The organism is Flavobacterium sp. P1_E4, from assembly GCF_056405915.1.
Genome location: NZ_JBFUBE010000015.1, coordinates 1 through 57671 on the forward strand (window position 1 = coordinate 1; position 57671 = coordinate 57671).

The following is a 57671-nucleotide window of genomic DNA, read 5'->3' on the forward strand; positions in this document are numbered from 1 at the left end:
GATTAAAAGTCACAACATTATCAAAACTCAATCCTTCCTCTTTATGCATACGAACCAATTCCTGATACACTTTTATTGGGGAAGAACCTGTAGCAAGTCCTAATACACACTTTTTATTTTTTTCTTGTTTGGAACGAATTAAATCGGCAATCTCTTGAGCAACGATTATTGAAGCATCAATTGAGTTTTTAAAAATTACGTTGTGGATTTTTTCAAAACGGGTATCTTCAAACTGACCCGCTTTTTTGAAGCTTATCTCTCTTTCTGATTCTAATGTGTTTTCCATTTTCTTATTTTTAATAAATTTTATTATTCTTTAAACATTGAGATCATTTTTTTAGCAAAAATCTCTTTTATTCTTTTCTTTTTCAATAACAACTGTTTAACAATAAGTTATTTTTTTAAACAAAACCATAAGTCTTAAAATTCAGGATTTGCTTTTCTTTTGAACTATGTATAATCCGCTTATAACAAGAATAACTCCAAAAACAGTATAAAAAGTGATCGGTTCTTTCATTATAAAATGAGCAATCAAAAAACCAAATATTGGACATAAAAACAACCAATACGAAGCTTTTATTGGGTTACTTTTTAATAAATAAAGCCAAAATTGAACTGCACCTATCGAAACCGGAATAGCCAACCAACAAACCGAAGTCCAAAAAGAAGTGTCAAAACTATTTTTATCCGCTTGATAAGTTGCGTATAAAGCTGGCATCAAAAAAACACCTCCCAAAATAGTCTGCCACCCATTGATAGCTAGAATGGTCAACCCATTCCAATTCACTCGGGAGTAATAAATTATACCTAGTGAATAAGCAATCATGCTTATCAATAAAACTATTATCCCAAAAGGTGTTGCATAACTGTTTTGTAAAAGTGGATAAGCTGCCAAAACCACTCCCATAAAACACAATAATAAACTCAGAATATTTTTGAACTTGATTCTATGAGAAAACCAAAAGGCAGACATCATCGCAATAAAAACGGGATTCGTAGCTATCGCCAAACTCCCCAAACCTGCAGAAACGTGTTGCATGGCAATAACATATAACCCGAGATAAAATGTAATATTTAGAAATCCATAAATACTAATTTGTATCCATTCCCTTTTAACTGGCAGTCGATTTCCCAACACTATATGAGAAACGAATAACATAATGCTTCCCGCGATGATAAATCTAAAAATAGATATTACAAAGGGTTGAGCAGAAACCAATCCAATCTTGGTTGCAGTTGAAGCTGAAGACCAAAGAAAAGCGAAAACTATCCCTGCAAAAATACTTTTCCATTCTTTAAACTTAACTACGCTTAACAATCTTTTAGGTTTATTTATTTCACTCAAAATACATTCCTTTACTCTTTATTGAAAAATTAACGATTCAACTTTTGATAAATCATCATTAAAACGAACAAAACTGGCTGGATATCCCAGTTTTATTTTACCCAATTTATCTTCCATTTTAATTGCACTTGCCACTCGGGAAGTTCCCATTTTTATGGCCTCATCTATGGTCACATTCAAATATTGATTGGCATTACGAACGGCTTCATCCATTGAGATACTGGCTCCTGCCAAATTACCTTCATCATTTCTATAAAAGCCGTTTTCCAGATGAGCATCAAAATTGTCCCATTTGAAATTGGAAACTTTACGTCCTAAAAAAGTAGCATCAGTAATCAAAAAGAATTTGTCTTTTTTTAATTTATAAGCTAATCTTGCAGCAGCATAATCACAATGGGCCCCATCTAATATAATTGGAGCATAGACTGACTCATTTTCAAAAGTTGCACCCACCAATCCTGGTTCCCGATGTCCAAACTGAGTCATCGCATTAAATAAATGAGTCACTAGATATATTCCTTTGGCAAAATAATACGATGCCTCTTTGTAAGTCATCGTTGAATGCCCTGCCGAAATAACAATACCACTTTCTAAAAGCATGTCCAACTGCTCCTCTGAAAAACATTCAGGTGCAATAGTGATTACTTTTATAACATCTTTCCCGTATCGGATAATCTCTTCCAATTCTGAATTTGTAGGTTTTCGAACTTGAGCTAAACTATGAGCTCCCCGCTTCAAAGGATTCAAAAAAGGACCTTCTAAATGCATTCCCAATACCCCGTTTTTGTACTTTGATCGATACGAACGAATAGCCTCAATCCCTTGAAGGATGGTTTCATTTGATGATGAAATTAAACAAGGCAGCGTATGAGTCGTTCCATACTTTAAACTGGACTCATAGATATCCTGAATCGTTTCTTCTGTTGGAGTTTGGCTAAAATAATGCTTTTCGCCCCCATTGATTTGGATGTCAATAAATCCCGCAGAAAGATGATCACCTTTCAAATCAACAACCTCAATCTCTGTTGGAATTTCTTTTTGAACCGAAAGAATAACATCATTTTCGATAATGATAACACTGTTATTTAGTATTTCATCACCTGTATGAATTATCCCATTTACAATAGCCTTTTTCATTTTTTAAAATTACATTTTATTTTGCTAAGCCTAAAAAACTATAGCAGATTGATTCTCAAAATTTCTAATTAACAACTATATTTTTTCCAAATGTTCCTTTAAAATCTGAAGACAAAACCATTCCTGACGAGGCAAATGAAACGGCCCTTTGAACATATTCCCTTTTGCAGTTTGTGCAATGCTTCCATCTCTATGCAAATAACCAAACCATTCGCCGTTGGCTGCATCATGGAATTTAGAATAAGAATAATCATGAACCATTTTATGCCATTTGGCATATTTTTCGTCACCTGTCATGGTGTATGCCAATAGTGTTGCGATAATTGTTTCGTTATGTGGCCACCAAAACTTCATATCCTGCCAATATTCTTGAACGGGTTTATCATAAACATCTCTGTAGTACAAAATTCCTCCATGCTCTTCATCCCAACCGCGTTCCCACATATAATCCAACATTTTACAGCCTAAAGCAATTAAATGAGGATCATTATTTCTGTATTTTGCTTCCTGCAAAATAAACCAAGCTCCTTCAATAGCATGACCTGGATTCAAGGTTCTTCCGTCGATATGGTCAATAATTGATCCATCTGGTGCCACTTGCTCCATCACACATTTGATATCCTCTTTAACAAAATCACGTTCAATTTCGGCAATCCATTTACTAATCCATTCGTCACAACGTGGATCACCAATATTTTCTCTTAATTGTTGAGCTGTATTCATCATTATCATGGGAACGCCAATTCCTTTAGAAGGTCGGGTTGAAGTAAACTTAGGTTCCAATAAACCCGGAACTGTGGAATATTCAATACACTTACCGAATAAAAAACGAGCCTTTTCGGCAGCAGTTTCATCTCCACTTGCTTTTGCGTAAGCAGACATAGCGATTACCGCAAATGTTTCCGAAAAATAATAACGTCGTTTGCGAATGGGTTGTCCATCACGAGTGACATGAAAAAACATTTGACCATCGGTATCAAAACAATTTTTGTTTAAAAAATCGATTCCAGACTTTGCCCCCTCAAGCCATTCTTGTCTAGGTTCAACCGTATTGTAAAGCGTTGCCAATAACCAAGCCGCACGCCCCTGAATCCATACGGCTTTGTCATCATCTATTAAGCTTCCTTCTTGGTCTCTCATGAATAAATAGCCTCCAAATTTGGTATCTATCGAGCGAGGAAACCAAAAAGGTATGGTATCATTTAATAGTTGATTCTCGTAAAATTCTTTTAATTGCAGAAGTTCTGTATTTGAATAGCTCATTTTTATTTAGAATTAATTGGCTCTAGAATGGAACTGAATATTACTCTTCTATCTCCTTGATAATTATTATTTTTTTTATCTAATTTGCCCTCTCAGGCTATTTTCTTTTATTTTTTAAAGGTTCAATTCCAATCTAAAAGTAGAACAAGGTAAGCCCGCTTCATTAACTAAATTGGCCAACGTAAATGGCTTCCATGCATATAAAACCGTTTTAATGTTCTCCCCTTTCGGAATGCTTATAACTACTTGATTATTGACAATTGAAGCCTCAGTTTCTATGTGTTTCCCCTTATCTGTTACTAATTCAAAACCTAATACTGCTTTTTTATCTGAGGTAATTAAATGTTTCGCTGACGCAAAAGAAATGTGAATAGTCCCCATTTTTTGCTGTGCTTTTAATGCAATTGGACCATTAGAAATAATTGATTTTTTATAGGTATAGTGAAATGCCAAACGAGCAAGACGATCTGCAACTTCTTTTTTCCTTATTGGATGCACATTTTTTTCATCTCCATAATCCATACTTACTGCCATGCCACTATTAGGAATAAGGCTTTGCATTTTATTTTGCATCTCCCGAAACTCTGGCCAGGTTGGTCGATCGGTACTTGATAATTGTACGTAATAAAAAGGAAAATCAGTTCCCCAAGATTTCCTCCAGCTCTGAACCATTACTGGCATTAAGTGTTCATATAAAGACACATTGTGTGCATTGCTTTCCCCTTGGTACCATAAAACACCCTTTATTGGAAACTGAGTAAAAGATTCTACACCCGATTCAAAATTATAACAGGGTTGGTATGGATGACGTTGTTTAGGATTGGTGGCGTTTTTCAAATTTACGGCAGCTCGTTCACGAACCCAAGGCATAATGAAATCAGATTTACGCCAGTTCGTTAATACATCAACCACTTTATCATCATGTTCTAATGTGTATCTGTCAATCCAAGACTCAATGGGAGAACCACCAACTGCAACCTGAATCAATCCAATGGGTACATTTTCTTCATGACAAATATTTTTGCCAAAATAATAGGCAATTGCCGAGAAGTCTCTTGCTGATGTTGAATCACAAACAGCCCAACTTCCTGAGAAAAATTTTAGCTGATTGGTTTTAGCTAAAGTAACAGAATCCCATGCCATATCATCTGTTTCTTGAATAGCTTTCCAATTCAACAAACGAAGTTTCGAATTAGCAATTGCCTTTTTTACCTCGACCATTCCATTTTCAGATTTTTGAAGAGGAAAAGCCATATTTGATTGTCCCGAACAAAACCAAACATCTCCAACTAATATATTTTTGAGTACAATGCTATTTCCTTTTTCATGAATGCTCATCTGATAAGGCCCACCTTCAATCATTGCCGGAAAGCGGACTTTCCATTTACCATATTCATCTGTAATTACTGTCTGTTTTTGTTGCAGGAATGAGATTTCTATTGAATCACCTCCATTGGCTTTGCCATAAATAACAATAGGTTGATTGCGCTGTAAAACCATATTATCTGTAAAAACAGCTGCTAATTTTAGCCCGCCAAAATCTTTGGTGATATTCTCATAAACGGTTTGTGCCAAGATAACTGCTCCTTCTTTCACCGGATGTAATGCATCTGGAAAAAGATCCGGACGGCTATATAATTTTTCATGCAAATCGATTAAACCAACTTGATTCGCTTTTGCAATTCTTTCGATATGCGCTTGAATTTCCCAAAACCAATCTCTTGTCCCTGATTTAAAGCGAGAATGTTCATTAAAGATTGGTGTCAAACGACAGATATATAGTTTTACTTTTGGATTTTGCTTTTTTAAAGTATCCAACAGCCAAGCATAATCGGCATCGAATTCTTCTTTATAATTGGGCCAATTTCTTGGATCTGTATCATTCAATCCTAAGTGAATAATAGCTATATCGGGTGCAAAAGCAATCGCATCAGCACATTCTTTGGTTTTATAGTAGGCCGTATGCCCCTTTTTTAAAAGTGTTGCTCCACTGTGTCCAAAGTTTTTTACCTCATAGTTATTGCCCATCATTATTTGGAGTTGCGAAGGATAAGAATCCATACTAGGATTCGCCAAAAGATAACCTGCAGTCACAGAATCTCCGATGCACGCTACCTTCACCAAAGGAGTTTGCGCCACTATTCTATTGTTTGTTAAAAACAATAAAAGAATCAGTAGCGATAATATGTGCCTTTTAGAATTATTCATGTGCAGATAATATTTATTTTATGAATCTTGAAAATTTTTATTTACATAAAAAGTGCGAACTAAAAGTTATCCGCCAAGGTGAACGTTTTAATTCCACCCCAGCAGATTAACAACCAAATAACCAATTTGAAAACCTAAAAACTAAAAAATTTATGCATCAGTGTAATCGTTAACCTGAGGACGGAGAAAAATAACCTGCACCAACAAAGCCATCAAAACAACACCTGCCATCATTGCAAATCCGATACCTAAAGATCCATCATCTGCGTATTTTCCTAATGCTGATGTGACCAATGCTCCACAACCTACTCCCGTCATGTTTAAAACCCCATAGGCAGTAGCTCTGTACTTTGAAGACACAAACTGACAAAGAATAGGCATATTATTAGCATCAAACATTCCGTAGCCAATGCCAAAACAAAGAGCAGCGCTAACAATATGAAATAATGAATTTCCAAAACCGATTAATAGTAATGCAGGTATAGTCAAACTCAATCCGATAGCACTTGTATACACTCTCCCTTTGATATTTTTGACAACCCATTTATCTGATAATATTCCTCCAAAAATAACCCCTAACAAAGAAGACATTGAAATTGTTATTGTTGCCAATGGTCCAGCCTGTTCCATAGAAATTCCTAAATTATCCGAGAACAATGTTGGCAGCCAATTTTTGGTAGCCCAACCCGGCAAACTGATTGTTGCAAAAAAGAATAAAATAATCCAAAACGAAATATTGGTAAACAACAATCCTAATCCTTTAAAAACAGAGCTTTTTTCTTTTGCTTTATCTGAATCTGTAATTGCCATTTTTATCTCAGGAGCCTTTTTCTCGTAAAGGAAGAATACCAAAACAAGAGCATAAACAACTCCAATTAATCCAAAATAATGAAAGGTAGTATGCCAAGAATAAGCAGCCGCAATCGTTGCTCCAAATCCTCCTAAAGCTGATCCAACATAAAGACCAGTCATATGAATTCCTATAGCAAGTGATCTTGTTTTTTGCTGATGATAATCGGCAATTAAAGATAATCCCGCAGGAATATACAATGCTTCGCTAACACCCATAAGTGCTCTTAACCAATACACTTGATCATAACCCGTTGCATATCCCATGGCATAGGTAACTGCAGACCAAACAAATAAACTCCCAACAATCAACCACTTTCTATTTAATTTATCAGCTATAAGGCCTGACACCGGACTCATCAAAGCATATATCCAAAGAAATATTGCCATTAAGCGCCCAAAATTCTCACCAGAAACTAATTCTCGGATATCGGCCTCCATCGAGGGACGCATGGTGGACAGCATTTGTCTGTCCATATAGTTGAGCAATGCTACAACCCATAGCAAGCCCACTACTATCCACGGATAATATTTTGAGTTCTTCATAATTTGTTTATGATTAAAAAATGTATTCTAATGATTTTCGTCTCTTCTATTGGAGTGAAAAAAAGCTAACCAGAAAAATTTAAGATTAAATTCAATTATTTTATTTTTCCCAACATTACATTAGGTGTTCTTATTCCCGGCTTTATTTCACCATTAGACAAAATAATATCATCTCCCCATAATACTGCAGTTGTTGTGACTGGAGCCAAAAACGGTAATTCACCTGCTTTTGTCCAAGCATCCGTAAGCGTATTATACAACAACATTCCTTTATAAAATCCTTGATGTGTCGTATTCAGCACATTCTTCTCCGCAATAAGTCTTCCTTTTTCTTCTGGCGAATTTGTTTGCGCTATCTGAGATAAATAAGTTTCAATTTTATGAAAAACAAGACCATTATCTCCTCCAAGAATTAAAATCGAGTGAGCTCCTAAGGCAACAGCTGCACCCGCAGAAAAATTGGTAGTATTTGTTCCATCGGATATAGCAGCTACACTTGACCAGGCTTTCTTTTTTGGATTAAAAACAAAAGTAGTGTTGTGTAAATCACTGATACCGGTAGCCGTTTTGGTTCTTCCTCCAATCACAAAAATGGCTGTACCTTCTTTTGTTTTTTGAACAACAGCAACAGCATTGGCCAAAGCAATAGGTAAATTAGGTAACTCTTCCCATGCTGGATTCAAAACATTTAAATCCAAACTATAAAAATGATTTGATGATTTTTTAGCTTCATCACCACCAATTGCATATACCGTATTTCCAATATGGGTTAATGCAATATTTGCCATCGCCAAAGGAAATTGTGGTAACGAAAGAATGGCAACGTCATTTTTAGAATCTTTCCATTTCAAAATATAAGCCTTATTCGACAGTCCATTTTCATTTTCACCACCTACATATACAACTCCTAAATCTGTTGAAGTAACCCCACAATACGCAATTGGTTCAGGTAATTTCGCTTTTACCTTTTTATTCCAAACAAAATTCTCTCCCTGTTTTTGCAGTACATGGATTTCATCAAAATATTTCTTTGCTCCTCCTTCCCAAGGCATTTTATCTGGAAAATTAGCTCCACCAGTCACAATCAAAACATTCTTATGTACCCCATTTATAGGCCCCGCAAATCCAAGAGACTTACTCCCCTCATTGTTTTGCAAATAAGCTGCAATTTCCCACTCGATCGTATTAAAATCTTTTTCCTGAGAACTAACGGTTATTGTTATTGACATCATAAAAAATAATGGAATTAGAGAAAGTAATAACTTTTCTATTGAGTTCATTTATAGTTAACTATCCGAATTTGATTTAAAGCTTTTGAAATCCAAGCTTTCAACATCTTTTTGGAAATCCACAAACTGCTCAGCACTCATGTTTTTAACCGGTAATCTAAAATCACCCAAATTCAATCCTACAACTTTCATGTAAGATTTACCAACTGAAATACCTCCATATTTGCCTAAAAGACGAATCATGTTAATTGATTTTTGTTGTAAAACACGAGCCAAAACCAAGTCATTAGAATTAAAAGCATCAATCAATCTGTGATATAAAGGAGCTGCGTAATTAAAAGTACTCCCCACTGCACCCTTTGCTCCTAACACTAAAGCTGACAACATATTTTCGTCACGTCCCCAAAGCATATCGTATTTACCTTCCTTGTAGCTCATACAGCTTTGGAAATCCATAAAATCTTCATGAGTATATTTTACTCCAGCAAAATTGTCCAGTTTACCATCTAATGCTTGAACCAAATCAAACATAGGTACATTTACACCAGTCAAAACCGGAATGTGGTAGTAATATAAAGGCATATTTGGTACACTTTCACCAACCATGATGCAAGCTTGGGCCAACATATCAACATTGGCAGGTTTAAAATAAAAAGGAGCCGTTAAAGAAACAGCATATAAACCTATTTCATAAGCATGCTTTGCTAAGTCAATACAATCTGAGAGACAAGTTCCTCCCAAAAATACCATTACTTTAAAATCATCATCATGGTTTGAACAATCAGCCCATGCTTGTGCAACTGCTTTTTTTTCTTCTAAAGTAATCGAAACCCCTTCACCTGTAGAGCCATTTATAAAGGCCCCTGTGATTTTATTTTGTTTTAAAAATGCGTAATATCTTGAAATTAAGCTAACATCTAATTTTCCGTTTTTATCAAAAGGTGTAAATGGTGCAGCTATAAGCCCTTGTAAGTGTTGAATTTTCATGATTTTTTTTCGTTAAATTATGGGTGTTATTTGACTAAGCCGAAAATTTTTGAATTTTCGACTCAATCAATAACAGTAAGTTTTTAATCTAAATTAATACCCAGGATTTTGAGTAACTTTTGGATTGTAATTAATTGTGTTTTGAGATATTGGGAATAAGATCTGCTTGCCAGCCATAGAAGGCACGTTACCCGTTTTATTGAAACGAACTAAATCCCACCATGCTTTTCCTTCGAAAGCCAATTCTTTTAGACGCTCATTCAAAATGACATCGTCATTTGCAGCTTTTGAAGAATTTATAAACGAAGCAGTAGCATCCGCTCTTTTCATAACTTGATCCATCTCAACCGTTGGGTCTTGTCCCAAAGCGTTCTTTATTTCGGCTTTCATTAATAAAATATCAGCCAAACGATAAATAATGATATCACTTGTAAATCGTCTTAAAGTACCGTCTACTGTACCATTATATTTCATTAAGCCAGTAACCACATCCGCAGTATTCGCTGTGTTTCTAAGGGTTAAATAAGTAGCATCTTTTCGAACATCAGTAGCTGTAAAGCTAAAGTGAGCAGGATCTGGCTGCACTCTTGAAATACCTGCATTTCCTGCACCAGAACCCAATGTTCCAAACATTGCTGTAGCCTCCGCTGTCGTTGCTCCCGGATAATCTGAAGGACCAACATACATAAATGAATTCCAGTTATCTGATAAGTTTGAAGGAACATCAGTCAATGAATAACGAACAGCAAAAAGTACTTCGCTATTACCTTTATTGGTATAACTGAATACATCTTTAAAATTAGGAAGCAAAGTTAATCCCGCAGGAATAGCGTTTATAGCGCTTAAAGCAGTATTCAAATCTGTAGCTCCCCCATTTAGTTGTTTAGCTGTCCACAAATTAACTTCTGCTTTTAAAGCATTAGCAGCCGCTTTTGACAATTGTACTTTATTGATATTTTCATCAGGAAAATTAGCAAGTGCCGATTCAATATCAGATTTGATGAAAGCAAAAGTCTCCTCCAAAGTGTTACGAGGAACTATATATTCATTTTGATTCGTATTTTCTGTTGGAGTTGTCACAATTGGAACACCTCCCCAAGAACGAGCCATAATAAAATAAGCTAATGCTCTCATTGTATAAGCTTGAGCAAGATACCTTTTTTGCTCGTTTGCGGTAGCAGCGCTAAAAGTAATAGTGGGAACGTATTTTAAAATCAAATTTGCCTGTTGCACAACTGTATATAACCCAGCCCATTCTACATCAACATTTTGAGCAGTAAGATTGTTGTTATAATAATTAGCCAAATTCAATGGTGATTGAACACCTCCTTTAATTTCAGCACTTCTGGAACCTCCCAATAGGTAATAATTTTGCTGGGTTTGTGTTCTAAAGTTAAAGTACATTCCATTAACAGCAGCCTTTGCATCATCTTCGGTTTTCCAAAAGGCATTTGAAGTGATAAGACTCTCCGATTCTAAGTTTAAGTCGTCTGCACAAGACCCCATTAGTGAGATACAAGCGAACAACAAAGAATACAATATATATTTATTTTTCATGATGTTTGATATTAAAATTTACAGACTAACATTTAATCCAAGTATAATATTTCTTGGTACAGGATATGTCCCTGTGGCTCCTGCCGAATTAAGACCTTGGCTGGAACCCCCGTCAATTCCTTGAACTTCAGGATTTAAACCTGTATATTTAGTGAAATAATAAAGATTACTTCCCGTTAGATAAAAGCGGGCAGATGCCAATTTTATTTTATTTGCAAAAGAAGTAGGAACGGTATATGCTAAAGTGATTTCTCTTAAACATAAATAATCTCCACTCTCGTAATAACGGCTATTTCCTTGAAACATATTTGTATTATAGGCTACTCCACTGGCTTCCGATCTAAATAAATTGTTTTGATTGGTTTGATCAGCCCAACGGTAACGCGGTACATCAGTAATGTCTCCTTCTTTTTGCCAAGATTGTAAACTTTCGGCTAACAATCCATAATTTCCTTGAAATTGACCTACAAAACGAGCTCTAGCTTCATTATAAATTGTTGCTCCCAAAGAATAATCGGTTCTTACCACTAATGAAAATCCTTTATAACTTACATCAAAATTAAAACCTCCTACATATTTAGGAAACATATTTCCCATATAAGTTCTGTCTCTACTATCGATAACATTATTGCCATCAGTATCTTCAAAAACAGCATCTCCAGGATATTTTATTCCGTTTGGATTACCACCTGCTGCGTTTGTTTTAGTCACATAAGTATCTTTTGTTGTTGCATTATAAGCATCTGCAGCTGCTTGCGTTGGAAGAATATACAATTGTTTATGAGCATAGAAATCTCCAATTTTTTGTCCCTCTTGTGATCCACCTACATATACATAAGATTGACTTCCAGCATCCCAAATTTGAGTACCACCAATTCTATTGTTTAAATTTCCATTGTAAGGAAGTGTTTCGATAACATTAGTATTGTGAGAGATAATAAATCCAGCATTAATTTTTAAATCATTTTGATTATAAATATTTGCTGTTAATTCCATTTCAAATCCTTTACTTCTTAAACCACCAAGATTGGTCAAAACTGTTGAGAATCCACTATTAGAAGGTAAAGTCAAATTGGTCAATAAATCTGAAGTCAATTTGTTGTAAAAATCTCCAATTAATCTAATTCTATCTTGGTTAATCCCTAAATCAAATCCGATATTATTCGTTTGTGATTGCTCCCATTTCAAACCTGGATTGGCAATTTGTGAATTAGTAATAGCCGATTGTCCGTTGTAATTATTAGCAATTCCGTTTGTAGAACCTGAATATAGTCCTCCAGCTTGAAAATCACCCAAAGTTCCTAAATTCCCATTGATACCAAAACTTCCTCTTATTTTTAATGAAGACACAACTGTTGGCATTGCTTTCCAAAATTCTTCTTCATGGGCATTCCATCCTACAGATACCCCTGGGAAGAATCCATATTTATTATCTGGTCCTAAACTGGAAGCACCATCATAACGAAAAGATCCTGTAAATAAATACCTGTTTTTATAATCATAGTTCAAACGTCCGAAAACCCCATTCATTACCAATTTGGTATTATTGGCATAAACTGAAACTGGAATTGGAGACGAATCTAATGTTTGTGCCAGATCAGAAGGACTTCCTTTTCCTGAAGCATTAAATGTTTTTATAGTTCTTCCATAATTTGAAGCTCCTAATTTGGCTTGAAAGTTTCCTATTTCATCAAACGATTTGGTATAGGTAAAAACTCCTTCAAATTGTGTTTGAAACAAACGATTATTCATTTGGGTTGCAGGTCGAGTATTATCAACTAAACCCGTACTTCCACTTAAAAAAGCTTGTTGAAAAGTATTACCAGAAGTATTTTCGCTGTACAAAGACATAGAAGGTGTGAAATTCAAATCCTTTGTAATCTTCAAATCTCCGTCAACTGCTAATTGCAATTTTTCATTTTCATTGATCCCTTTCACTTTCCCCATTTGATACAATGGATTTCCGTTGATGTTATTCTGACCCGGAGCTAAAGTACCATCTTCTAATAAAAATTTAGTAGTTGGAGCATTTCCTAAATACCTATTAAACACAACACTATTGCTTACCACTTGGTTATTATTGGATCTAGCATATAACATTTTACCATTTAGCGTAAAATTATCAGCCAGATTAAAAGAAGCATTCAACTTTGCAGTAAATCTTTCATAACCAGTAAATATTGTAACTCCATCTCCTTTTAAATATCCTAAACTCAAATCGAAAAGGCCTTTATCTGTCCCTCCGCTAAAATTTAAATTATGATTTTGTGTAAAAGCATCTTGAAACAAAACATCATTCCAATCTGTACTTTGAAACATAATTGTATTGGCAGAATTAAGTGGATCTGCCATTTCTTGCCAACCTTTTGCTTGCAAAGAGGCAATAGTATCTGCTGACAAACTTGATTTTAATAATGTTGCAAATGGTGTACTTGATGTTAAATTATTTCCTGTACCGTATGGAGTTGCACCAATTAATTGATTGTCTCTTGCATTAGGACGTGTACCACCCATAATATCTGCAGCATTTTGAACCCCCAAACGAGATAAGCGTATAAAATCTTCTCCTCCCAAAAAGTTATACTCTTTTGCGATTTGACTGAATTGAGAAGAATACCCATAAGTAATTTTAGTTTTCCCAACCTTACCAACAGAGGTAGTAATAATAACAACCCCATTAGACCCACGTGCACCATAAATGGAAGTTGATGCTGCGTCTTTTAATACCTGCAATGAAGCAATATCGGCCGAGTTAATATCGTCAATTTGGCTACGAATTACCCCATCAACAATATATAATGGTGTAGCTCCTGCTGGATTATCAATAGAGGTACCTCCACGAACTAAAATATTCGAAGCTTTACCCGGTTGACCAGATGCAGTACGAACAACTACACCACTTACATTCCCTTGTAATGCCTGAGTAACATTAGAATAAGGTACATTTTCTAAAACTTTTTTATCTAATTTAGAAACCGAAGTACTGACTGTTCTTCTATTTTGAGATCCGTACCCAACAATAAGTACCTCATTCATTTGCTGTCCAACTTCTTTTAAAACTATATTCAGTTCTGCATCGTTTACAATCTTAACCTCCTGATCTTGTAAACCAATATAAGTTACAACCAATACGGTCACATCATCTGGAATTTCGATTTCAAAAGTGCCGTCAACATCAGTTTGTGTAGAAACTTTTGTGCCTTTAGCCAAAATATTTACTCCAGGCAATGACTCTCCTTTTTCGTTGGTAACTTTTCCTTTTATTTTTCTATTGATTGGCGCAATTGTGCTTTTCTTTAAAGCGCTCTCTTCTTTTGGAATTAAAGAAATGGTTTTACCTTGAATAATCCATTTTATAGATGTTCCCTTAAAAGCTTCCTGCAAAACTTTTTCGATCGAAGCATTTTTAACGTCAAGAGATATTGCCTTTACATTCTTCAAGATAGTAACGTCATAGAAAAAAACATAGGTTGTTTGTTCTTTAATAACTGACAAAACTTTTTTTGCTGACACATTCTTTCCTGAGAAAGTAATCGTTTGAGAAGATACTGCTGCCGATACATTAAATGTAAGAGCAATTATCAATATGGACGTTAATTTCATAACTTTCCAGAATTTAGGAGTAAGCCAAGAATTTCTTGACTTGCATTTTGGTAATAATTTCATACTTTTGTAATGATTTTGGTTAATAATAAATTTTCCTTGCTTGGTCTATTTATACGTTTTTCAAGTCATAGTTCCTTTGTACTAAGGAACAAGCCAGCGATGCTTCCAACATCTGCTGGCTTTTTTTATTGAATTACAGATAAATATTTTATAAAATGAGTTTCCTCGATTTGTCTTTTTTCTTAAGGCATTACTCTCAAAACTTTGCCTTCTATTTTAAAATGAATATTATTTCCTTCTAAAATTTTCAATACTTGTGATAGTTCTAAGTCACGATTTATTTCACCTTCAAAATTTCTGGAAACAACCCCTTTTTCGAAAACAATATCTACATCATACCATCTGCTTAATTGACGCAGAACAGTTTCTAAACTTGCATTGTTAAAATAAAACATGCCTTTTTTCCAAGCCATCACTTCGTCAAAGTTATCAAGCTCCTTAACAGCTACAGCTCCAGTATTTTTTATTTCGGCTTGCTGACCCGGTTTTAAAAGCACTTTTTTATCTTTTTTGCCTACCAAGACACTACCTTCTAAAAGTGTGGTATTAATTTCACTTTCATCATCATAACTATTGATATTAAAATGAGTCCCCAATACCTTTACTTCAACATCCTTAACACTTACTGTAAAAGGTCTGTTTTTATCTTTGGCTACCTCAAAATAAACTTCTCCTTTTATAGCAACCTTTCTTTCATTAGCTGCAAAAGAAGTTGGAAATGTAATTGAGGAAGAAGCATTAAGCCAAACTTTTGTACCATCTGACAATTCTAATTTATATTGTCTCCCTCGCGGTGTAGTCATAATATTAGTAACTGCTTTAGCATTGTTCTCTCCTGTATAAACCAATTCTCCATCTTTTTTTGAAACAGCTGTATTACTTTGATTGGCCAAAACTCCATTAGCTACACTATCCAAAACAATTTGAGAACCATCTGCCAATGTAAGTATGGCGCCTGTTCTTCCCGGAGGAATAATATTTTTTTCATTATTAACTACAGCAGGAGCAATAGTATCCTTTTGAGAAAATTTAAAATATCCAAGCCCAAGAACAATTACGACACTCGCAGCAACAACTAATCTTTTCCAATTAAATAAAGTAAAGTCCGCTTCTTCTTCAATTTCCTCATTAACATTCATTTTCACCCTAAGCTTTTCAATAAAATGCTGAGTCGATTCCGAACTCTCACTAATAGGTTCTATACTTTCATAATTTTCGCGAAGGATATAATCCAAATCATCCGCATATTGAGGATCATCAATCATTTTTAACAACTGTGCTTTCCCTTCAGGAGATATTTCCCCTAAAACAAACTGGTACATAAGTTCTTTAAACACTTCTTTTTGATACATAACTAAAAGATTTAAGCCTTGTAAGGATGTCCTTCATATATAAAGACGAGGATACTTTACTAAAGTGGCAATGAAAATGAAAAAAAAATTAAAAAAAGAGTAAAAAAATAATTAGAGCACAAAAAATATCATAAAAAGCTAGCAAAAAAGGAATACATTCCTAGACAAATTAAGACCAATAAACCAAGGCCATAATGCTTGTTAAGATAGACTCTCATGAAGTTTAACGCTTCTAACAAATGCCATCTAATAGTTCTTTTGGCCAAACCTAATTCTTCACTGATAAAATCAGCATCTTTGCCTTCCATACGGCTCAATAAGAAAATTGTACGCCTTGGTTCAGTCAAAAGATTCGCTCCTTCCTGTATAATTTTATTTAATTCTTGGAATTCATATTGATCATCAGGTTTCAGAAACATTTCCTGGAGTTTTTCTCCTTTAAAGCTTTCTGTCTCGATCAATTTTTTGCGAATATGGGTGATAATTAAATTACGGCTCACGATAAAAAGATAGTTATCAAAACTTTTGACCTCGGACAACCTTTCTCTTTTATCCCAAATTTGAATAAACACATCTTGGGTTAATTCTTCGGCAACAGGATATGATTTCACAAAACTAAGGGCATGTTGTAATACTTTCTGCCAATATTTCTCAACAAGACGAGAGTAGACTAATTCATTGCCTGAAGCTACATTCAATAAAACCACAGATTCATCTGATGACATTAAGGGAGAATTCATAAAGTTTTTAGGGGGTAACTTAATTTGTTAAATTAATTGGAGCAAACTTAACAAAAAAAAAAAATCCTTGAGCTAGATATTTCTAAAAAACAATTAAAAAGATTAAATAATTAACAACAAATCAATAAATATCAATGCTATTTGAGAGAAAAAAGAAACATTACCAAAAAAATATTCAATTAAATCAAAAGTATTTAACACTCATTTTTTTTAAGAATTAGATCTAAACTTATTTTTTAAACCTCGAATAAGATAAAGTAAACTTTCAATTCAAAATTCTCAAAAATTAGTTTTGAGATGTTTTTCCAAAAGACAATTATACTATATCAATTTCTAAAAGTTGCAAAACAACACCAAGTCCATTATATTTGGCTAGGCGTCTGGGAAGAAAACCACAGAGCCTTACAATTTTATGCCAAAAATGGATTTCTCACATTCGACAAACATATTTTCATTCTAGACAATGACCAACAAACCAATTTATTAATAAAACTCCCAATAAAGACCAAATCCTAATGACCAATACTCCCTCATCAATTACAAAAAATTCAAAATCCATACTCAATGCCGCGGTGATTGTAGCCGCACTTGGTTATTTTGTTGACATTTATGACTTATTGCTTTTTGGAATCGTTCGCACCGATAGTCTAAAGGATCTTGGTATAACAGGAGATGCTGTCCGAAACCAAGGAGAATATCTCATCAGTATGCAAATGTTTGGTATGCTTTTCGGTGGGATTTTATGGGGCATTTTAGGAGACAAAAAAGGACGAATATCTGTTTTATTTGGTTCTATATTATTGTATTCGGTCGCTAATATTGCCAACGGAATGGTAACTACTGTTGATGGATACGCGTTTTGGCGATTGATTGCAGGAATTGGACTTGCGGGGGAATTGGGTGCAGGAATCACTTTGGTCGCCGAATCCTTGCCGAAAGACAAACGCGGTTACGGAACTATGATTGTGGCTTCGGTTGGAGTTTCGGGAGCTGTTGCCGCTTATTTGGTTTATCAATTTTTCCAGGATTGGCGTATGTGTTATTATGCTGGAGGTTGTCTTGGCATTTTGTTATTGTTTTTAAGAATCAGCATTACCGAGTCAGGTATGTTCAAGCAAATTCAGCAAAGCGATGAAAAGAAAGGAGACTTTCTGTCATTATTTACCAACTCAAAAAGATTTTTAAAATACCTTCAATGCATACTTATTGGAATTCCACTTTGGTTCTTGGTAGGCGTTTTGATTACTTTTTCACCCGAATTTGCAAAAGCTCTTGGCGTTCAACAAGCCGAAACCATAGCTGCGGGAAAAGCAATTGCTTTTTGCTACAGTGGTTTGGTCTTTGGAGACATTGCTAGCGGATTATTAAGCCAATGGCTAAAAAGTCGAAAAAAAATCATGTGTCTATTTTTGATTTCTAACCTAATCATGGTTTTTGTCTATTTGAATGCTTATGGAATTTCGGTTTCAACTTTCTATTTGCTTTGTTTTGCAATGGGAGTTTCTGTTGGATATTGGGTTTTATTTGTAACCATAGCTGCAGAGCAATTTGGAACTAATATCAGAGCAACTGTAACAACTACAGTTCCCAATTTTGTTAGGGGTTCGCTTCCGCTAATTATTTTGATTTACAGCTTTTTTCGTGACCGCCTTTTTGATGGTGATATTCTCAAATCGGGAATGATTGTTGGTTCTTTATTATCAATAGTTTCCCTATTGGCGCTATGGAAGTTAAAGGAAACTTTCCATGTAGATTTGGATTATTCCGAAAGCAATGATGAAACTTTTATTTAAATGAGATGAAATAAATTTCTATTTATTTTTTATATTTGAATGAAATTTATACAATGAAGATATTTTTCACCTTCCTTTTTTATACCCTATTCCAAGTAGGTTTTGCACAATCTGCCAATCAATATTTTGAAAAAATAAGAGATAATGAAGTTGAACTCACAGCTTTCTTTGCTCAAATGCCAAAAGGTGGCGATTTACACCATCATTATTCTGGTTCAATTTATGCAGAACCGCTTTTAGCTCACGCCATTGCCGAAGATTTTTATCTCAATACACAAACCATGACTGTAAGCCAAGAAAAGCAGAATGGAAGTGACTGGGTATTATTTTCGACTTTACAAAAGAATGGCGAATTGGATAACTACAAACAAAAAATAATTCATAAATGGTCTATCAAAGATTATAATAATGTTGATTATCCTTCAGATAAATTATTTTTTGAATCCTTTATGAAGTTTGAACCTGCTACCAAAAACAATTTTGAAGCTGGTTTATTAGAACTAAAAAACAGAGCTATTAAAGAAAATGTAAGCTACATCGAAACCCAATTATCGACTATTCCCTGTGCGATAAAAACAGATGATTTGGCAAAATACAGTACCAATTTGAGAAAATTTGCGGCAAGCAAAAACGAAAAAGCTGTTATGCAATCTTTGGATTCCTTGTATAACTTTTTTAATCAAAAAGAAGCCAAAAAATACGCTGCCGATTTCAACACCAACTTTGTTACCAAAATGCACAAAGAACTCAAAATAGACAACAACCAATTCACGATGCGCTATCAAAATTTTGTTTTGCGTTTCATGGAACCGGTTGATTTATTCAAAAATTTAATTGTTGCTTTTATCTCGGCCGACAGCAGTCCGTTGATGGCAGGTGTTAATATTGTTTCTCCAGAAGATGGTGAAACTTCCATGAAAGATTATTGGTTACACATGGTTATGTTCAAATTTTGTCATACTCGTTTTCCAAAGGTAAAATATACAATGCACGCAGGTGAGCTCACGTTGGGATTGGTTCGTCCCGAAGAATTGTCTTGGCATATTAATGCGGCAGTTTATATTGCTGGTGCCAACAGAATTGGACATGGAGTTGATATGGCCTACGAAGAAAAGAGCTATGATTTAATGCGTTATATGGCCAAGAATAACATTCCGATCGAAATCAATCTTACCAGTAATGAGTTCATTTTAAAAGTAAAAGAAAACCGTCATCCTATTTTATTGTACAAAGAATTTGGAGTGCCAATCGTCATTAGTACTGATGATGCAGGAATATTGCGAACCAATATGACCGAACAATATGTTCTACTGGCAAAACGATACAAAACCATTTCCTATACCGACATTAAGCAATTTGTTTACAACAGTATCAACTATAGTTTCATACAAGATCCTACGGTAAAAAAACAATTAGTTCAGGACTTAGATAATCGTTTTAAGGCTTTTGAGAATAATTTTATATCGAAATAAATTGAAAAAATAGTCTCCTAAATTTAGACAATTAGTTTAAGTCTTCTAAAACTACATTTCAACAAGACATTACTAGTCATCCACATTAAACTCTCATTTCATCTGTTAAAAAAGATAACTTTTGTCGTTTTTTTTCAAAAAAAATAAAAAAAATAACATTAATTAAAAACAAAAGTTATATTTGAAAATAAATAGTCTTTTAACTACTTTTTTTAATTAACCAACCCTTTTTAACCACAAGATGAAAATGAAGAAAACTACTTTAACTATTATTTCCTGTCTGTTTACCTTTTTTATGTATTCTCAAGAAGAACAAATGCAAAAGAAAATAGATTCTATTGAAAAAACTTTCAAATATGAACATGGCTCCATTGATTTAAAAAATGGAATGGGAAAAATAAATATTCCAAATGGTTTTAAATATCTAAATTCAGTACAAGCAGAAAGAGTGTTGGTTGATTTATGGGGAAATCCAAAAGGGGAAAATTTAACTCTAGGATTACTATTACCAGAAAATCAAGGAGTAATGAGTCAAACCGGTTATGTATTCAATATAGAATATGACGAAATTGGACATGTTGAAGACGATGATGCAGATGACATCAATTATGATGATTTGTTAACCGAAATGCAAAAGGAAACAATCGAAGAAAACAAAGAGAGACAAAAAGAAGGGTATGAACCAGTAACAATTGTAGGATGGGCAGCAAAACCATATTATGACAAAGACAGGAAAATATTGCACTGGGCCAAAGAAATAAAATTTGGAAAAAGCTCAATAAATACGCTAAATTATAATGTTAGAATCCTAGGCCGAAAAGGAGTTTTGGTATTAAATGCTATTGCAACCGAAAATGAGCTTCCACTTGTACAAAAAGACATTAGCAAAGTGTTAGATATTGTACAATTCAATGATGGGTATAAATATGAAGATTTTGATTCTAATGTGGACGAAGTTGCCGCTTGGACAATTGGTGGTCTTGTAGCTGGAAAAGTCCTTGCCAAAGTTGGTTTCTTTGCTCTTTTTGCAAAATTTGGAAAACTAATCGTACTTGGTCTTTTAGGTTTCTTTGGTGCTTTCAAAAACAAAGTAAAAGGATGGTTCTCTAAAAACAAGAATACTGAAAATGAAGAAGAACCGAGAGAGCTAGAAGAAACAGTTGCCCAAATTGAAGAAACAGAAGAAACAGAAAAAACAGAAGAACCTGAAACTGTAGATAAAGAACTTTAATACAACTTTTATTCAAAATAATTCTAAGCCCCAAAATTGGGGCTTTTTTTATAGTTAAAAATTAAAATTACAGCTTTACCAATTTTAAATTTGCATTATTATGCCTAATTTCACGAAATTTTATTTCCTTATTCAATAGTAACAAAATGAAACATTGGGACATACTTCTATCCAATCAAGTTGACAAAAAAACCTATATAAATACTTTACTATCGGGAGAGATTCAGGGGGAATTATCTGTATTCAATTCGTTAAACGGAATCCTATATTCAGACATTTCCATTCAAAAATTAATAGAAGAGGAATACCAATACGATTCCATTGAAGCTACCACCGAATCCAAACGAAACCTTCGCACCTTTTCATCTGGAGAACGAAAAAAGGAATTCTTAAAGTATTGCCTAAAAAAAAATCCTGACTATATTATTCTAGATAATCCTATGGATCATTTGGATCATGCTTCCCGAATTGAATTAACATTGGCAATTAAAGCAATTTTGAGTTCTGTTCGAATTATCCAATTGGTTAATAGAACTGTTGATTTGCTTCCTTTTATTCCCAATAAAGCACACATAGAGGACAATTCATTTGAATTGAAATCCATAAACGGAATCGAAAGTAATTCATTTGAAAACGGCAGCCATAAAATACCGATTCACAAAGAAGTTTTCAATGATCGAGTTCTTGTCAAAATGAATTCTATATCCGTTTTCTATGATGAAAGACCAATTATCGATTCTCTTTCCTGGACTATAAAGCAAGGAGATTTTTGGCATCTTATTGGGCCTAACGGTTCTGGAAAAAGCACCTTATTATCACTAATTTCGGGTGATAATCCCAAAGGGTATGGACAGGATGTGGAACTCTTTGGCAGAAAAAAAGGAAGTGGTGAAAGTGTCTGGGAAATCAAAAAACAAATTGGCTTTTTCAACACCGCCATGACCGATTTATTCAATAAAAGTTATAGTCTGGAAGAAATGATTCTCTCCGGTTTCTTTGATTCCATCGGATTATACACAGAACCCACAACCCTACAACGAAGAATCGTAGCACAATGGCTTGAAGCAATTCAAATGAGTCATCTAAAAAACAAAATCTTCAATCGCCTTTCTACTGGACAACAAAGAGTTGCTCTAATAGCCCGTGCAGTAATCAAACATCCCCCCCTATTAATTCTGGATGAACCTCTTGAAGGTTTGGATGATCAAAACATAGCATTGGTAACCCAACTTATCAATTTGATTAAGAAAGAAACCAATATTGCCATCCTGTTCGTTTCCCACCGAATAGAACCCAATCTTTCCCCAGATTCAGTTTTAGAATTAAGCCCAAGTCCAACAGGTTCCAAAGGAGTTATTAAACATCATTTTGAAGCTGAAATAAAATAACTGCATTCTATAAAAAAAGCCTCAAAATTGAGGCTTTTATATTTTTATCATTAATCTTCTTCAGCATGATGTGATTTTGAATATCCTCTCCATTTCTCAATGCAATCCTTAAAATCCTGAGGTAATTCTGTGTCAAATCGCATCAATTCTCCCGTATTCGGATGCACAAAACCAAGTGTTTTAGCATGCAATGCCTGACGTGGCAAGGCTTTGAAACAATTTTCAATAAACTGTTTGTATTTCGTAAACGTAGTTCCTTTCAAAATCAAGTGACCACCGTAACGCTCATCATTAAAAAGTGGATGTCCAATATGCTTCAAGTGTGCACGAATCTGGTGTGTTCTTCCTGTTTCCAATTTACAAGAAATCAAAGTCACATACCCAAAACGCTCCAAAACTTTATAATGTGTTATAGCAGGTTTTCCAATTTCGGGATCGGCAAAAACAGCCATTTGCATACGGTCTTTTAAGTGTCTCGCCAAGTTCCCTTCAATAGTTCCTTGTTCTTCAGTAACATTACCCCAAACTAGAGCAATATATTCTCTTTCGGATGTTTTGGCTTCAAATTGTTTGGCCAAATGCGTCATCGCAGCTTCAGTTTTGGCAATAACCAATAATCCCGAAGTATCCTTATCAATTCTATGAACTAATCCAGGACGCTCGCTACTGTTCATTGGTAAATTCTCAAAATGAAACGCCAGTGCATTCACTAGAGTTCCTGTATAATTCCCATGACCGGGATGTACTACCAATCCAGGTGGTTTATTGATTAGCAAAAGTGCCTCATCCTCATAAACAATATCCAACGGAATATCCTCTGGATCTACCCTGTTTTCAAATGGCGGATGTGACAACATTACCTGAATCACATCAAGGGGTTTCACTTTATAATTTGACTTTACAGTCAAGTCATTCACAAAAATATTCCCTTCGGTAGCAGCATTCTGAATTTTATTTCGTGTGGCATTTGGAATCATACCCATCAGGTATTTGTCAATCCTCAAAATCGCCTGTCCTTTCGGAACTTCATAACGAAAATGCTCAAATAACTCTTCGTCTAAATCCTCTATTTGCTCAATATTATTGTTCATTTGTTGTTGTTTCTTGTGCTGGTGTAGTAGCTGTACTGTCCACCGCTTCTTCTTGATAACTCTCTTTTCCGTCTCCCAAAACCAAATCAATTTTAGAGGCTTTCAAGACTCTGTCCCCTACTTTCACATTTCTGCCTTTATAACGCATTTCCAAGACCATGTCTTTTCCTAAATTTGGAACATAAGTGATTGTTCCTGCTTCAAGTCCTAATGCCTTAAGCGTTGGCACTGCTTCACGATATGTTTTATCAATCAAATCCGGAATTCGAACAGACGAAAACCCAGATGAATTAATCTTAATATATACTTTTCTACCTACTTTCACCTTTGTTCCAGGCATAGGATCTTGCTCCACAACACTGTATTTTGGATAATCTCCTCTAAAATCTACACTGTCCAACAATTCATAATCCAAATCCAATTCATCCAGCTTGTCCTCTACTTGTTCCTCTGTCAATTTTCTCAAATCTGGAACAGCAATTTCATGACCATGATCCGTTGTAAAAGTCAACCAATGCATGAATAAATAACCCAAAACTGCAATAATGGCAAGTGCAATCAACACCTGTCCGAAAAATACACGACTCGTAAGATATTTTTTTAAGCTCATAAATATTTTTATTTCCCGCAAAGATAAAGCTATTTCGTTTCAAAAAAAATGATAATTTTGTTTAGCATACGTTTAATCGACTAATCGATTAAACGTTTAACCGATTAAACGTTTAAAATGAAAAACATTGCCATCATCATGGGCGGCTATTCAAGCGAATACCAAATCTCACTAATTAGCGGAAACGTAGTTTACCAGTTTCTGGACAAAACCAAATACAATGCTTTCCGCATCCATATTTTTAAAGAAAAATGGGGATATGTTGATGCCAATGATGCCGAATTCCCAATTGACAGAAATGATTTTTCGGTAAACATAAACGGAACCAAACAAACTTTCGATTGCGTTTTCAATGCCATTCACGGAACTCCGGGTGAAGATGGATTGATGCAGGCTTATTTCGAATTATTAAACATTCCTCAAACTGCCTGCGATTATTACCAAGCTGCATTAACTTTCAACAAACGTGACTTGTTATCGGTATTGAAACCATACGGAATCAAAACAGCCAATTCCTATTATCTAAACAAAGGTGACATCATCAACACTGACGAAATTGTTCAAAAACTAGGTTTGCCTTGTTTTGTAAAACCAAACAAAGCGGGTTCTAGTTTCGGGATTTCAAAAGTAAAAACTGCTGCCGAATTGCCAATCGCCATTGAAGTAGCTTATAAAGAAGACAACGAAATCATCATAGAAAGTTTCCTTGACGGAACCGAAGTTTCTGTCGGAGTCATCAACTACAAAGGAACAGTAACTGTTTTACCAATAACCGAAATTATCTCCGAAAATGATTTCTTCGATTATGAAGCCAAATACCAAGGTAAATCACAGGAAATTACACCAGCTAGAATTTCAGATGAAATGACCCAAAAAGTGGGAGAAATTGCAAAACGTGCCTACGAAGTGCTTAAAATGAAAGGATTCTCTCGAAGCGAATTCATCATTGTGGACGGCGAACCTCATATGCTGGAAATGAACACCATTCCTGGCCTAACGACCGAAAGTTTGATTCCACAACAAGCCAAAGCAGCTGGAATTTCACTGGAAGATTTATTCACAAATGCTATTGAGTTAGCGATTAATTAAGTTGCTAAGAGTTTTAAAATCTTTAATATTATATCCTCAAGATCCTGCAAGGTTTCCAAGACCTTGTAGGTATGTTTTAAAAATCAAATACCTACAAGGTCAAAAAAAGACCTTGCAGGAAAATCAATTAACAACATAAAATAAAGTTTTAAAAACTCAGAATCTTAGCAACTTAGAATCTTTAAACTAAAACAATGAACAAAACCAGAATTGAAGCCTTTAGTGATGGCGTTTTAGCCATTATCATTACCATAATGGTTTTAGAAATAAAAGCACCTGAAGAAGATAGCTTTGAATCTTTAAAACACTTGATTCCAGTTTTCTTAAGCTATGTTTTGAGTTTTATATACGTTGGGATTTATTGGAACAACCATCATCATATGTTTCAAGTGGTAAAAAAAGTGAATGGCTCTATTTTGTGGGGCAATCTTTTTTTACTCTTTTGGCTTTCATTGATTCCGTTTGCAACAAGCTGGATTGGAGAACATCATTTTGCAGCAGTGCCAATGAGCATTTATGGCTTTGTCCTACTGATGTGTGCGATAGCATATAATTTGCTCCAAAATAAAATTATAAGACTAGAAGGTAAAGATTCAATTTTACACCGTGCAGTTGAAAAAGACTTAAAAGGCAAAATATCAGCATTAGCATATCTTTTGGCAATTCCCTTGGCTTTTGTCTCGCCTTGGATTTCTGGTCTGCTTTATATTGCTGTAGCAATGCTCTGGATTGTTCCAGATTCAAGAATTGAAAAACAACTAAATTAAATCGAAATGAAGAAAGCCATATTCCCGGGATCGTTTGACCCTATCACTTTAGGTCACGAAGACATCATCAATAGAGGTATTTCGCTTTTTGATGAAATCGTAATTGCCATTGGGGTCAATGCCGAAAAAAAATACATGTTTTCACTCGAGGAAAGAAAACGTTTCATTGAAGAAACATTCAAAAATGAACCCAAAGTTACGGTCATCACTTACGAAGGTTTAACAATCGACTTATGTCATAAAATCAAAGCCGATTTTATCCTAAGAGGATTGCGTAACCCAGCCGACTTTGAATTCGAAAAAGCAATCGCCCACACAAATAGACGATTATCCAAAATAGAAACTGTCTTTTTATTGACTGCAGCACGAACTTCATACATAAGCTCCAGTATAGTGAGAGATGTTATCCGAAATTTCGGTGAATACGAAATGCTGGTTCCAGAAGCCGTAAGGGTTAAATTGCATAAGTAGTATTGGCTAATGTTTTGATTTAGTACAAAGATTTTGAAGAAATGGAATTCTTTGAAAATTATAAACTCTGATACTACCAGAAGACACGAGCAAAACATAAACTTGCAAAACCTACCATTTAAGCGTAATTTTGCAACCTAAAATAACACATTCCATATAATGAGCTTCGAAAGAGAATTAAATAAACGCAGCGGTTCACAATGTGAATTATGCGCTGCCACAGAAAACCTAAAAGAGTTCCAAATATTACCTACCAAAAAAGGAGGATTGGACGAAAGTATTTTTGCTTGTTCTACTTGTATTGACCAAATTGAAAATCCAGGACACGAAGATTTAAATCACTGGAGATGCTTGAATGACAGTATGTGGAGCGAACACGTTCCAGTTCAAGTTTCAGCTTGGAGAATGTTAAGCCGTTTGCGTAAAAATGGTTGGCCGCAAGAGCTTTTGGAGCAAATGTATTTTGACGAAGATACACTGGAATGGGCACAAGCCACAGGTGAAGGAGAAGATGATGAAAACAAAATCATTCACCGCGATGTTAATGGAGTTATTCTAACCCACGGAGATTCTGTAGTATTAATCAAAGATCTAAAAGTAAAAGGATCAAGTATGGTTGCCAAACAAGGAACTTCGGTACGTAACATCCGTTTGGATCATGAAAATGCAGAATACATTGAAGGAAAAGTAGATGGCCAACAAATTGTGATTATCACGCAATACGTTAAGAAAATATAATTTCGGTTCCTATAAAAATAAAAAACGTCCCAATAAATTGGGACGTTTTTGTTTATAATACTATCTTCAATTAGCTTTTTTGAAATAATTTTTCAACTTGCTCTTTTGATAATGGCTCAGAAATATGAGTAGCGCTAGCATCTTTATTCGAAACCATAAACTGTACTGTTGTTTTGTCTGAACTTACAATATAGTGTAACCAAACAAAATTATTAGGCAATTCCAATTTCACATCATTCAAAGGACTTGCAGAAAATCCACCTGTAATGATTTTGTAAAGGCTTTGGTAAGCATTATCAACATTTTTAAAAGTAAAAGCTTTCAAAGCAGCCTCTTCTTCTTCACTTTGTACAGTTGTGTAAAAAAAGGTGAAGTCATCTCCAATTTTTTGAACATAAAAACTATTATTTACTCTTCCCAATTTTTCAACTGGCACAGTTTCAACAACTTTAATTTGGCTAAAACCAATAGAACTAATAAACAAAACAGCAATCGCAATAATTTTTTTCATAATTTATTTGGGGTTTAATGATATACTTGATAGGTAAGTATTTGTTAGCAAACATAATAATAAAAAGAAACATCTCCTTTCTATTATTATGTTTTTATCAACAGTAATTTATTTATTTTGTTTGTAAATTAACACTACAACTCATAAGATTTTGAATTTCTGGGTTTTAAAAACCAATAAAATTACTCCTCTTCCTTTTTAATAACCTTTCTTGCTACTTCAATTTTAAATTTTTTGCCTTTCATTTTTTCATCTTTTACATGATGCAATAAGTCTTTGACTTTATTGAATTTAACTGCTGCAAAGGAGATAAAATCTTTCACTTCAATTAATCCTAAATCCCCTTTTTCCAACTTACCTTTTTGGGAAAAGAAACCTACGATGTCTATTTTGTTCAGTTTATTTTTCTTTCCACCACTAATATAAATGGTTTGAAACTCTGGAGGTTTTGGTAGTGTGATTGAATTTTCAACATTAAACACTTCCATGCCGTAATCCAAATAATCCATTTTTTTCTCACTCTCATGTGCTATCACATAAGCTGTCCCCGAAGCCAACATACGGGCTGTACGCCCATTTCTATGAGTAAACTCATCTTCTTTCAAAGGCAGATGATAGTGAATTACATGTTTCATTTCAGGAATATCCAAACCACGCGCGGCGAGATCAGTGGTGATTAAATAACTCATACTTCCATTACGGAATTGAATTAACGATCTTTCACGTTCATCCTGATCCATTCCACCATGATAATAAGTGGAATAAATTCCTTTTTCGTTTAAGGTATCGCTAATACGCTCTGCAGCATCACGGTGGTTACAAAAAACAATCGCCTGCTGTGATTTTAAAGAACATATAAGATTAAACAAACTCCCTAGTTTGTCTTTTTCTTTCGAAACTACCATTTTGGTAGCCAAGTTACTTTCCTGTTCCTCTTCGGTTGGGATAAAATCCAAGATTGTTGGGTTTACAACTCGTGTATATTTTGGAATTTCAATATCTGATGTAGCCGAAACCAATACTCGTTTGTTGAGTTTACTCAATTTACCAATAATGAAAGACATTTGTTCGTGGAAACCTAACTGTAACGATTTGTCAAACTCGTCCAGAATTAAAGTTTGGATTTTATCCAATCGAAAAGTCCCTCTGTCGATATGGTCTGCAATTCGACCCGGAGTTCCAATTAAAACTGCGGGTGGATTACTCAAATTTTTGATTTCGGTATCAATGGAATGTCCGCCGTAACAAACATTTACTTTGTAATCAGTTCCCATTTTTTTCCAAACCTGTTCAATTTGCAATCCTAATTCACGCGATGGAACCAGAATCAAACATTGAACCGATAGAATTTCGGGTTGTAACATTTCGAAAATAGGCAATAAAAATGCCAACGTTTTCCCAGAACCTGTTGGAGAAAGCAGTAAAACATTATTATCATTTAGGATGACATCTTGTGCAACTTCTTGCATTTCATTTAGGCTTTCTATGCCTAAATTCAATAATATATTGTTGGAATGGTGTTTCTTATTCATTTTGCAAAGGTAGTCAAAAATAACACTCTGTTTTCAATACTGGAATCGTCCATTTTATATCACAGAATTGCATAGTTTTTATGGCTAGCAATTCTGGGGTTATTTTTTTCTTTTTTAGAATGATCGTAAAAAAGCAAAATATCTCCCTTTAGCCCCGATAGAAGTAAAAATCCTTGTGTGCCGGGGTTCGGCACACAAGATTGTAACGGATAGCGGGACGATGCTGACTAAAAGAGCCTAATCTTCCTGCTCCAAAAAATTAATTATTGAACTAAGGTCTAATTTTAAAAAGCTTCGGTAAGTCTAAAATAAAATCCCCAATCCCCGCGGCCAACTGCAGCATCTATCCCAGCATTTATTTTTTGACCTGCCTTTTCAATTACCTGATAACGAACACCTGCTCCTAAGCTTGGCAGTGGTTTACTCCAAGAGGCTCCTGAATTGTACCAATCCCCTGCTGCTGCACCTTCTTCGGATTTTCTATAGGCAATTCCAAGTCCGACAAATCCAACATATCCCCACTTTTTATAAAAATTATTTCTAAATTCAGTTTGAGCAGTATAAGTTTGATTTCCTCTATATTCCCCTTGAGTATATCCTCTTAAATCTGTTTGACCAATATAATCCTGCGAAGCAAAAGGAACATCTCCAAAATTGGCTTTCATTGCAAATCGACTGGCCAAAATTTTGTGATCCCCCATTCCTTTATAATAATTTACATATAACATTGTTTTAATGAAATCATGATCATTATCCAGCCAAGATGGAACTGTAGAAAATCTACCGTCTATAAAAAGACCAGAACTCGGGTTATAGACACTGTTTCGGGTATCATAACTAATGGGTATGGATAGCGAATTGGTATTATTAGGTTCCACCACTTCGGAATTATCCGGAAGTGTGATCGTTACATCTGAGCGCATCATAAATCCTCCAAGCCCTAAATAAAAATTTTCGAAAACTCTTCTCTGTATTGCAAATACATACAGGGCACCTTTTGTTGTATAAGGGGTTTCGTAGACTCCTGTCACGCTCCCATCACCGCCATCTTCAAAGGATTGAAAAGCCTGAAAATTATAATTAATATATCCTGCTGCAGCAATTATCCTCCAGTAATCTTCCTTAAGATAAAGACGTGTTCCTACTAAAAAGTAGAAAGAATCGTTTGTAGCATAATTCCCCACAGCCATTAATCTGGAAAGAGGTGCTTTCTTTGAATTGTCAGCCTTAAAAAAACCCATCGCAATTACTCCGACTCCAAGTCCCTGTGAACGGTCATATGTCAAAGTAGGCAAAGGCATAAAGGCAAATTTCTTTTCTTTCTTTTTGACTGTGTCGTTTTTTTTAACTGTATCCAAATTGGCGATCAGCATTGTTGTGAATATTGTCTTTCTACTAATCAACCTTTTTTCACTATTTGAAAATGCAAAAACATAAAAAGTACAAAATAAAAATGCTGGGAGTAGGAAGGTTCTTTTCATTTGAATCTAAATTTTGAATACAAATAAATACTATTTGTAAAAATTCAACTATCAAAAATAAGAATAAACAAATTCAAAAACACTTTTTATTTAAGATAAATCCATTAATTCTCAACCTAATATATAAGCAACTAAATTGTGTGGGGTTTTGGTTCAAAAAAAAATTAAGCATCTTAATTTCATCTTAGATCTTAAGCCAGATTTGAGACAAAAAAATAATTATAAATTAATTACATTTGGAACCCACATTCAAAATTATCCCTATGCAATTAGCACGCTTTTATTTCCTGTTGATCACAGTTTCAATTTTTGCCCAAAACAATAATAAATACAATACTTTTTTCGAAAAAGGAAATGGAAATCAATCGGCTAATTATCAAGAAACAATGGCCTATTATACTCTTTTGGCTCATGATTTTCAGACTATCAAAATGGAAAAAATGGGGTTGACGGATAGTGGCGAACCTTTATACATGATTACTTTCAATCCTGAAAAAAAATTTAATTTTGATGAAATTCAAAAAAACAAAGCGGTATTATTCCTTAATAATGGGATTCACGCAGGCGAACCGGACGGTATAGATGCAACTATGCAATTGTTTCGGGATTTAGCTTTAGGAAAAATAAAAACACCAAAAAACACGGTAATAGTAACAATTCCTATTTACAATATCGGCGGTGCTTTGAACAGAAACTCATCCTCAAGAGCCAACCAAGAAGGGCCAGAAGAATATGGTTTTCGAGGTAATGCCAGAAACTATGATTTGAATCGTGATATGATTAAATCCGATACGAGAAACACCAAGAGCTTTGTTGCTATCTATCATAAAATAAATCCAGATGTTTTTATAGACAATCACGTGAGTAATGGTTCGGATTATCAATACAAACTCACATATATTATGACGCAGCACAATAAATTAGGCACTATCTTAGGAGATTATATGAACACTGAAATGATGCCATTTATTGTAAAAGATTTGGAACAAAAAAACATTCCAACAACACCATATGTCAATGCATTTGAGGAAACGCCAGATAATGGTTTTATACAATTTTCGGATACACCAAGATATACAACAGGTTACGCTTCTCTTTTCAATACTATTGGGTTTGTTGTTGAAACCCACATGCTAAAAAAATATGCTGATCGTGTAAAAGCCACTTACGAATATATGATTACCACAATCGATTTTACCGATTTGAATTATAAAAAAATAAAAGAATTGCGTGCCAAAAATGAAGAACAATATAAACCTAAAAAATCATATCCTGTTGAATGGAAAATAGACAGTTCTAAGGCTACAACCTTTTTGTTTTCTGGCTTTGAAGCTTCCTATAAAAAAAGCGAGGTAACAACTGGACAACGATTATTTTATGATAGAACCAAACCTTATCAAAAAAATGTTCCTTATATCAAAGAATATAAATCGGTAAAAGATGTGACAATTCCGAAAGCCTATATTGTCCCTAAAGGATATTGGAATGTGATTGATTTATTAAAAAGTAATAATTGCAAGTACACACAATTAAAAAAAGATACCATTATTGAAGTCGAAGGTTATAAAATTGCCGATTTCAAGACTTCAAGTCAAGCCTATGAAGGACATTATCCGCATAGAAATACAAAATTGACAGCAACTCTTGAGAAGAAATTCTTTGCGAAAGGAGATTATGTGTTCTTTACTGAACAAAAAGCAGTAAAATATTTACTGGAAACTTTAGAACCCGAAGCTGTTGATTCGTTCTTCAATTGGAACTTTTTCGATAGCATTTTACAACAAAAAGAAGGATATTCAGAATATGTTTTTGAGGATTTGGCTGCTCAACTTTTAAAAGACAACCCTAGTTTAAAAACTGAATTGGAAACCAAAGTTAATAATGATCCAATATTTGCAAAAAATAGCGAAGCACAATTGGACTGGGTTTATAAACATTCCAAATTCTATGAAAAAGAACATTTACAATATCCTGTTTACAGATTATTGAACTAATATTATTTATTTGATTAATTTTTCCTCTTCAAATAGAAGCTTAATATTCTCATATGAATTTTCTAATGCTTTTGGAATTTCACTTGGCTTAAGCCAGGCCACTTTTTCAATTCCTTCTTCTAATTGGCCTTTCGGAGTGCCTTCAAATGTAGATTGCATTTCAAACCAATGGGTGATTTTTAATTTGTATTTTCCATTTCGCTTAAAAACATGGTAGGTCTTTTGAAGTTTTTTAACAACTTCCAATTCATTTACGCCAGTTTCTTCTTCAACTTCCCGCATGGCGGTTTCCTCAATTAACTCTCCTTTATCCGTCCCCCCTTTAGGCAAATCCCATTTTCCATTTCTAAAAATGAATAAAACTTCCCCTTTTTTATTATAAACCAGTCCACCTCCTGCTTTATTTACAGGGATTTTTGCTTTCAAAGTTTTCATAATCACACTTTCATCAGGGTGATAGAGATAGGCTTTCTTAATTTTATTTTGAAACATTTTAACAATAACCTGCTCGATATCAATACTATCTAACAAGAAAAGTTGAAAATCTGTCTCCTTAGAGATTTGATTTGTCAAAAAAAGTGGTTTGTCGTTAACAAAAACTTTATACATTTGTATTATGATTTTTAATAAAGATACAGCCGAAAAAACAGCCGAATTGCTTTTGCAAATAAATGCAATTAAATTGAATCCAGGAAATCCTTTTACATGGGCTTCTGGATGGAAATCGCCTATATATTGCGATAATCGTTTAATCCTCTCGTTTCCAGCCATAAGAAATTATGTTAGGGACGAATTTTCTAAAAACATCGAGAAACAATTTGGTAAGCCAGATGTTATTGCTGGTGTAGCCACTGGAGCAATTGGTATTGGAATGTTAGTTGCAGAAAGTATGGGATTACCTTTTGTATATGTTCGACCAGAACCAAAAAAACACGGGCGTCAAAACCAAGTAGAAGGTTTTTTACAAAAAGGACAAAGCGTAGTAATTATAGAAGATTTAATTAGTACTGGAAACAGTAGTTTGCTTGCCGTTGAAGGCTTACGGGAAGCAGGAGCAGTTATAAAAGGAATGGCAGCTATATTTACATATGGCTTTGAAGTTGCAGACCAGAACTTCAAAAATGCTAAAATTGATTTATACACTTTGAGCAATTATCAAAATTTATTGAATTTAGCTGTTGCCAAAAAGTATATCACAGAAGAAGAAGAGCAAACCTTGAGAGAATGGAACGTAAGTCCATCTACTTGGGCAGTTTAAATTGTTGCTTTCCGCTTTTAGATAAGATTCCTTTAAAACAAAATAACAAACAATACATAAAATAATGAACTTAGAAAGTCCAAAAGTTACGGTTGAAAAATCAAGTCAAGAATTATTCGATTTATTAAGCGATGTAAAAAACTTCGAAAAATTAATGCCCGATAATATTGCAAAATTTGAAGTTATTGGAGAAGATGCTTTTATTTTTGGATTAAAAGGAATGCCTGAAATCAAATTAAAGATGAAAGAAAAAGTAGCGCCAAACAAAATCGTTTTGGGTGCTGCAAGCGACAAACTTCCTTTTACTTTAGTAGCGAACATTGATACCATTTCTGAGCAATCAAGTGCTGTAAAACTAGATTTTGAAGGCGAATTCAATGCCATGATGGCCATGATGGTGAAAGGTCCTATTGGAAAATTCATCGAGACCTTGGCAAATAATATGACAAAACTTTAATATCTTTCTATAAAGAATAAAAGCCTTTTAGTTTTTAGCTAAAAGGCTTTTTTATTGGTTTTAAGAATGATTTCGCCTTAGTACAACATTTGCACTTCTTTCAGATTGTATTCACAAATGCTGTCATCTTCCAAAAGAATCTGAAGTTTACCTATTGAAGAAACCCCTTTTATAATACCCATAAAATTGCTTTCATTTTCATCTGTAAACGCTGTAGGAACACCTATTTTAAATAATTCATTGGTATATTCTTCCCACAAATTAGAAGCTGTTGCATCGTAATTTGCAATCATTTTTTTCATTTCCGATACTATCACCAATAGAATTTCTTCTTTATCAAAAAAAGAACCGCAAATCAACGCCAATGATGACGCTCTTGGCAAATTTTCAAATTGCATTTGATTTACGTTCAACCCAAGTCCGACAATAGACGTAATCGCTCCGCTTCCTTTTATGCTATTCTCAATCAATATGCCACCCATTTTCTTATTTGCTGACATAATGTCGTTAGGCCATTTCACACTTAATTCAGGAATATTATACTTTTTTAAAGCCCGAATTACAGCCAATGAAACCACTACATTTAGGTTAAAAACCGTCTCATTATCAAATAAAAATTCTTTAATCAAAACACTCATTATAAGGTTTTTACCAGACTCAGAATCCCACTTGGCTCCCATTTGCCCTTTCCCTTTCAACTGATTCTCAGCAGTGACAACAGTAAAATTCTGAACCTCTTGTTTGTTCGATAAACCTTTTAGAAATTCATTTGTGGAATCTATGGCATCGAGTTTGATTAGCTTCATGTGTACTTTTTTTTGTAAAACATAATTTAATATTATGTTAAGGTTCAAAATTAATCACAAAAAATGGTAACTTTACAAACTTATATAAAAAATTAAATGGCGAAAAAGACTATAAACAATGATGTTCTATTAGCGAACATTATAAAAGGAATAGAAGAAGTAAAAGGAAGTGATATCGATATTTTAGATTTAAGAGAAATAGACACAGCAGTTTGCGACTATTTCATTATATGCAATGGTAACTCAAACACTCAAGTTAATGCCATTGTCAATTCTATTCAAAAAACAGTTTCTAAAGATTTAAAAGACAAACCTTGGCATGTTGAAGGTTCTGATGTAGCAGAATGGGTTTTGATGGATTATGTACACATCGTAGTGCATGTATTCCAAAAACACATCCGTGAATACTACAACATTGAAAGTCTTTGGGGTGATGCCAAAATCACTAAAATCGAAAACAAATATTAAAGAAATAATCTTCTAATGGCTAAAGATAATAATCCAAATTCAAATAAATTTAAAGTAAGTCCTTGGTTAGTTTACACTGCAATACTATTAATTTTTTTAGGAATAAGTTTTGTAACTGGTGGATCTAGCTTTCAAGAACCTGCTCAATTAACTTCTTCTAAATTTAATTCTTACTTAGAGAAAGGACAAATTGAAAAAGTAATTGTTTACAATAAAAATGAAGCTGAAGTTTATTTAAATGCGCAAGCCTTAAATGATCCAGAACATAAAAAAGTAGCAAAAGACGTACTAGACAGGCCTAATAAAGGTCCTCATTATTCGTTTGACATTGGTAATGATCAAATTTTTCAAACCAAGTTAGAAAAAGCAGTTGCCGAGGGAAAATTAAAAGATTTTAATTTTTTACAAAAAAGCAACTGGACTGATCTATTCGTAAGCCTACTGCCAATTATTATCATTATTGGTGTTTGGATTTTTATTATGCGAAAAATGTCAGGTGGCCCAGGTGGTGGAGGTGGTCAAATTTTTAATATTGGAAAATCGAAAGCCAAGCTTTTTGATGAAAAAACAGATATTAAAACTACTTTCAAAGATGTAGCAGGTTTAGAAGGTGCAAAAGAAGAAATACAAGAAATTGTAGAATTTCTTAAAAACCCTGAAAAATACACAAATTTAGGAGGTAAAATACCGAAAGGAGCCCTACTTGTAGGACCTCCGGGAACAGGTAAAACATTATTGGCTAAAGCTGTAGCCGGAGAAGCCCAAGTACCTTTCTTCTCTTTATCTGGTTCAGATTTCGTTGAAATGTTTGTAGGTGTAGGTGCTTCAAGAGTACGTGATCTTTTCAAACAAGCTAAAGAGAAATCTCCTGCCATTATATTTATTGATGAAATTGATGCAGTAGGTAGAGCTAGAGGAAAAAGTAATATGTCAGGTGGAAATGATGAAAGAGAAAACACATTAAACCAATTATTGACTGAAATGGACGGTTTTGGTACCAATTCAAATGTAATTGTTTTGGCTGCAACAAATAGAGCCGATGTTTTAGACAAAGCCTTAATGCGTGCTGGTCGTTTTGACAGACAAATTTTTGTTGACTTACCAGATATTCGCGAAAGAGCTGAAATTTTTCAAGTACACCTTGCTCCTTTGAAAAAAATCGAAGGACTTGATACCGACTTTTTAGCAAAACAGACCCCAGGTTTTTCTGGAGCTGATATTGCCAATGTTTGTAATGAAGCTGCATTAATTGCCGCTAGAAACAATAAAGAAGCAGTAGACAAACAAGATTTCTTGGATGCAGTAGATCGTATCGTAGGAGGACTTGAAAAGAAAAACAAAATCATCACTCCAGAGGAAAAAAGAGCTATCGCTATTCACGAAGCTGGACACGCAACTGTTAGCTGGATGCTTGAACACGCTGCTCCATTGATTAAAGTAACTATCGTCCCTCGTGGACAAAGTCTTGGTGCTGCTTGGTATCTTCCAGAAGAACGTTTAATTGTACGTACAGATCAAATGCTTGACGAAATGTGTGCTACTATGGGTGGTAGAGCTGCAGAGAAAGTAACTTTTGACAGAATATCCACAGGAGCTTTAAGTGATTTAGAAAAAGTTACCAAACAAGCTCGTGCCATGGTTACCGTTTACGGATTAAATGACAAAATTGGAAATGTAACTTATTACGATTCAAGCGGGCAAAGTGAATACAGTTTTTCTAAACCATATTCTGATGAAACTGCCAAAGTAATTGACAAAGAAATTTCAGATCTTATCGAAAGTCAATACCAAAGAGCGATAATGATTCTAGAAGAAAATAAAGATAAATTAGAACAACTGGCTTCAATCTTAATCGAAAAAGAAGTTATTTTTAAAGACGATTTAGAGACCATTTTTGGAAAAAGAACTTTCGACAAAAACCTAGGTGAAGTAGTATCGTAATTACATAAAATACACAAATATTTAAAATCTTAATTCAAAACCCTGTTTTGAATTAAGATTTTTTTATCTTTGAACGTTTTCAAGTAACACAAAACGATTATTAACAAATTATGAATCTTTTTAAAAAATTATTTGGTTCTAACGACCCGTCTTCAGATGAAGCCAGAAGCGGCAATTCAGACCGACCAAATCCAGATATCAATTCCCCTTTGGATGAGCAGTTTATCTATAATTTCAAAAAAAATGGGGGTAAATTTTTATACTGTGAAAACTTAAATGAAGTAAAAGAACAATTTGAAAATATACTTGAAGAAAACGATTGGTTTGAATGCGAAGCTCTTTGCTATGAACCTAAATTGTACTTTTTGCTAGATGATAATAAGCTCACCTACGGTCAAAATATAAATCCAAAATTTTTATTGTCGAGTTGTGAAAATTTAGTGGGTGAAGAAGGTTCCATTTTATTTTCATCAAATCAAATCAAACAAAAAAAACCTAATGATTTACCTGCTAACATCATTATTTTAGCCAACACTAGTCAGATAGTTGAAGGAAAAAGTGATGGCCTTAGTGCAATTAGAAAAAAATACTTGACAGAATATCCAACAAATATCACGACAATAAAATATTTTGAAAAAGCAAAAGAGGAAGATTTCACTCAATATGGAAGCTCAGCCAAAAATTTATATTTATTGCTTTTAGAAGATCTTTAAAATGAATGAAACACTAAAAAGGTCAATATCTGGAGCTATTTACATTTTATTATTAATAGCTTCAATACAATACTCTATAGAAACTTTTTTCATTCTATTTGGAGTTTTTCTATTGATAGCGGTAATGGAATTTTGCAATTTAGTTCACTTAAACAAAATTGCCCCTATAGCAATTGCCATTGTATTTTACTTATTCTTTTATAAAATTGCCGTAGCCGTAAAGGTAGATGGCATTTTTCATATATTACGCTACAGCAAAAACTTTGACTTAGCAGTACTTTTTTTATCCCTTATCGTTTCCTTAAAATGCATCGTTTTTCTATTTGATAACAAAAATTTAAAAGTGGATACTTTTTCAAAATTTGCTTATCTAATTGGATACATTGTGTTACCATTTATTATTATTACAAAAATACCTTTTGGAATAAAAGGTTATAATCCAAACATTCTAATAAGCATTTTCATTTTAATATGGACCAATGATACTTTTGCCTATTTAGTCGGTAAAACTTTTGGTAAACATAAATTATTTGAAAGAATTTCCCCTAAAAAAACCATCGAAGGATTTTTAGGCGGAATAGGATTTGCATTAATTGCCAGTTATTTTATCTCAAAATATTTTTTAATGCTACCTGAAAAAAACACCTACATTTGGATTATAATCGCTTTGATTGTTGGTATTTTCGGGACAATTGGTGATTTAGTTGAATCAAAATTCAAACGGATTTCAGAAAAAAAAGACAGTGGAAACATAATGCCTGGCCATGGAGGCATTCTAGATCGACTAGATAGTGTTATCTTTGTAGCACCAATAATATTTTTATTTTATCAAATTTTAAGTTATGTTTCATAAAGAAGGAACTCAAAGTATTTTATTCGGCACAATTTTTACTGCCATCGTTTGTTTAGTATCAGATCGTTTTATTCAAATAGAATGGATTAAAATGACCATTGAAATAGCTGCGCTATTACTATTAATTATCATTTTGCAATTTTTCAGAAATCCAAAACGAACAGTAGAAATAAACGAGAACCATATTATTGCTCCTGTAGACGGAAAAGTTGTGGTAATAGAAGAGGTATTTGAAACTGAATATTTCAAAGATAAAAGAATTCAAGTTTCAATTTTTATGTCCCCTATAAACGTTCACGTTACGCGTTATGCGCTAAGCGGTATTGTAAAATTCAGCAAATATCATCCTGGTAAGTTTCTTGTAGCTTGGCATCCAAAAGCAAGTGAAGAAAATGAAAGAACCACAGTTGTCGTTGAAAACAAAACGTTTGGTGCAATATTATACCGTCAAATTGCTGGTGCTTTAGCCAGACGTATAGTAAATTATGCTCAAGAAGGAATGCAAGTAGTACAAGGTACCGATGCTGGTTTTATTAAATTTGGTTCGAGAGTAGATATATTTTTACCAATAGGTACTCCAATTAATGTGGTACTTGACCAAAAAGCAATTGGAGGAAAAACTATAATTGCAATTAAATCTTAATGATTGAAAAAGATTTAGATAAACAATTTAAGGAAGCAGTTGAAATCGCTTCCTTTATGACCCAAGCATCTTTACCACAAGATGTCCAGCTACGTCTTTATGCCTTTTATAAGCATGCTACATTTGATAAAACCAAGTTTACCGTTATGGACAATTCTGACTTAAGAAATGCATTCAAAACCAATGCCTGGATTCAGATTAGTCATCTTTCGCAAGACGAAGCCAAACAACAATATATTGAACTAATTCATTCCTTAATAAAGTAATTGTATTATTCTAATGAAAAAAAATACTTTTCTAATAGCTCTTTTGCTTTTTATTTCGGTTTTAATTTCTTGTAATGATAAAAAATTAACTGAAGTTGTCGAAGTTCCTTTACCTACAGTACAAGAGAAAGTTGCTATTGGCAATCCAAATGATTTAAAAGCAGATGAAGGCTCTTTTCAATTGGAAAAACTTCCTTTTGGATATGATGCTTTATCACCTGATTTATCAGCTTTGACCGTAGAAACCCATTATAAAAATTATTTATATTACACTAACAGCTTAAACAAAGCAGTATTAGGAACTGACAAAGAAAACCTTTCCATAGAAGATCTATTAAGTAAACTAGACATAAACGACGCTATATTACGTAATAATGCTGGTGGATATTACAACCATAGTTTGTACTTTAAATCCATAAGTCCGAAAGCTGGTGGCGAACCAATAGATACCTTAGCTTCAAAGATTACTAAAGATTTTGGTTCCTATTCTAATTTCAAAACTGTATTTAAAGACGCTGCAACTAAACAGTTTGGATCTGGTTGGGTATGGCTGGTAGTTGATAAAACTGGAGTCTTACAATTATCTACAACTCAAGACCAAGATAATCCATTAATGACATATGCTCCTGTTGTTGGATTTCACGGAACACCAATTTTAGGAATTGACCTCTGGGAACATGCTTATTTCATGGATTACCAATACAAAAAGAAAAATTATATCGATGCTTTTTTCAATATAATAAACTGGGAAAAAATAAACGAAAATTACAAAGCAACATTTAAAAAATAAGAAATAAAAAAAGCTGACATTTAAAATGTCAGCTTTTTTTATTTTATCCATCAACGACTTTTACAACTGGTAAATAAATGATTCCAAAGGATGTATTGTAATTGAAGCTTTTCCTTCGCCATTTACAACTTGCAATTGAACTGCATTTTTTTCATTCAACTGGTCTTTTATAGTATAACTTCCATCTTTCAAATTCCATTTGCTAATTATATCTGCTGGAATTTTCAACTCAAAACTATTGGTCACATCTGAAGAAAAATTAGTCAATACAATTAATTTTTGATTATCTGACCAACGAACAAATGAATACACATGGTTAGGATCATACCCAAGTCCTAAATTACGGTTTACTTCTTGAAGGTCTTGAAACTGCCCCATTACTGCAGAGCTTTTTGCGGAGAAATTGAGTAATCTTTTGTAAAAATCACGCAACTCTTTTTCGCTTTGCGATAGTTTTCCACCATCAAATGCACCGTCATTCATCCATCGCTGATGATTTGGCACGCCCACATAATCAAAAATAGATGTTCTGGAATGAGAACCAAATCCACCATTTTCATTTCCTGCCTCCCCTACTTCTTGACCAAAATAGATCATAATAGGCGCCGAAGTTATCATAGTAGAAACAACCATCATTGGCTTTCCTTTTTCTGCAGAACCTGCAAATTCTGGACTTGCCAATCGTTGTTCATCATGATTATCCAAGAACTTCAACATATGTATATCAATATCAGCTAATCCGCTTTGAATATATGAAAGTCCATCTGGTGGAGTTTTTCCTTGGATAATGTCTTTCAATTTGTCATAAGTCTCAACTTTATCATATAAATAATCCATTTTACCCAAATGGATATAATTACGATACTCTTTTGGATTGTACACTTCCGCCATTAAAAAGGCATCAGGATTGGCATTTTTTATAGCAGAGTTCATATAGCTCCAAAATTCGTAAGGCACCATTTCGGCCATGTCATACCTAAACCCATCAACACCTTTAGATGTCCAATACAAAGCTATATCTCTAAATTTAATCCAAGAATTAGGTACGCTTTTATCTTTCCAAAAATCAAAATGTTCTTTATAAGATAGCTTATCATAGCCAGCTGGCAACTCTGGAAAATCTTTTGAACCATCAGGACGAATACCATAATTTACCTTAACTGTTTCGTACCAATCATTTTTATCCGGTTTTGCCAAACGGGAACCATTTCCGGTCCATTTGGCTGGATTTTCTTCGAATTTCCCATCAATAAGTGGATTACTTTCCCCGTTCAAAGGTTTATCTCCGTCAGGCAACTGAAAAGGTGTGTTGGGAATGTAATAAAAATTATTATCTCTTTTGTATTCCATACTAACGTCATCATCTGCACCAAAATCTTTCACACCTTTCGGATTGCTTTTTCCTTCATATTTACGGGCAATATGATTGGGAACTATATCAATAATTACTTTAAGATTTGCTTTATGGGTTCTTTTAATCAGAGCTTCAAATTCTTCCAAACGCTTTTCTGGATTGACTGCCAAATCTGGATTCACATTATAATAATCTTTAACTGCATACGGTGAACCTGCCCTACCTTTTACCACTTCTGGGTCATCATTTGAAACTCCTATAGCTGTATAATCTCTTATAACGGCATGATGAGGGACACCTGTATACCAAATATGGGTAGCACCCAAATCTTTTATTTCATGAAGCGCTTTATCTGTAAAATCATTAAACTTCCCAACTCCATTTTCTTCTATGGTTCCCCACGGCTTATTGGTTGCGTTTTTGTTACCAAACAACCTAGTAAAAACTTGATAAACTACTGCTTTATTTTCGGAAACGGTTTCTTTCTTTTGTACACTCATTTTTACATCTTTAGTTTTACAAGCAGTCGCTATAAGCAAAACACTTATTCCTGCCATTACTATTTTTTTTGTGATCATTTTTTTGAATTATAAAAAATTAAAAATCTACAATTGATACTATATTTGTATTCGGTATCAATCCATAAATTTAACGATTTTTTCAAAAAAAAGCCACTAAAACTCGCCAATTCAGGTCAGTCTACAAATTAAAAAACTACTACAACGTAATAGCTAATCCTTTTGTTTATAAATATATTTTTTCAAAAAAACTCTCTTATAATCCTAATGGCAAACTATTATAAATAAATCCTAATATATAAGGGGTTTGCCTCATTTTTCATAAATTTACAAAAAAATTAAGACCATTGAAGAAATCTTTAAATTTCATTATATACAGCCTAGCATTTCTTTGTGCAAATCTTGTTTTGGCACAAGCTCCTAAAAAAATATTAATTGAACATTCTGATTTTGCAGATGTCGATCAACTCAAAGTACCAGATGCCCTTTTACTAACAGGAAATGTACGTGTAAATCATGATGGTGTAGTTTTAACTTGCAATAAAGCTTATTTTTTTCAAAAAGAAAATTATCTAAAAGCTTTTGGAAATGTACAATTGGTACAAGGTGATACTTTGTATTTGAACAGTAATTATGCCGAATACAGTGGTGAACTTAAAAAAGCATTTGCAACTGGAAATGCTGTTATGAGTTCTCCAGACGCTACTTTGGCCACGGATACCATCAATTTTGACCGAAACATACAACAAGTATACTACAATACAAACGGAACTATTATCAACAAAGACAACACCTTGAAAAGCAAGTCTGGCAGGTATTATGTTTCCGAGAAAAAATTTCAGTTCCTAACTGCCGTGACACTTACCAATAAAACATACGAAATCAAATCCAATCATCTGGATTATTACAGTAATTCAGGGCATTCCTATCTTTTTGGTCCATCAACCATAACCAGTAAAGCTAATTTTATTTATACCGAAAAAGGTTTTTATGACACAAAAAAAAATCTAGCACATTTTATCGACAAATCATACATCAAGTATGATGATCGACTGATAAAAGGAGATAGTTTGTATTATGATCGAAATAAAGAATTCGCTTCGGCAACACGAAATGTAAAAATAACCGATTCTATTAATCGGGGAGTAATTAGAGGTCATTATGCCGAATTATATAAACAGAAAGACTCAATGTTTGTGACCAAAAGAGCCTTAGCAGTTAATTTTGTAGATAATGACTCGGTTTATATCCATGGCAAAAAACTCATGGTAACCGGTAAAGAGGGAAACCGAATCATTCGTGCCTTCAATAATGTTCGTTTTTACAAAACAAATATGAGTGGAAAATGTGATTCTATCCATTCCAGCTCCAAATTAGGGTTAACAAAATTGATTGGAAATCCAATTTTATGGAATGGTGAAAGCCAAATCACTGGCGATGTGATGCATCTCATTGGAGATAAAAAAACTCAAAAACTAGATTCACTCAAAGTGCTCAACAATACATTTCTGGTCTCGAAGGACACTCTTGGAACCGGATTTAATCAGGTAAAAGGTCAAAACTTATTTGGAAAATTTCAAGATGGAAAACTGCATGATGTTGATATCATAAAAAATGCAGAAGTGATTTATTACTCGCGTAATGAAGCCCACGAACTCGTTGGAATCGACAAAAGTGTGAGTAGTAAAATCAATATTCTTTTTGATAAAAACGAAATAGAAACCATTACGCGCTTTACACAAGTAGATGGCGATATTTATCCCGAATCCGAATTGCCCGAAAATGCCAGAACACTTAAGGGACTCAATTGGCGTGGAGACGAAAGGATAAAATCCAAAGACGATGTTTTTAGCGAGGAAGAAAATGCTGAAGAACTCAAAGTCATTGAAGAAACCACAAAAGACAAAGCTAAAAAAGCTACACCAATGAAAGTTCGAAAGGAAACATTGAATTATGACAAGAAGAATTCGAAAAAGTAATCATATTTCAGTTTGCAGAATTAAACTTTTAAACCCTTAAACATTTCAAAAAGTGAATCCCGATTTCATAAAATACCAAGCACAAACTTCACCATATCCATTAGGCATGGAAGTTTCGCATGCTATTGGCTCTTATATTTTTGATACAAATAATAAAAAATACTTAGATTTTGTAGCAGGTGTTTCAGCTTGCACACTAGGACATCAAAACAAGAAAGTAAATGATGCCATAAAGGGTCAATTAGACAAATATTCGCATGTTATGGTTTATGGAGAATATTCACAAAGTCCTGCGGTTGAATATTGCAAATTAATGGCTTCACTCCTACCTGCCCCTTTAGACAAAACATATTTAGTCAATTCAGGCACCGAAGGCATAGAAGGAGCCTTAAAACTAGCCAAAAGAGCAACAGGAAGAAGTCAACTGATTTCATGCCACAATGCATATCATGGCAACACAATGGGATCTATGAGTGTTATGGGATTTGAAGAACGCAAACAAGCCTTTCGCCCTTTGCTTCCCGATATCGATTTTATAACCTTCAACAACGAAGCCGATTTACTAAAAATCACAACCAGAACAGCCGGAATCATACTGGAGACGATTCAAGGGGGAGCTGGTTTTATTGAACCACATAATGATTTCCTAAAAAAAGTAAGAGCTCGATGCACTGAAGTAGGTGCAATGATGATACTCGACGAAATCCAGCCGGGATTTGGAAGAACAGGCAAACTTTTTGGATTTCAAAACTATGACGTTGTACCAGATATCGTTGTTATGGGAAAAGGAATGGGCGGCGGAATGCCTGTAGGTGCATTCACAGCATCATCTGCCATGATGGATTTACTAACTGAAAATCCAAAATTAGGCCATATCACCACATTTGGAGGTCACCCTGTCATTGCGTCAGCTTGTTTGGCTACTTTGAAAGAATTAACTGAAACCAACATCATGACAGAGGCTTTAGAGAAAGAAAAACTCTTTAGATCGCTTTTGGTACATCCTTTGATACAAGAAATAAGAGGAAAAGGATTGATGCTTGCTGCCATGACAGCGAGTGCCGACATCACTAATGAAGTAATTCTAAAATGTCAAGACAGAGGTTTAATTTTATTTTGGTTGCTTTTTGAAGGATGCGCGATTAGAATAACTCCACCTCTTACAATTTCCGAAGAAGAAATCAGAGAAGGATGTGCCATAATTCTCGAAGTAATGAATGAGATGATTTAAGATTTTTGATTTTTAGAAAATAGAATATAGATTTTAGAATATAGATTTAAAAATTGATATTGCCATTGATATTGCCATTGTCATTGAAAAACCTGTTAATTAAATTGTTCACAACAAATAAAATTCTTCCTCATTTCAATAATACGTTTTCCTAATTTTATTTTAGGATAATTTAAAAACACACAGTATGCAATTAAGCAACGAAGAAGAAGAGTATAACTTATCCCTATCAAAATTTGAGTCTATGTTGAAAACCAACAAAGTATTCTTTTTTGACTCCGAAGAATTTGAAGAAATCATTCTTCATTACCTCGATATGGGCAAGTCAGCATTGGCCAAAAAAGCTTTAAAACTAGCTCTGGAACAACACCCAAGATCCAGCGGGCTTAAATTAGTTCAAGTAGAAATGCTCATTTATGACGATAAACTCGAAATAGCCGAAAAGCTATTGAATGAGCTTTATGCTATCGAACCCACAAACGAAGAAATTTACATTCAAAAAGCCAATATTTGCTCCAAAAGAGATCAGCATGAAAAAGCAGTAGAAATGCTTAAAATTGCTTTAGAATATACTGATGACTATGCCGATGTTTACAACTTAATCGGTATGGAATATCTTTTTATGGACAATCTAGAATTGGCCAAAGAAAGTTTCATTAAATGTCTAGAAGAAGACTTTGAAGATCAATCAGCATTATACAATGTAGTTTATTGTTATGAATTTTTGGATCAAAACCAAGAAGCCATATTGTATTTAAATAAATATATTGACAAAAATCCATATAGCGAAATTGCTTGGCATCAACTAGGCCGTTTATACTATGGCGTAAAAGAATATGAAAGCGCCATTCGCGCTTTTGATTATGCAACTCTTATAGACGAGGAATTCCTTGGTGCTTTTATGGAAAAAGCAAAAGCATTGGAACGTCTAAAAAAGTACGACCTTGCCATTGAAAGTTACAATCGAACAATCGAATTGGACGATGCAACATCCTATGCCTTGCTTCGAATAGGGAAATGTTATGAAAAATTAGGCAACAAAGTTTTAGCTCTTAAATATTTCAACAAAACGGTACACGAAGATCCACTTTTGGACAAAGGTTGGATTGCCATTACCGATTTTTATGTACGTCAAAAAAACTTCCAAAAAGCATTATTTTTTGTCAATAAAGCTTTGGCTATCGACAACCAAAATAAATTATACTGGAAACGATTTGCAGCCATTAACAAACAAATGAACTTGTTTGAGGAAGCTGAATTTGGGTATAGAAAAGCAGTTGAATTTGGTGATTACCAACTCGACACTTGGTTGTTTTGGGTTGACATTTTACAGTTTTTAGGAGAATTCGAAAGTGCAATTCAAACATTATTACAAGCATCCGAATACTTCCCAGAAGAAAACGAAGTAGAATATCGTTTGGCTGGATTGTATTTTATGATTTCAGACAATATAAAAGCAAAATTTCACTTAAGCAATGCTTTACGCCTGAATCATGATAACTACATCCTATTGGAAGATTTATTCCCTGTAGTTTGGGAGAAAAAAATGGTGCGAAATTATATTGACAAACATAAAAAATAATAATGATTGAAGTATTAAGAAAACGCTTTGGGTTATTAGGCCGTAATATCAGTTATTCCTTTTCAAAAGGATATTTCACAGAAAAATTTAGCAAAGAACATTTCGAAGGTTGCACTTATGAAAATTTCGATATTCCTGAAATCAATAATTTTACAGAATTAAAGGAAAACAATACAGATCTTAATGGACTAAACGTTACTATCCCCTACAAGGAATCTGTGATTCCTTTTTTGGATAAACTATCTAAAAATGCTGAACAAATTGGAGCCGTTAACACTATAAAATTCACTAAAAAAGGAAAATTAAAAGGATACAATACCGATTATTACGGTTTCAAGAAATCTCTTGAACCACTATTGGAGCCGCATCATAAAAAAGCACTCATTCTTGGGACTGGCGGAGCCTCCAAAGGAGTTGCTTTCGCGCTGGATCAATTGGACATCACCTATACCTTTGTGTCTCGTGAAGCCAAACAAAATTGCATTGATTACAACCTTATCAATGCCACAACCTTTGACAACTACCAAATCATAATCAATTGTACTCCGGTAGGAACAAGTCCAAATGTTGATTTATTCCCGCTTATTCCTTATGAATTCTTTACAGAAAAACATATTGCCTACGACTTGATTTACAATCCAGCAGAAACGCAATTTCTCAGCAAGGCCAAAGCCCAAGGTGCTCAAATTAAAAATGGATTGGATATGCTCATTTTTCAAGCTGAGAAAGCCTGGAAGATTTGGAATAAATAGAAACCCAATTTATTATATGCTTTTTCAATAACACAATCTACAAATATAAAAATAGTGAACCCTCAAAATGGATTATCCTTTGAGGGTTTTCTATTTAATATTTTATCATTATAAAAAGTGGATATAAAATCAAAAAACAAGTCAATAAACTAGAAAGAATTCAAATTACACTATTTAAGAAAGAATTTTCTGTAAAAATGAATTATAAACAAAAGTTTTATTTTGTATTTTGACGCACCTTTAGTATCTTTCGCATTCAAAAAATAAAAACCTTATACATTTACAAAATGTTAGAAGAAAAGAACGATAACCTATCTCTAAAAGAAACTGAGATAGATGGAAAAACAGCTAATGAACTGCAAGAAGCAGTTCAATCAGAAGCGTCTGTAATTGTAACAGAAAGTGAAATAAGTGATGCTGTAGCAGAGGAAAACACGGTAAACCCAGTTTCTGAAACAGTAATTTCGAATGAAAACGGAACAGATGAAAAGCAAAACGTAATTGACGCAATAGCTCAAACAAATGCTGAAGAAAGTGAAGATGAAACGCTAAAAGAACGTCACGATATTCCAATGCTCGATTATGATGCATTACCTATGGAAACACTTGTAAGTGAATTGAAAAATTTGGTTACAAATGAAAAAGTAATGTCGATCAAAGAGCATGTTGAAGAAATTCGAAAAGCATTTTTAGCTAAATACAACCACCTTATAGACGAAAAAAGAGAAGAATTCAATCAGGAAAATCAAGATCCTAACGAGGAATTTCAATATCATTCTCCACTAAAATCAAAGTTCGATCAATATTATACAATCTACAAAGACAATAAAAATGTTCACTTTAAGAGTTTACAATCAAATTTAAAAACTAACTTAGAAGTTAGATTAGCCATTGTAGAAGAACTAAAGGAATTAATCAATCCACAAGCAAACATCAAAGACACATTAAATCATTTTAATGAATTAAGAGAAAGATGGAAAAATGCAGGTGCAATTCCAAAAGACAAATACAATCATGTTTGGAATAATTATCATTTTCACGTAGAAAATTTTTATGATTATTTGCACTTGGACAGAGAAGCAAGGGATATTGATTTCAAATACAATCTAGAACAAAAACAAAAAATCGTTGCACGTGTTCAAGAATTACTCAAAGAAGCTGACATCAATAAAGCTTTCAGAGAACTTCAAGATCTACACCGAATTTGGAAAGAGGATATCGGTCCAGTTTCAAGAGAGCATCGCGATGAGATTTGGAACCAATTTAGTGAGCTAACAAAAAAAATGCACGATAAGCGTGAAGTATTGTTCGAAAACTTAAGAGGAACTGAGCTTGAAAATCTAGAAAAGAAAAAAGAAATTATTGCCAAAATTGAAGTTTTAGCTACTGAGAAAGTAAATGCACATTCACAATGGCTAGCTCAAATTGAAAAAGTGGAAGCTTTACGCTCTGAGTTTTTCTCTGCAGGAAAAGTACCTTCAGATGTTAACGAAGCTACTTGGGCGGCATTCAAAACAGCCGTTAGAAATTTCAACAGCTTTAAAAATTCTTTTTACAAAGACATTAAAAAAGACCAAACTGATAACCTGAACAAAAAAATTGCTTTGGTAAAGAAAGCCAAAGAATTACAGGAAAGTGTTGATTTTGCCAGCACTACTCCTATTATGAAGCAAATTCAGGAAGAGTGGAAAAAAATTGGTCATGTTCCAAGAAAATACTCTGATAAAATCTGGAACGAATTTAGAGAAGCCTGTAATCACTATTTTGACAAATTAAAAGAKCACAAAAGTGTTGAAAACGTTGACGAAGTAGAAGCTTTTGACAAAAAGAAAGCATATTTAGAAACGTTGAGAGAATTCCAATTGACTGGAGATCACAAAACCGATTTGGACGCTATTAAATTGCATATTGAAACTTGGAAAAACTTTGGTAAAGTTCCTTTCCCTAGAAGACATATCGAAGGTAAATTCAATAAAATTCTAGATGCTTTATTTGAAAAATTAAGCTTAAGCAAAAAAGATACCGAAATGATGCGTTTCTCTAACAGAATTGATCATTTATCTGAAAGCAATGACACTAGAAAAATTGACAATGAGAAAATTTTCTTAATGCGCAAAATTGAAGAAGTACAAAATGAAATTTTCCAACTAGAGAATAACATTCAGTTTTTCACCAATACAAAAAATGCGAAAAAAGAAAATTCAATCGTATTGGAAGTTCGAAAAAACATTGCCATCCATAAAGAAAGCTTAGATGTTTGGAAAGAAAAACTAAAACAATTGAGAAATTTAAACATCGAATAAATTTAAACTCATAAATAAATATTAAGCCTCAAACCTGAAAAAGTTTGAGGCTTTTTTTTATAAAACACACAATTTTAACTTTCATTTACCATAATACAATCCTTAAACAAAAACCTATTCTCTATTTTTGCAATATGAGAAAGTCTTGGAAATTTATCGTATTTACTGGTCTATTGATCCAGTTCAGTTTTGCCTATAGTGCAAATCACGATGCGACATTTTCTTCAAGAAAGGATAATAGAACTGCATTCAGCAAAGAAAGTTTAAGTGTTTTTCACTTCGTTCAACCCAGTATAGAACGAGGTAATCCTGACCTAAAACACAACAACCGTATTCCAGTCAATATTGGTGACTCCAATACACCACCATTATTTTCAAATCTTAAAGAAAACAACCCTAAAATAGTTTTATCAGACCAAGACATTGACCGATGTACAAAAGTCTCTATTTTACTTTTTCCATTCCATTATTTCTGGTGATTTAATATCATGATTCCGTCTTGTAAAAGTTAAAACAACTTTTAAATTCTTCTTGGTTCTATCTGAATCAAGAAAACAAATCATTATATATAATTACAAAAAAACAAAAAAATGGACACATCAGTAACCATAATAGGTCTTATAATTACAGTCTTAATAGGCATTCCGTTAACTTTAGTCTTCCGTTCTAACATAATGAATAGAGCAAAAATAAAAGAGATAAAGAAACAATACAGCCAAAACAATCATTATAATTTTGAATTAACCGAAACACAGAACAAAAAAATTCTGTCTATAGACCAAAAGAATAAGGGCTTTCTATTTATTGATTTCAGCTATAAAAAAGAAACAGTTTATTTTGTAGATTTAACAAACATCATTCTGTGCAATCTATTGGAAACTACTCGAAGCAGATTAGGCACAATGGAAAAAGTCGAAATTGAACTGGTTCATAAAAACACCATGAAAAAAGAAATGATTCCAATTTATAATATCGAAAATCATTTTTTAGACTTTAACTGTTTATTTGAAGATCATAAAATGGCAAAAAAATGGGTCGGTTTAATTAATGAAAGTCTATAATAAATCCACAAAGAGGTTCTAGCGAGCCTCTTTGTTTGTATATGGCTAATATAGAATATCATAATTATGATAATTATCATTTTTATCCTTAAAATGGCGCACTAATTTTGTTATTTACATTAAAAGCCAACTTATGAAAACCTCACTTATACAAAAATACAATGTTCCTGGGCCACGTTACACTAGCTATCCTACGGTTCCTTATTGGGATGAGTCAGGATTTACTAATGAAACTTGGTTAAAAACCCTAAAAAAATCATTCCAGGAAAGTAATGATAAAGAAGGCATCAGTTTATATATTCATCTGCCTTTTTGCGAAAGCTTATGCACTTTTTGCGGTTGCAACAAACGCATCACCAAAAATCACAATGTCGAAAATCCTTATATAGAGGCAGTTTTAAAAGAATGGACGCTTTACCGCGATATTTTGGGCAAAAAACCTAAAATTAAAGAAATCCATTTGGGTGGAGGAACACCAACATTTTTCTCCATAGAAAGCCTTGAAAAATTAATAAACGGAATATTTTCGCTTGCCGAAAAAGCTGAAGGTTATGAATTCAGTTTTGAGGGGCATCCCAATAATACCACTCTTGCACATTTGCAAAAACTATATGATTTGGGTTTTAGAAGAGTCAGTTTTGGAGTTCAAGATTATTCCGAAAAAGTACAAAAAGCTATTCATAGAATACAGCCTTTTCACAATGTTGCCAAAGTTACTTTTTGGGCAAAAGAAATTGGTTATACTTCAATAGGCCATGACATTATCTTTGGATTGCCTTTTCAGGAAGTTGAAGACGTCGTGGATACTATCGAAAAAACAAACTCCTTACAGCCTGATCGTTTGGCATTTTATAGTTATGCCCATGTGCCATGGATAAAAGGAAATGGTCAACGCGGATTTCATGATGAAGACATCCCTAAAGACGATGCTAAAAGAAAATTATACGAAGTTGGAAAAGAATTGCTTTTTGAAAATGAGTATTATGAAATCGGTATGGATCATTTTGCATTAAAATCAGACAGTTTATTTCATTCATTTGAAGACAAAAAATTACACCGAAACTTCATGGGTTATAGCTCCTCCAAAACCCAATTGATGATTGGTTTAGGTGTTTCATCCATAAGTGATAGTTGGTACAGCTTTGCTCAAAATGTCAAAACTCTGGAAGAATATTACAAAATATTAGAATCTGACCAATTACCGGTTTATAGAGGTCATTTATTATCTACAGAAGATCTAATTATCAGAAAACATATTTTGAATCTAATGTGCCAATTTGAAACCAGTTGGGAGGATTCTGCAAATTATCTTTCTGAAATTCCAGAAATTGTACTTCAACTGAAAGAAATGGAAAACGACGGTCTATTGATTATAGGCGACAACAAAATCATTGTTACAGAAGAAGGGAAACCGTATGTTCGTAACATTTGCATGGCATTCGATTTAAGATTAAAAAGGAAAGCGCCTGAAACAGCATTGTTTTCAATGACAATTTAAAAAAGAAACTAAGGACAGGTTAAACCTTTAAAAACAACATCTTAATTTATTAATTCAACTATTTTTTAAAGCTCTTATGGGCGTGCCCCTCCGTAAAAACTACGGGTCGTGCTGTACGTTCCCGCTTTTTTTTGATCCCTTAAAAAAGGGATCAAAAAAAGAGCTCCACTGCCATCACTCACGCAAAAACAGTAAACGTTCAAACATTCAATTTTATTCAAAACCAAAAAAAACCAATTAATGACAATTGGCTTTTTCTTGTACAAACAAACTCATATTCGAGGGAGAAACATAGGGTATCCCGAGTCCCAATCCCCTTAGGATAAACAATATCCCGATTACGATCCCAACATAAGGAATTACTTTTTGAATTCTATTCCGAATAGGAACGGTGATAAACGAATTAATATATACCACTAAGCTCATCAAAGGCACGGTTCCTAAACCAAAAAGCAACATATACAACACTCCAAAACTGGCACTTTGCATGGCAATTGCACCAAATAAAGCTACATATACCATACCACAAGGCAAAAATCCATTGAGCAAACCGATAATAAAAAGTGATTTGAAACTTTTATTTTTGAAATGACTACCTAGATTTTGCTTGATTTTGGATATCCAACCATACACTGGTTTCGAAAAATTATATTGGGCAAAAACTTTTTCAGGAATTAGAATTACCAAAATCATGGCAACACCAATAAATATGGATAATTGCTGCTGGATTCCAGCCAAAAACAAGCCTTTACCCAACAACCCAAAAAGCAAACCTATACTTCCATAAGCAGTCAACCTTCCCAAATGATAAGTAATGATTTGAATTACTTTCTTGGTTTGATTATTTCGTTCTACAGGCAACATCATAGCAATAGGACCGCACATTCCTATGCAGTGAAAACTACTGATTAAACCAAATAAAAAAGCCGTGTAAAGCATTGTGATTTTAAATTGCAGATTATAGAGTTCTGATTTTAGAGAGAATGATTTAAAACTAACTTTTCTTTCCCTGCTTTCTTTATTCTATCATTACTATTTTATATAAATTTCTTGTTTAGTCAAATAGGACTTTCCTTTATATTTCCATTCCATATTGATATCCCATTCACCACCAATTAGCTTATCCTTTGCAATAAATAATGAGGCTGAATCCGTAAACGAAATAGGCAGTAGAAAATCAAATTTCTTATTGGAAGGTCTATATAAAGCAACAGTTCCTTTGATATCCTTTGGTGCAAAATCAGCAGGAAAAACAATTGTAATACCATTAAGCCCAACTGTTATTACAGGTTTTACTTTTAAATCATGAGCATTTTGAATACGCGCCATTTCATCTTGAAAATGAACATCATGCTTGTAATACTCCTCCACTACCAAATCATTATCATACTTACTATCTGACTGCACTTTTACAACAAAATACATAATAAAGCTTATAAATAAAGCGAATGCAATCACTATATAAGTTCCCCAATTAATTTTCATTTTTATTCTTTTTTAAAAATTTCTTCTAATTATATACTTTTCAAAATACTCTATAGCTAGTCAAAACTACGCGGACTTAAAAAATTAGTATGTGTCGTTTCTATTTTTTTATTTCCTTCGTAGAGATCAATCTCCAATTTAGTCCTATCGCTTTCCAACAAAAACCTATTAATTTCGATAAACATGGTACCGCTCGTCATTCCGCGTTTGGGAACTTTTAATTCCTGAACACCAACTACTTTTAAGGTACCTTTAATACCAACCAATTTAAAATTCATATCATTGATATCATGATTGGTCTTATTAATGATTTTAAAAGTATATACATTACTGATATTCTCTCCTTTATGCTGAAATAATTGACCTGGCAACCTCAAAATGGTGGCTTCAACTTCAGACCTCAAAAATAACAAACCCGTAAGTACACCAACTAATATAACCAATATTGCAGTGTAACCTTTCATTCTGGCCGTAAATTTAAACTTAGCCTTAGTTTCAATTTCATCTTCCGAGGCATAACGAATAAGCCCCAAAGGCAACCCTACGCTTTCCATTATCGTATCACATTCATCGATGCAAGCGGTACAATTTACACATTCTAGCTGAACACCATTACGAATATCAATTCCTGTGGGACATACGTTCACACATTGTTTACAATCAATACAATCTCCTTTTCCCGAAGCAGCTCTGTCTTCTTGCTTATTGAATTTGGCTCTACCTACTTCTTTCTCACCACGAACAAAATCATAAGCCACATTTATTGATTTTTTATCCAATAAAACTCCTTGCAATCTTCCGTAAGGACAAGCAATAATACAAACTTGCTCTCTAAACCAAGCAAAAACAAAATAGAAAACACTGGTAAAAATCAATAATGATATAAAACTACTTGAATGAGCTAAAGGGCCATCTTCAATTAAACGAAATAATTCATCGCTACCAATAAGATAAGCTAAAAACACATTGGCAATTAGAAACGAAATCACTAGAAACGCAAACCATTTTAAAGTTTTCTTTCTAATTTTCTCTCCATTCCATTCTTGTTTCTCTAGGCGGATTTGTGCTCCCCTATCCCCTTCTATCCAATATTCTATACGACGAAAAACCATTTCCATAAAAATGGTCTGCGGACAAATCCAGCCACAAAATATTCGACCAAAAATAACTGTAAATAGAATAACAAACACGACACCAATGACCATAAACAGTACAAAAATATAAAAATCCTGTGGCCAAAATGGAAAGCTAAAAATATTAAAACGACGTTCCAAAACATTGAACATCATGAACTGATTCCCATTAATTTTTATAAAAGGATTGGCAACGAGAATAATCAATAAAAAATAGCTGACCCATTTTCTATATTCGTAAAACTTACCAGAAGGCTTTTTGGGATAAATATATTTTCTATGACCCTCCTTATCAATTGTCCCAATGGTATCTCTGAAAGATTCGTCTAGATTACTTGACATTTTTTTATTTTTAAAATACTAAAAAAGAGCTTTCTCAAAGTAGTAAATTTTGACAAAGCTCTTCATTCTAATATATCGTTAAATTATTATTTTACTTGAGTACTATCTGCAGCAGGAGCAGCAGCACTTGCTGGAGCATTCTCATCAACCCAAATTTCTCCGTCTGGTGCTTTTGGATCTTTTGGATTACTTCCTCTTAATGAGATAACATAACTCGCAACCGCTTGAATTTCTTTTGGTTTCAAAGTTCCTTTCCAAGCAATCATCCCTTTACCATCTCGACCTCCATTGGTAATCGTGTGAAACAAATTCTTAATTCCACCACCCAATATCCAGTGATCATCTGTTAAGTTAGGTCCGATTTGCCCACCAGCATCCGCACGGTGACAAGCCACGCAATTTGTAGTAAAAATTGCTTTTCCTGCATCTAAATCAGCGGCATCCGTCAATAAAGTTACTGTTTTTTCATCCATCAAATCGGGAGCTGTTTTCATATATTCAGCAACTTCAATTTTGGCTTGAGCCATTTCACTTTTCAATTCAGCTTCTTGGTCTGGCGCACCCATTATTTCAAAACGAACCAAATATATTACAGCAAAAATAATACAGGCATAGAATAAATAGACCCACCATGGCGGTAAATTGTTGTCCAATTCTTTGATTCCGTCATAATCATGATCCATCAAAAGTTGCTTTTCATCTTCAATTGGTACTGTTTTTGTCAAACGCTGCATTAAGTTTTTGTACCAACTTTTATCTTTCAAACTTAAACTATCTTCATGAGCTAATTTTGCTTTCTCTTCATCTGATAACAATCTATAAGTAATTGTATTTACAGCATTCAATGTTATTTCGATTGCAATCAAAAGGAAAAGCAATACAAACAAAAAGACAGCAACCATTGGATACTTTATAAAAGCAGGATGATCTCCTGAATCGATAAAATATTCCATCACTCCCAAAACGGAGAAAAATATGAAAAGTACTCTTATATAAGGTGGAATTAATTTTTTCATTATTTATATTTTTTGAAATTGTACAATTTAGTCTTCTAATGGGATTTGACTTATTTCGTCTATTGTCTCTTTTTTATAGGAATAAACCCAAAGTCCTAAACCAAGAAAAAAGAAAAAGAAAATCAGTAACGATAGTATTGGAAATATTGCAACACCTGCAATGGTCTCCATATTG

At 33.8% G+C, this 57671-nt stretch carries 51 protein-coding genes and 1 pseudogene (1 of these 52 running past the window's edge); 27 read left to right on the forward strand and 25 right to left on the reverse strand.

The features are described 5' to 3' along the window. The 12 genes and pseudogenes from AC1DY0_RS13665 to AC1DY0_RS13720 form a co-directional block, all read right to left on the reverse strand. Positions 1-286 (reverse strand): annotated as a pseudogene (locus tag AC1DY0_RS13665) (glucosamine-6-phosphate deaminase); the annotation flags it as partial. Positions 287-427: 141 nt separating this feature from the next. Further along, positions 428-1345 carry a DMT family transporter gene (locus AC1DY0_RS13670; protein ID WP_477189145.1) on the reverse strand — a complete coding sequence of 306 codons (918 nt, stop codon included), beginning with the start codon at positions 1343-1345 and terminating at the stop codon, positions 428-430. Between the two features lie 18 nt (positions 1346-1363). Further along, the gene (gene nagA / locus AC1DY0_RS13675) at positions 1364-2482 is read right to left on the reverse strand and encodes an N-acetylglucosamine-6-phosphate deacetylase (RefSeq protein WP_477189146.1); all 1119 of its coding nucleotides are present in this window, start codon (positions 2480-2482) and stop codon (positions 1364-1366) included. Positions 2483-2557: 75 nt separating this feature from the next. Next, on the reverse strand, positions 2558-3745 hold the full coding sequence (locus AC1DY0_RS13680) for an AGE family epimerase/isomerase (protein WP_477189147.1): 1188 nt from the start codon (positions 3743-3745) through the stop codon (positions 2558-2560). Between the two features lie 114 nt (positions 3746-3859). Next, positions 3860-5953 (reverse strand): GDSL-type esterase/lipase family protein, encoded by a 2094-nt coding sequence (locus AC1DY0_RS13685; RefSeq protein ID WP_477189148.1) that lies wholly within the window; start codon positions 5951-5953, stop codon positions 3860-3862. 150 nt (positions 5954-6103) lie between these two features. Beyond that, entirely contained in the window at positions 6104-7348 is a 1245-nt protein-coding gene (locus AC1DY0_RS13690) for an MFS transporter (RefSeq protein ID WP_477189149.1), read from the reverse strand. A gap of 95 nt (positions 7349-7443) precedes the next feature. After that, complete coding sequence (locus tag AC1DY0_RS13695; RefSeq protein ID WP_477189150.1) at positions 7444-8628, reverse strand: Kelch repeat-containing protein; 1185 nt, start codon at positions 8626-8628, stop codon at positions 7444-7446. Between the two features lie 6 nt (positions 8629-8634). Continuing rightward, positions 8635-9564, reverse strand: a complete 930-nt coding sequence (locus tag AC1DY0_RS13700) for a dihydrodipicolinate synthase family protein (protein WP_477189151.1) — start codon at positions 9562-9564, stop codon at positions 8635-8637. Positions 9565-9657: 93 nt separating this feature from the next. After that, positions 9658-11121, reverse strand: coding sequence for a RagB/SusD family nutrient uptake outer membrane protein (locus AC1DY0_RS13705; protein WP_477189152.1), 1464 nt, complete (start codon positions 11119-11121; stop codon positions 9658-9660). 18 nt (positions 11122-11139) lie between these two features. Continuing rightward, positions 11140-14724: a TonB-dependent receptor gene (locus AC1DY0_RS13710; RefSeq protein WP_477189153.1), complete on the reverse strand. Its 3585-nt coding sequence runs from the start codon at positions 14722-14724 to the stop codon at positions 11140-11142. Positions 14725-14969: 245 nt separating this feature from the next. Next, positions 14970-16139 carry a FecR family protein gene (locus AC1DY0_RS13715; RefSeq protein WP_477189154.1) on the reverse strand — a complete coding sequence of 390 codons (1170 nt, stop codon included), beginning with the start codon at positions 16137-16139 and terminating at the stop codon, positions 14970-14972. 128 nt (positions 16140-16267) lie between these two features. Next, positions 16268-16879 (reverse strand): sigma-70 family RNA polymerase sigma factor, encoded by a 612-nt coding sequence (locus AC1DY0_RS13720; RefSeq protein WP_477189155.1) that lies wholly within the window; start codon positions 16877-16879, stop codon positions 16268-16270. A gap of 297 nt (positions 16880-17176) precedes the next feature. Between AC1DY0_RS13720 and AC1DY0_RS13725 the strand changes: the two genes are divergently transcribed. The 5 genes from AC1DY0_RS13725 to AC1DY0_RS13745 all read left to right on the forward strand — a co-directional run bounded on the left by AC1DY0_RS13725 (position 17177) and on the right by AC1DY0_RS13745 (position 22763). Continuing rightward, entirely contained in the window at positions 17177-17395 is a 219-nt protein-coding gene (locus AC1DY0_RS13725; protein WP_477189156.1) for a GNAT family N-acetyltransferase, read from the forward strand. After that, positions 17395-18672, forward strand: a complete 1278-nt coding sequence (locus tag AC1DY0_RS13730; protein WP_477189157.1) for an MFS transporter — start codon at positions 17395-17397, stop codon at positions 18670-18672. The genes AC1DY0_RS13725 and AC1DY0_RS13730 overlap by 1 nt, the downstream gene beginning before the upstream one ends. Positions 18673-18725: 53 nt before the next feature. Next, a complete protein-coding gene (locus AC1DY0_RS13735; protein ID WP_477189158.1) occupies positions 18726-20144 on the forward strand; it encodes an amidohydrolase family protein in 1419 nt (472 codons plus the stop codon). A 247-nt stretch (positions 20145-20391) separates the two neighbouring features. Further along, a complete protein-coding gene (locus AC1DY0_RS13740) occupies positions 20392-21375 on the forward strand; it encodes a DUF2167 domain-containing protein (protein WP_477189159.1) in 984 nt (327 codons plus the stop codon). Between the two features lie 146 nt (positions 21376-21521). After that, positions 21522-22763: an ABC transporter ATP-binding protein gene (locus tag AC1DY0_RS13745; protein WP_477189160.1), complete on the forward strand. Its 1242-nt coding sequence runs from the start codon at positions 21522-21524 to the stop codon at positions 22761-22763. A gap of 50 nt (positions 22764-22813) precedes the next feature. Here the strand turns inward: AC1DY0_RS13745 and AC1DY0_RS13750 are convergent, their stop codons facing one another. Both AC1DY0_RS13750 and AC1DY0_RS13755 read right to left on the reverse strand, forming a co-directional pair. Then, positions 22814-23854 carry an RluA family pseudouridine synthase gene (locus tag AC1DY0_RS13750; protein WP_477189161.1) on the reverse strand — a complete coding sequence of 347 codons (1041 nt, stop codon included), beginning with the start codon at positions 23852-23854 and terminating at the stop codon, positions 22814-22816. Continuing rightward, positions 23844-24464, reverse strand: a complete 621-nt coding sequence (locus tag AC1DY0_RS13755; RefSeq protein WP_477189162.1) for a PASTA domain-containing protein — start codon at positions 24462-24464, stop codon at positions 23844-23846. The genes AC1DY0_RS13750 and AC1DY0_RS13755 overlap by 11 nt, the downstream gene beginning before the upstream one ends. A 117-nt stretch (positions 24465-24581) precedes the next feature. On the opposite strand from AC1DY0_RS13755, the gene AC1DY0_RS13760 reads away from it, so the two are divergent. The 4 genes from AC1DY0_RS13760 (at position 24582) to AC1DY0_RS13775 (ending at position 27529) form a co-directional block, all read left to right on the forward strand. Next, positions 24582-25553 (forward strand): D-alanine--D-alanine ligase, encoded by a 972-nt coding sequence (locus AC1DY0_RS13760; protein ID WP_477189163.1) that lies wholly within the window; start codon positions 24582-24584, stop codon positions 25551-25553. 194 nt (positions 25554-25747) lie between these two features. Beyond that, entirely contained in the window at positions 25748-26320 is a 573-nt protein-coding gene (locus tag AC1DY0_RS13765; protein WP_477189164.1) for a TMEM175 family protein, read from the forward strand. A 6-nt stretch (positions 26321-26326) separates the two neighbouring features. Then, positions 26327-26791: a pantetheine-phosphate adenylyltransferase gene (gene coaD / locus AC1DY0_RS13770; RefSeq protein ID WP_116797677.1), complete on the forward strand. Its 465-nt coding sequence runs from the start codon at positions 26327-26329 to the stop codon at positions 26789-26791. 159 nt (positions 26792-26950) lie between these two features. Then, complete coding sequence (locus tag AC1DY0_RS13775) at positions 26951-27529, forward strand: PhnA domain-containing protein (protein ID WP_477189165.1); 579 nt, start codon at positions 26951-26953, stop codon at positions 27527-27529. Between the two features lie 70 nt (positions 27530-27599). Here the strand turns inward: AC1DY0_RS13775 and AC1DY0_RS13780 are convergent, their stop codons facing one another. The 3 genes from AC1DY0_RS13780 to AC1DY0_RS13790 all read right to left on the reverse strand — a co-directional run bounded on the left by AC1DY0_RS13780 (position 27600) and on the right by AC1DY0_RS13790 (position 31053). Next, positions 27600-28040 carry a hypothetical protein gene (locus AC1DY0_RS13780; RefSeq protein ID WP_477189166.1) on the reverse strand — a complete coding sequence of 147 codons (441 nt, stop codon included), beginning with the start codon at positions 28038-28040 and terminating at the stop codon, positions 27600-27602. A gap of 182 nt (positions 28041-28222) precedes the next feature. Continuing rightward, positions 28223-29572, reverse strand: a complete 1350-nt coding sequence (locus AC1DY0_RS13785) for a DEAD/DEAH box helicase (RefSeq protein ID WP_477189167.1) — start codon at positions 29570-29572, stop codon at positions 28223-28225. A gap of 284 nt (positions 29573-29856) precedes the next feature. After that, on the reverse strand, positions 29857-31053 hold the full coding sequence (locus AC1DY0_RS13790) for a BamA/TamA family outer membrane protein (RefSeq protein ID WP_477189168.1): 1197 nt from the start codon (positions 31051-31053) through the stop codon (positions 29857-29859). A 263-nt stretch (positions 31054-31316) separates the two neighbouring features. Here AC1DY0_RS13790 and AC1DY0_RS13795 point away from each other — a divergent pair, with 263 nt between their 5' ends. Continuing rightward, positions 31317-33047 (forward strand): M14 family metallopeptidase, encoded by a 1731-nt coding sequence (locus tag AC1DY0_RS13795; protein ID WP_477189169.1) that lies wholly within the window; start codon positions 31317-31319, stop codon positions 33045-33047. A 6-nt stretch (positions 33048-33053) separates the two neighbouring features. Here AC1DY0_RS13795 and AC1DY0_RS13800 read toward each other — a convergent pair whose 3' ends face one another. Continuing rightward, complete coding sequence (locus AC1DY0_RS13800; RefSeq protein WP_477189170.1) at positions 33054-33656, reverse strand: NUDIX hydrolase; 603 nt, start codon at positions 33654-33656, stop codon at positions 33054-33056. A 7-nt stretch (positions 33657-33663) separates the two neighbouring features. On the opposite strand from AC1DY0_RS13800, the gene pyrE reads away from it, so the two are divergent. Further along, positions 33664-34305 carry an orotate phosphoribosyltransferase gene (gene pyrE / locus AC1DY0_RS13805; RefSeq protein ID WP_477189171.1) on the forward strand — a complete coding sequence of 214 codons (642 nt, stop codon included), beginning with the start codon at positions 33664-33666 and terminating at the stop codon, positions 34303-34305. Between the two features lie 64 nt (positions 34306-34369). Continuing rightward, complete coding sequence (locus AC1DY0_RS13810) at positions 34370-34762, forward strand: SRPBCC family protein (protein WP_173504972.1); 393 nt, start codon at positions 34370-34372, stop codon at positions 34760-34762. Positions 34763-34839: 77 nt separating this feature from the next. Here the strand turns inward: AC1DY0_RS13810 and AC1DY0_RS13815 are convergent, their stop codons facing one another. Further along, positions 34840-35568 (reverse strand): biotin--[acetyl-CoA-carboxylase] ligase, encoded by a 729-nt coding sequence (locus tag AC1DY0_RS13815; protein ID WP_477189172.1) that lies wholly within the window; start codon positions 35566-35568, stop codon positions 34840-34842. 96 nt (positions 35569-35664) lie between these two features. Between AC1DY0_RS13815 and rsfS the strand changes: the two genes are divergently transcribed. The 7 genes from rsfS to AC1DY0_RS13850 all read left to right on the forward strand — a co-directional run bounded on the left by rsfS (position 35665) and on the right by AC1DY0_RS13850 (position 41242). Beyond that, complete coding sequence (gene rsfS / locus AC1DY0_RS13820) at positions 35665-36036, forward strand: ribosome silencing factor (RefSeq protein ID WP_111408889.1); 372 nt, start codon at positions 35665-35667, stop codon at positions 36034-36036. A gap of 15 nt (positions 36037-36051) precedes the next feature. Then, on the forward strand, positions 36052-37977 hold the full coding sequence (ftsH, locus tag AC1DY0_RS13825; RefSeq protein ID WP_477189173.1) for an ATP-dependent zinc metalloprotease FtsH: 1926 nt from the start codon (positions 36052-36054) through the stop codon (positions 37975-37977). Between the two features lie 110 nt (positions 37978-38087). Continuing rightward, positions 38088-38690: a lactate utilization protein B/C gene (locus AC1DY0_RS13830; RefSeq protein ID WP_477189174.1), complete on the forward strand. Its 603-nt coding sequence runs from the start codon at positions 38088-38090 to the stop codon at positions 38688-38690. 1 nt (position 38691) lies between these two features. Beyond that, positions 38692-39543, forward strand: a complete 852-nt coding sequence (locus AC1DY0_RS13835) for a phosphatidate cytidylyltransferase (RefSeq protein WP_477189175.1) — start codon at positions 38692-38694, stop codon at positions 39541-39543. After that, entirely contained in the window at positions 39533-40186 is a 654-nt protein-coding gene (locus AC1DY0_RS13840) for a phosphatidylserine decarboxylase family protein (protein ID WP_477189176.1), read from the forward strand. The genes AC1DY0_RS13835 and AC1DY0_RS13840 overlap by 11 nt, the downstream gene beginning before the upstream one ends. After that, positions 40186-40452 carry an acyl-CoA-binding protein gene (locus AC1DY0_RS13845; protein WP_477189177.1) on the forward strand — a complete coding sequence of 89 codons (267 nt, stop codon included), beginning with the start codon at positions 40186-40188 and terminating at the stop codon, positions 40450-40452. The genes AC1DY0_RS13840 and AC1DY0_RS13845 overlap by 1 nt, the downstream gene beginning before the upstream one ends. 13 nt (positions 40453-40465) lie before the next feature. Next, the gene (locus AC1DY0_RS13850) at positions 40466-41242 is read left to right on the forward strand and encodes a superoxide dismutase (RefSeq protein WP_477189178.1); all 777 of its coding nucleotides are present in this window, start codon (positions 40466-40468) and stop codon (positions 41240-41242) included. Positions 41243-41302: 60 nt separating this feature from the next. Here the strand turns inward: AC1DY0_RS13850 and AC1DY0_RS13855 are convergent, their stop codons facing one another. Continuing rightward, on the reverse strand, positions 41303-43174 hold the full coding sequence (locus tag AC1DY0_RS13855; RefSeq protein ID WP_477189179.1) for an alpha-amylase family glycosyl hydrolase: 1872 nt from the start codon (positions 43172-43174) through the stop codon (positions 41303-41305). Between the two features lie 287 nt (positions 43175-43461). Between AC1DY0_RS13855 and AC1DY0_RS13860 the strand changes: the two genes are divergently transcribed. From AC1DY0_RS13860 to hemN, 8 genes are all read left to right on the forward strand, one after another. Continuing rightward, a complete protein-coding gene (locus AC1DY0_RS13860) occupies positions 43462-45093 on the forward strand; it encodes an OstA-like protein (protein WP_477189180.1) in 1632 nt (543 codons plus the stop codon). Between the two features lie 52 nt (positions 45094-45145). Next, positions 45146-46324 (forward strand): aspartate aminotransferase family protein, encoded by a 1179-nt coding sequence (locus tag AC1DY0_RS13865; protein WP_477189181.1) that lies wholly within the window; start codon positions 45146-45148, stop codon positions 46322-46324. 187 nt (positions 46325-46511) lie between these two features. Next, positions 46512-47906 (forward strand): tetratricopeptide repeat protein, encoded by a 1395-nt coding sequence (locus tag AC1DY0_RS13870; RefSeq protein WP_477189182.1) that lies wholly within the window; start codon positions 46512-46514, stop codon positions 47904-47906. 2 nt (positions 47907-47908) lie between these two features. Continuing rightward, complete coding sequence (locus tag AC1DY0_RS13875; protein ID WP_477189183.1) at positions 47909-48658, forward strand: shikimate dehydrogenase family protein; 750 nt, start codon at positions 47909-47911, stop codon at positions 48656-48658. A 287-nt stretch (positions 48659-48945) separates the two neighbouring features. Then, positions 48946-50961, forward strand: a complete 2016-nt coding sequence (locus tag AC1DY0_RS13880; RefSeq protein WP_477189184.1) for a DUF349 domain-containing protein — start codon at positions 48946-48948, stop codon at positions 50959-50961. A gap of 134 nt (positions 50962-51095) precedes the next feature. Continuing rightward, positions 51096-51440, forward strand: coding sequence for a hypothetical protein (locus AC1DY0_RS13885; protein ID WP_477189185.1), 345 nt, complete (start codon positions 51096-51098; stop codon positions 51438-51440). 111 nt (positions 51441-51551) lie between these two features. After that, the gene (locus AC1DY0_RS13890) at positions 51552-52022 is read left to right on the forward strand and encodes a hypothetical protein (protein WP_477189186.1); all 471 of its coding nucleotides are present in this window, start codon (positions 51552-51554) and stop codon (positions 52020-52022) included. 133 nt (positions 52023-52155) lie between these two features. Then, a complete protein-coding gene (hemN, locus tag AC1DY0_RS13895) occupies positions 52156-53520 on the forward strand; it encodes an oxygen-independent coproporphyrinogen III oxidase (RefSeq protein WP_477189187.1) in 1365 nt (454 codons plus the stop codon). Between the two features lie 237 nt (positions 53521-53757). Here hemN and AC1DY0_RS13900 read toward each other — a convergent pair whose 3' ends face one another. From AC1DY0_RS13900 to AC1DY0_RS13920, 5 genes are all read right to left on the reverse strand, one after another. Beyond that, positions 53758-54459 (reverse strand): sulfite exporter TauE/SafE family protein, encoded by a 702-nt coding sequence (locus tag AC1DY0_RS13900; protein ID WP_477189188.1) that lies wholly within the window; start codon positions 54457-54459, stop codon positions 53758-53760. Positions 54460-54552: 93 nt separating this feature from the next. Further along, complete coding sequence (locus tag AC1DY0_RS13905) at positions 54553-55005, reverse strand: FixH family protein (RefSeq protein WP_477189189.1); 453 nt, start codon at positions 55003-55005, stop codon at positions 54553-54555. A gap of 56 nt (positions 55006-55061) precedes the next feature. Then, positions 55062-56480 (reverse strand): cytochrome c oxidase accessory protein CcoG, encoded by a 1419-nt coding sequence (gene ccoG, locus AC1DY0_RS13910; protein ID WP_477189190.1) that lies wholly within the window; start codon positions 56478-56480, stop codon positions 55062-55064. 86 nt (positions 56481-56566) lie between these two features. Then, positions 56567-57496, reverse strand: coding sequence for a cbb3-type cytochrome c oxidase N-terminal domain-containing protein (locus AC1DY0_RS13915; RefSeq protein ID WP_477189191.1), 930 nt, complete (start codon positions 57494-57496; stop codon positions 56567-56569). Between the two features lie 27 nt (positions 57497-57523). Then, positions 57524-57671 carry the 3' portion of a CcoQ/FixQ family Cbb3-type cytochrome c oxidase assembly chaperone gene (locus AC1DY0_RS13920; RefSeq protein WP_035640388.1) on the reverse strand. 20 nt of this gene lie beyond the right edge of the window, so only the last 148 of its 168 coding nucleotides appear in the window; its start codon lies beyond the right edge, outside the window; its stop codon occupies positions 57524-57526.

Excerpts from the sequence above, each read along its gene's own strand:
- AC1DY0_RS13905 (WP_477189189.1), bottom strand. The coding sequence starts at position 55,005 with ATGAAAATTAATTGGGGAACTTATATAGTGATTGCATTCGCTTTATTT.
- AC1DY0_RS13795 (WP_477189169.1), top strand. The coding sequence starts at position 31,317 with ATGCAATTAGCACGCTTTTATTTCCTGTTGATCACAGTTTCAATTTTT.
- AC1DY0_RS13885 (WP_477189185.1), top strand. The coding sequence starts at position 51,096 with ATGAGAAAGTCTTGGAAATTTATCGTATTTACTGGTCTATTGATCCAG.
- AC1DY0_RS13745 (WP_477189160.1), top strand. The coding sequence starts at position 21,522 with ATGAAACATTGGGACATACTTCTATCCAATCAAGTTGACAAAAAAACC.
- AC1DY0_RS13705 (WP_477189152.1), bottom strand. The coding sequence starts at position 11,121 with ATGAAAAATAAATATATATTGTATTCTTTGTTGTTCGCTTGTATCTCA.
- coaD (WP_116797677.1), top strand. The coding sequence starts at position 26,327 with ATGAAGAAAGCCATATTCCCGGGATCGTTTGACCCTATCACTTTAGGT.
- AC1DY0_RS13845 (WP_477189177.1), top strand. The coding sequence starts at position 40,186 with ATGATTGAAAAAGATTTAGATAAACAATTTAAGGAAGCAGTTGAAATC.
- ftsH (WP_477189173.1), top strand. The coding sequence starts at position 36,052 with ATGGCTAAAGATAATAATCCAAATTCAAATAAATTTAAAGTAAGTCCT.
- AC1DY0_RS13855 (WP_477189179.1), bottom strand. The coding sequence starts at position 43,174 with ATGATCACAAAAAAAATAGTAATGGCAGGAATAAGTGTTTTGCTTATA.
- AC1DY0_RS13680 (WP_477189147.1), bottom strand. The coding sequence starts at position 3,745 with ATGAGCTATTCAAATACAGAACTTCTGCAATTAAAAGAATTTTACGAG.
- AC1DY0_RS13750 (WP_477189161.1), bottom strand. The coding sequence starts at position 23,854 with ATGAACAATAATATTGAGCAAATAGAGGATTTAGACGAAGAGTTATTT.
- AC1DY0_RS13775 (WP_477189165.1), top strand. The coding sequence starts at position 26,951 with ATGAGCTTCGAAAGAGAATTAAATAAACGCAGCGGTTCACAATGTGAA.
- AC1DY0_RS13735 (WP_477189158.1), top strand. The coding sequence starts at position 18,726 with ATGAAGATATTTTTCACCTTCCTTTTTTATACCCTATTCCAAGTAGGT.
- AC1DY0_RS13700 (WP_477189151.1), bottom strand. The coding sequence starts at position 9,564 with ATGAAAATTCAACACTTACAAGGGCTTATAGCTGCACCATTTACACCT.
- AC1DY0_RS13780 (WP_477189166.1), bottom strand. The coding sequence starts at position 28,040 with ATGAAAAAAATTATTGCGATTGCTGTTTTGTTTATTAGTTCTATTGGT.
- AC1DY0_RS13720 (WP_477189155.1), bottom strand. The coding sequence starts at position 16,879 with ATGAATTCTCCCTTAATGTCATCAGATGAATCTGTGGTTTTATTGAAT.
- AC1DY0_RS13870 (WP_477189182.1), top strand. The coding sequence starts at position 46,512 with ATGCAATTAAGCAACGAAGAAGAAGAGTATAACTTATCCCTATCAAAA.
- AC1DY0_RS13690 (WP_477189149.1), bottom strand. The coding sequence starts at position 7,348 with ATGAAGAACTCAAAATATTATCCGTGGATAGTAGTGGGCTTGCTATGG.
- AC1DY0_RS13785 (WP_477189167.1), bottom strand. The coding sequence starts at position 29,572 with ATGAATAAGAAACACCATTCCAACAATATATTATTGAATTTAGGCATA.
- AC1DY0_RS13790 (WP_477189168.1), bottom strand. The coding sequence starts at position 31,053 with ATGAAAAGAACCTTCCTACTCCCAGCATTTTTATTTTGTACTTTTTAT.
- AC1DY0_RS13815 (WP_477189172.1), bottom strand. The coding sequence starts at position 35,568 with ATGAAGCTAATCAAACTCGATGCCATAGATTCCACAAATGAATTTCTA.
- AC1DY0_RS13800 (WP_477189170.1), bottom strand. The coding sequence starts at position 33,656 with ATGTATAAAGTTTTTGTTAACGACAAACCACTTTTTTTGACAAATCAA.
- nagA (WP_477189146.1), bottom strand. The coding sequence starts at position 2,482 with ATGAAAAAGGCTATTGTAAATGGGATAATTCATACAGGTGATGAAATA.
- AC1DY0_RS13710 (WP_477189153.1), bottom strand. The coding sequence starts at position 14,724 with ATGAAATTAACGTCCATATTGATAATTGCTCTTACATTTAATGTATCG.
- AC1DY0_RS13835 (WP_477189175.1), top strand. The coding sequence starts at position 38,692 with ATGAATGAAACACTAAAAAGGTCAATATCTGGAGCTATTTACATTTTA.
- ccoG (WP_477189190.1), bottom strand. The coding sequence starts at position 56,480 with ATGTCAAGTAATCTAGACGAATCTTTCAGAGATACCATTGGGACAATT.
- AC1DY0_RS13900 (WP_477189188.1), bottom strand. The coding sequence starts at position 54,459 with ATGCTTTACACGGCTTTTTTATTTGGTTTAATCAGTAGTTTTCACTGC.
- AC1DY0_RS13725 (WP_477189156.1), top strand. The coding sequence starts at position 17,177 with ATGTTTTTCCAAAAGACAATTATACTATATCAATTTCTAAAAGTTGCA.
- hemN (WP_477189187.1), top strand. The coding sequence starts at position 52,156 with ATGAAAACCTCACTTATACAAAAATACAATGTTCCTGGGCCACGTTAC.
- AC1DY0_RS13715 (WP_477189154.1), bottom strand. The coding sequence starts at position 16,139 with ATGTATCAAAAAGAAGTGTTTAAAGAACTTATGTACCAGTTTGTTTTA.
- AC1DY0_RS13695 (WP_477189150.1), bottom strand. The coding sequence starts at position 8,628 with ATGAACTCAATAGAAAAGTTATTACTTTCTCTAATTCCATTATTTTTT.
- AC1DY0_RS13850 (WP_477189178.1), top strand. The coding sequence starts at position 40,466 with ATGAAAAAAAATACTTTTCTAATAGCTCTTTTGCTTTTTATTTCGGTT.
- AC1DY0_RS13840 (WP_477189176.1), top strand. The coding sequence starts at position 39,533 with ATGTTTCATAAAGAAGGAACTCAAAGTATTTTATTCGGCACAATTTTT.
- AC1DY0_RS13685 (WP_477189148.1), bottom strand. The coding sequence starts at position 5,953 with ATGAATAATTCTAAAAGGCACATATTATCGCTACTGATTCTTTTATTG.
- AC1DY0_RS13765 (WP_477189164.1), top strand. The coding sequence starts at position 25,748 with ATGAACAAAACCAGAATTGAAGCCTTTAGTGATGGCGTTTTAGCCATT.
- AC1DY0_RS13915 (WP_477189191.1), bottom strand. The coding sequence starts at position 57,496 with ATGAAAAAATTAATTCCACCTTATATAAGAGTACTTTTCATATTTTTC.
- AC1DY0_RS13730 (WP_477189157.1), top strand. The coding sequence starts at position 17,395 with ATGACCAATACTCCCTCATCAATTACAAAAAATTCAAAATCCATACTC.
- AC1DY0_RS13830 (WP_477189174.1), top strand. The coding sequence starts at position 38,088 with ATGAATCTTTTTAAAAAATTATTTGGTTCTAACGACCCGTCTTCAGAT.
- AC1DY0_RS13740 (WP_477189159.1), top strand. The coding sequence starts at position 20,392 with ATGAAGAAAACTACTTTAACTATTATTTCCTGTCTGTTTACCTTTTTT.
- AC1DY0_RS13760 (WP_477189163.1), top strand. The coding sequence starts at position 24,582 with ATGAAAAACATTGCCATCATCATGGGCGGCTATTCAAGCGAATACCAA.
- rsfS (WP_111408889.1), top strand. The coding sequence starts at position 35,665 with ATGGCGAAAAAGACTATAAACAATGATGTTCTATTAGCGAACATTATA.
- pyrE (WP_477189171.1), top strand. The coding sequence starts at position 33,664 with ATGATTTTTAATAAAGATACAGCCGAAAAAACAGCCGAATTGCTTTTG.
- AC1DY0_RS13755 (WP_477189162.1), bottom strand. The coding sequence starts at position 24,464 with ATGAGCTTAAAAAAATATCTTACGAGTCGTGTATTTTTCGGACAGGTG.
- AC1DY0_RS13810 (WP_173504972.1), top strand. The coding sequence starts at position 34,370 with ATGAACTTAGAAAGTCCAAAAGTTACGGTTGAAAAATCAAGTCAAGAA.
- AC1DY0_RS13875 (WP_477189183.1), top strand. The coding sequence starts at position 47,909 with ATGATTGAAGTATTAAGAAAACGCTTTGGGTTATTAGGCCGTAATATC.
- AC1DY0_RS13890 (WP_477189186.1), top strand. The coding sequence starts at position 51,552 with ATGGACACATCAGTAACCATAATAGGTCTTATAATTACAGTCTTAATA.